Raw genomic sequence first — 57,671 nt, 5'->3', positions numbered from 1 at the left:
CGGTGTATAAGAATATCGGTGTAGACATTAGTTTATGGAACAATAAACTGGAGCTTTCTGCGGAGGCTTATATTAAGAATACCAGTGATATGCTGTCTAGCCGTAACATCAGTTTGGCTACCGGTTATAATTCTTCTATCTTGGTGAACGATGGTAAGTTGCGCACAACCGGTTTTGAAATGCAAGCTATTTATCATGGCAAAGCCGGAGGTTTGAAGTACGATTTGGATTTGAATTTATCTCACTATAAGAGTGTGTTGAAATCTATGGCCAATCCTGATTATCTCTATGAGTACGGTGCTCTGCGTACTTATGTAGGTGGTGAAATAGGTGAATTCTGGGTATATCAAACTGCCGGAATTTTCCAAAATCAAGCGGAAGTGGACGAATGGAACACAGCTCATGGCTATAAGGACCAAAACGGCAACTGGCAGCCTCTGCAACCTGTGGCTAAACCGGGTGATATCCGTTTCATAGATCAGAATGGAGATGGTATGCTTGATACAAACGACCGCGTGAAAGTGGGTAGTGGTACACCGAAGGTGTCATTGGGATTCAACATTAACTTGGCTTATAAAGACTTTGACTTGGTAGCCAATTTCTACGGTGACTTTGGTGCTAAGCGTTATAACTATACTAAATATCAGTTGGAGCGTATGGACCATGTGTTCAACTATGGTAAGAATGCCTTGAATGCTTGGACACCTGAAAATCCTGATACTGATATTCCACGTGCCGTGTCTGGTGATCCTAATAAGAACTCTCGTACTTCTACTCGTTTTGTAGAGAATGGTGACTATCTGCGTCTGAATAATTTGCAGATAGGTTATAATCTGCCGGTTAAATATTGTAAGAAAATGGGCTTGAGTAACTTGCGTATTTATGTAGGCGCTACCCGTTTGTTCACTATTACCAACTACAAAGGCTATGATCCTTCAACCGGTTCTTCAGTCGGACAGATGGGATATGACTATGCAGCCATTCCTTTGAGTCGTGACTTTATGATGGGTCTTAAATTCGGTTTCTAATTAAATTTAATACGAAGATTATGAAATTCAAAAACATATTATTATATGCAGCTCTTCTGAGCGGAATGTCTTTTTCCTCTTGCACTGATTTCTTGGATGAAGACTCTAATCCCAATGCTTTATCACCTAGTATTTTCTGGAAGAGTGAAGGGGATATTATGAAAGGATTGACTAGTGTATACGGAGCTTTGCAGCCGAATGCATCTTGGGCGATACCGTTTGAACGCTACATAGTAATAGACGGATACAGAAGTGATGAGATTACCCACAGGGATGATGTGACGAGTTGGATGAATATTTCATCATTCAATGTGGAACCCACTAACTCCGTAGTCAAGACGGAGTGGACTAATTTGTATAAAGGTATTAACTATGCCAATCAATGTTTGACCAACATTCCCACTGTACCTGGTGACTCGGAATCACTCAATGCCTTGAAGAAGCAGTCCATAGCCGAAGCTCGTTTTTTGCGTGCTTACTTTTATTATCGTTTGTATGTGAACTTTGGTGAGAGAGTTCCTATTTATAAGGAGGCATTGGTAGGTACGGATGAAGAGTTCTATCCGCCACAGGCCAATCCGGGAGAATTGGTAAGTCTGATTGAGACCGAACTGAAAGAAGTACAGAGCGACCTTCCCGAAAGTTATGAGGAAAGTGAAAAAGGACGTGTCACGCGTTATACGGCAGCGGCTCTTTTGGGTAAGTTCTATATGTTCCGCAAAGAATTGAGTAAAGCCGAAGTTGAATTCAAGAAGATCATTGATAAAGAAGGAAGTCTTTTTGGCTTGATGGAGAATTGGGCTGATAATTTTGACGGTATGCACAAGAACAATAAAGAGTCTCTTTTTGAGATCCAGTTTACCGGAGACCGTTCAGGCGGACAGTATGAATATAACTTGTTTACTGTTCATTTGGGACCTATGGCTGGACTGGATGCATATGAAGAAGCTTATCCTACGGACTGGATGTGTCAGACGTTATTGGCTGATAAGACTATAGACGGTAAGTCTAGCGACCGTGCACTTCATACGCTTATTTTTGACGATCCCGAGTGTCGTCCCTTTTATTATGAGAATGGAAAATCCTTTAAGGATTACCACAAAGAAGGAGAAATCTTCTGGCACAAATATGTTACTTATACCGAGGGTATGAGTGATTATTGGGACTATAGTTTCTTTAATGTTTCCGTTATCCGTTATGCCGATGTATTGCTGCTTTATGCAGAATGTCTAAATGACAAGGGTGAAACAACAGAGGCCATTAACATAATAAATAAGGTTCGTGCACGTGTCAATGTACCGGCATTGCCGCTTACCATGGGTAAAGCCGAAGTCTTGAAACATCTGCAAGACAAAGAACGTCCTTGCGAGTTGGCATTGGAAGGTTCACGCTGGTATGACTTGGTTCGCTGGGGTATTGTAGAAGAAACGCTGAAAGCTCACAATAAACCATTTGTTGAGAATTATGTAGATACCAAGCACCAGTTGTTTCCTATTCCTCATAGTGAATTTCTGTTGAATCCTGATTGGGAGCAGAATCCGAACTATAGCAAGTAATCTTGTTTGTATAATTTTGGAAGAACCGTTTATGAAACATTTATTTCCTATATATGGAATGTGTAGCATTCTTTGGCTGGGGGCATGTACCCCGGTCGCTACACAGCCAGAAAAGTCCCTGTTTACGACACAGGAAGATTTTCCCAATTTGTTGAATGTGAAAAATGTACCGGAACAATCTGTAGATGGGGATCTCAATTTGTTCTCTGATCTGGGTGCATGGAGTGGCTATGCGTTGCCAGTAAATCAAAGCAGGGCATTTGCGGGTGCCTTCATCGGCCCTATGACGATGCATGGAAGAGGATGGATTGCCCAAACGTTGGCACAGCCTACGTTGGTGGTCAATGGTGAAAAGTACGACTTGGTTCGCAATATGCAGACTGCCAAGTATCTACCCGGAAAGTTGATACAACATTTTAAAGATGCGCAGTTGGAATTCACTACTGAGTTGTGTTTTGCCACTTCACGCACTGCTTTTGTACGTTCTGTTATTACGAATCTTAGTGACACACCTTTGAATGTGTCGCTGACTTGGAGTGGCGGTGTTTTCGAAGAGAATACTATTGCCTCTAAGGTGGATAAGGGCGTCCGGTTCCATTGTCCGTTCTACGGTCGCCGTTGGGGAACCAATCGCCAGATTATCACACTGCGTAACGAACCGCCGGTAGACGAAGTGACGGCTACCGTGCTTTTCCATACAGCCGATGAAGTGATGACTGTGGGGAACGACAGTTTGCGAGTTGTTGAGAAGAGTGACTATTTGCTGCAATCCGGCAAAAGTTATACTTCGGAATACAGCCAGACACTGACCTTGAAAGGCGAAGAAACAGACAAGGAATATGTTGCAATAAAGTCCATACCTTTTGATCAATGTTTTGCCGACAATGCGCAGCGTTGGAATCAGGGACTTCAACGGGTACTATCTGCCGACAGTCCTTATATGAAAGAAAACGCTTACAGGAACATTGCTGTGAAAGCATTGATGACGTTAAACTCCAATTGGCGTACTCCGGCTGGTGATATCTTCCATGGTTGTAGTTTCCCTTCTTATATAGGATTCATCGGTGGATGTTGGTCGTGGGATGCTTGGCAAATTGCATCGGGTAATGTGTACTACAATCCTGAGGGGGCCAAGAGTGAAATGCTTTCTTTGTTCGATTATCAAGCAGAGAATGGTATGGTTCCTGATTTTATCGGTTATAATAAGGTACGTAACAATTGGCGCGACTCCAAACCTCCTATAGCATCATGGGGAGCCATGAATGTCTATAAGGTTACAGGAGACAAAGCGTTCTTGGACGAAATATTTGATAAATTGTATAGGTTCCATCAATGGTGGTATGCTGAGCGTGACCACGATCACAATGGCATTTGCGAATATGGTTCTACTGATGGTACACTGATTGCGGCGGCTTGGGAGAGCGGCATGGATAACGGTGTGCGTTTTGATGACACCCGGATGCTAAAGAATGAGATGGAGAAAGCTTGGTCGATGGATCAGGAGAATATTTGTTTGAATTCCTTCCTTTATGTAGATAAACTGACACTTTCGGAAATGGCTTCTATCTTGGGAAAGCAAGAGCTTTCTGAACAGTTGGCTAAGGAGGCTGAGGTAATCAAGCTGTATGTACAGACTAAAATGTATGACAGCGAGAGTGGTTTCTTTTATGATATTCGTTTGAATGACCGTACACCTGTCAAGGTGATGGGGGCTGAGGGGTGGTTGCCTTTGTGGGCAGGTATTGCTACCCCGGAACAAGCCGAGAGTGTGAAGAACATCATGATGGATGAAAAACATTTCAACTCTTACCTGCCGCTAGGTACTCTTGATGTAAGTCATCCTGCATTGCGTCCTACTTTCGGTTATTGGCGTGGTCCGGTTTGGTTTAACCAGGTATATTTTGGTATAACCGGATTGAAGCGTTACGGATATGTGGAGGAAGCCGACTTGCTGACTCGCAAGTTCATGGCACATGCTCAAGGACTGATGACCGACGGACCGATTCATGAAAACTACAATCCACTGACAGGTGAAGTGTTGAATGCACCCAACTTTGGTTGGTCTTCTGCTTTGATTTTGCGATTGTTGTTGGATCAATGATAGTGGAAGTAAAAATCAGTATGCGGATACTCCGAATTTATTAAAAGATATATTTATGATGAAAATTCGTTCTATATTGACAGGGATTGCCATATCTTTGTCGTTGGCAGGTATGGCACAATCCCAATATGACGGTGCTCCGGTAAACAGGAGCGCTAACGAAACGAGCACAGACAATGTAGAAGTGCGTAGAAACAAATACCCCCGTTCGGATAATGATTGGGAGAATTTTGATGTGCTTCATATCAATCGTCTGCCTTCGGCGGCTAATTTTATGGGATACCCCACTAAAGAATTGGCATTGCAGGGTGATAAATCACAATCTCCTTACTTCCAATCCTTGAACGGAACATGGAAATTTCATTTTGTACCCCGTTCGGATGAACGACCGATGGACTTCTTCCAAAAAGGATATGATGTTTCAGGTTGGGATGATATTAAAGTTCCTTCCAATTGGGAGCTTCAAGGGTTCGGCTATCCTTTTTATGTAGGCAGTGGGTATGGTATAAAGAAGAATCCACCATTGATTGCAGTGGAAAACAGCCCGGTTGGCTCTTATAGACGTACTTTTACTATTCCTGCCCATTGGAATAAACGTCAGATTATTCTTTATTTCGGAGGAGTGGCTTCTGCTTTTTATGTGTGGGTGAATGGTGAAAAAGTAGGTTACTCTCAGGATTCCAAAACACCTTCGGAGTTTGATATTACGCCGTATGTAAAACAAGGGGAGAATGAAATAGCCGTACAGGTTTTCAAGTTCAGTGACGGATACTATCTGGAAGATCAGGATTACTGGCGTTTTGCCGGCATACAGCGTGATGTTTATGTGTATGCCCGATCCGCAACTCATGTGCGTGACTATGAAGTGGTTACCGATCTTGACGGGGAATACAAGAATGCTGACTTTCATCTTTTTGTAGAGTTGGGCAAAGCAGGAGAAGGTAAAATAAAAGGGGCTGAAGTGGAAGTAAGCCTGTTGGAGAAATCGGGTAAAAGTATCTACAATGAGCGTAAGCGTTGGAATGCTGCCGATCGGGAACTTCATTTTAAAAAGGAAGTGAGAGAACCTTTGTTATGGAGTGCGGAGAAACCAAATCTGTATAGATTGCTGATTACTTTGCGTGTAAATGGCAAACCGGAACAATATATTTCCCAATACGTCGGTTTCCGTAAATCCGAAATCAAACATGCTCAATTGCTGATAAATGGCAAGCCGGTCTATATAAAAGGAGTAAACCGACACGAACACGATCCTTATAACGGTCATGTGGTAGATGAGGCATCCATGCTGCGTGATATTCAATTGATGAAAGAGAATAATATCAACAGTGTACGAACCTCTCATTATCCCAACGATCCCCGCTGGTATGAATTATGTGATATTTATGGTATGTATGTGGTTGATGAGGCCAATATCGAGAGCCATGGCATGGGATATAAGCCCGATCAATGCCTAGCTAACCAGCCCGAATGGGAGAAAGCTTTCATAGACCGCACGGAACGTATGTTCGAGCGTGACAAAAACCATCCTTGTGTCATTATCTGGTCATTGGGTAATGAAACCGGTGAGGGATGTAACTTCGCGGCTACCTATAAATGGGTACATACCAATGACCGTTCACAGCGTCCCGTGCATTCGGAAGACGGAATAAAGGGACCTTATACCGATATTTTCTGTCCAATGTATAAAAAGATAGATGTATTGATCAATCATTCTCTCTATCTTCCGTCCAAACCGCTGATTCTATGTGAATATGCCCATGCTATGGGCAACAGTGAAGGAAATCTTCAGGATTATTGGGATGTGATAGAGAAATATCCCTCTTTACAGGGCGGACATATCTGGGACTGGGTAGATCAGGGCTTGTATGCAAAGACGCCGGATGGAAAATTCTATTGGGCATACGGAGGTGACCTGGCTCCGAAAGGTACTCCAAGTTCTGCCAATTTCTGTATGAACGGTCTGATTGCCGCCGACCGTACCTTGAAGCCGCATATCCATGAAGTGAAAAAAGTATATCAAAATATAGCATTCTCTTTATTGGATTATCATGAGGGATGGGTAGAGTTACGTAACAAGTACTTCTTTACGGATTTAAGTGATTTCAATTTTACTTGGAAGCTGGAGGGGAATGGTGAACTTTTGGCTACCGGAACTATTGATAATGTATCCCTGGCTCCTCGGCAGACGGGTAAGTTTAAGACTTCTTTTCCAGCCATACAGGTAAAACCCGGTGTGGAGTATTTCTTGAATTTCTATGCCAGTTTGAAAAATGAGGATGGTCTGCTGAAAGCCGGAACAAAACTGGCTGATGCCCAGGTGAGTCTTCCATTTTATCAGCCGTTTGTTGCTGAGGTTCAGTCTTCACCGGTGATAGCAGATGATGCGGCTTCGTTGTTGACACTTACAGCCGGTAATCTGAGCGTAGGTTTTGATAAGGAAACCGGTGCTTTGACTTCTTATAAAGAGGGAAGTACGGAACTGATAAAAGAAGCTTTACGTCCTAATTTCTGGCGTCCTGTGACGGATAATGATATGGGAAATGGCATGAATAAAACCTTGCGTCCGTGGCGTGATGCGGGGCGTCAGGCAAAACTGTTGTCCATGAAACAAAAGGCGTTGGGTAAAGAAGTTTATGAGGTTGTTTCTCATTATAAGTTGCCTGTAGGAGAGTCTGATTTTATCGTTACCTATCATTTTTCGGGAAAAGGGTATTTGGATGTGAACTGTACTTTCATTCCGGGTAACGATACATTGCCTTTATTGCCTCGGATGGGGGTTAGTATTACACTGAACAGGCAGTTTAGTCAGATGGAATGGCTGGGACGTGGTCCTCATGAGAATTATATAGACCGGAATACTTCTTCTTATGTAGGTCTGTACAAGGGAAGTGTGGCCGATCAGTATTTCCCGTATGACCGTCCGCAGGAAAACGGTAATAAGACTGAAGTCCGTTGGATGAGCCTGACAGATACCGCCGGACAGGGATTGATGGTTGTCGGACAGCCTTATGTCAGCACCAGTGCTTATCTGTTCCCTACAGAAGATTTAGATGAGCCAGGTCTTCGTAAATCGCAGCGTCATTTATCTGATATCCAGTTCAAGGATATGGTGACATGGAACATTGACCTGAAACAGATGGGAGTGGGTGGTGACACCAGTTGGGGGGCTTATCCTCATCAGCCTTATTTGATTCCGGCTGAACGTATGTCGTTCTCCTTCCGTTTCTGTCCTGCAAAACAGAATGGGGTATCGGGAAACCGGCAATATTTGAATTTTAAGTAATATAGGTTCGTTCAAAAAGAAAGCTGATAATTATTGTTTGCTTATTTGCGGTAGTCCTTTTGTGAATAATTTAAGGTCAGAAGGGGGATGGTTCAGTAAGTGAAGTATCCCTCTTAAAAAAGCAGCTTGGATAGTGAATTTTATCCAAGCTGTCTTTTTATTAATGATATTTGCCATTACCGGTTAATATCCCGGATTCTGATATTCATTAGCATTATCAATCAGCAATAATTCGGCTGTGGGAATGGGGCGTAAATAGTGAATGTTCTTATCGAATTTTGTGATTTGCGGGTTAGCTTTTGTGATACGGCTCTCGAAAGCACGGAATCTTTTCAAGGTCATCCAACGGTTCCATTCACCTATCATTTCACGCGCATATTCATCCAACAAGAAATCTTGGGTAACTTCCGAAGCTGTGATATCCATACTATGGTCATGTCCTTTACAGGCACGGTTCCGAAGTATGTTCAGTCTTTCGGCAGCACTTTGGTTGTTGCCTAATCTCCAGTCAATTTCGGCTGATAGCAAGTAGGTTTCTCCTAAACGATAAACAATACAGTCTGCTGAGGAATAAGGTTTGGAGGCATTTGAACCGGCATATAGGCTAGGACAATCTGCTTTCTTCAGACTTGGGAAAAACTTCAGAGGACTTTTTGTATTGGCATAGTTGTCTTCCAAGTTGAAAATGGCATAGCGGCAAGCGTCTCTTTCGGCTTGTGTATAGGTCTTACGAGATAAATAGACAGCCGTATCTCCTAAAGTGATATCATAGGCAGAATTACCGACCCTGCTGGTGGATAGACCGTATCTTTGTGCATCGGCTTCGTTCCATGTATATCCGTTCTTGGTACTGTTCGTAGCGTTATTCACATAATAAGTGTCTTTGAAGAAAGCTTTATAGCGACCGTCTTTCTCTCCATATAGATCAAGCATATACTTGCTTGGTTCCATATAGCAGTTACCTTTAGCCAGTTTGGGAACTTCGTATCCGTTGATATTTGTGGCGTAACTGGGTGTCATGCCCGAAAGATAGATACCTGAGGTATTGTTATTGTATGCTTCGGAGTGTTTCCATACACGGTTGAAATAGTTTCCACGAGGATTATAAGCCGTAATGGTAGAGTGGCAGACAATAAACAGTGCTTCTTCATTATTTTTGTTATTGTTCTCATCAAATACAGCTTCTACGTTATCATAGAGCTTGACCCCCAGTGAGCCTGCATTTTGAATCAGATAATCTGCCGCTGTCTTCGCTTTTTCCAGATAGGCTTTACTTTCGCTTTCCGTCAAGGCAGTAGTATTGCCTAAACCATCTGTGTAGGTCGAGAAGGTGAGGCAGGCTTTGGCATATAAATGATAAGCGGCTGCACGTGTCACGTGCCCTTTTACTTCCTGTGTGATAGGAAGATTTTTCATGGCGAATTCCAGATCTTCCAGAATTACTTTATAAAAATCATTAACCGAACTGCAAGGAAGAACGGAAATAGGACTGTTCATAGGCTCCAATGGCAGGTATTTACCTCCCCATTGCTCTACAATATTATATAAGGCATGGGCACGGATAAACCTTGCTTCGCTGACCAACTCGTTGATTCTTGTTTCGCTTAGACCTTCCACTTTGTCGGCATAATGGACAGCTGCATTACATGCACTCAATATACCATAGAAACCCGCATATCCTTCATTCAACATACCGTTGGAAGCACCGTAATCTTCATAACGGAGTAGTTTGCTCCAGTTACCGTTGGTACCATCGGGATTCGTATCTTGCCAAATGTCTGTTCCACCTTCTGCAACCATTAGATAGGTGTCTTCTGCCTGACCATAAACTATGCGGACCAGGTCAAAGTAACAGTCGTTCACTTTCTTTTCATAGCCTGCCGGGGTAGACCATTCTTGTTCTGTAGAGATGCCGGAGGGATTAAATTCATCCAGGCTACAGCCGTAGACAGACAACATCATGATTACGGCTGATATAGAGAGTAATTTATGTTTTTTCATCAGTATAAGTTTTTAGAATGAGATATTAACGCCAAATACGTATTGTTTAGACAACGGTGCGTCGTCATCATTTCCTCCCTTTTCGGGATCATAGTTTTGTAAGTAGTCACACTTTGTAAAAATGAACGGATTGTTTGCGGTAAAATATATACGCATTTTGTTAATCTTTACGGCATCCAACCATTTTTTGGGAAATGTATAACCTAGTGAAATAGTTTTTACTTTCAAGTAGGAACCATCAAAATAATTAGCCCATTGTTGATACGGGTCCTGTCCGTTTGTAATACTTGCATCCGGACGGGGATAGCGGGCACTTTGATTTTCAGGAGTCCAGTAGTCACATACAGTAGGTGAAGGCGTCAGACCGTCTGTACGATACCATCCGGTCAGACCGTAAGGGATTGTCCAGTCCCACCGGGCAATCAACAAAATGCTTAGGTCGAAATTCTTATAATTGAAATTATTAAGTAAACTGCCCGACCATTTCGGTGTAGCGCTTCCTAGAACATAATAGTCATCCGCATTCAGTTTGTAATCGGGAGTACCATTTTCTGCGATATGGACTTGTCCGGGTTTCTGACTGTACTTGGCTACTTCTTCTGCTTCGGCTGTACCCCATATTCCGGCATACTTGTATCCGTAATAAGTTTTGATTGCCTCACCGGGAATCAGGTAGTAGTCTCCGAACTGAAGCGGGCCTTCGCTGGTTGTTTTTATCACTTCTTCCTTGTTGGTTGAGAATGCCAGTGTGGTGCTCCATTGGAATTTAGGTCCGACAAAGTTACGGCTGGTAATGCTTAATTCCACACCTGTATTACGTGTTTCGCCTACATTAGACCATATTTTGAAAGGAGAGGAGCCATAACCTCCCGTTGCATAGGGCAGGTTTTTCTCGAATAAAATATCTTTAGTATCTGTCCGGTACCAGTCGAACGCCACGTTCAGTCTGTCACTGAATAATCCCAAGTCGAATCCCAGATCTGTCATATAAGATTTTTCCCATCCCAGACTCTTGTTGGCGATAGATTGGGAATAACCGCTATAAGGGACTCCTACATCTTGAAATCCGATAATGCCTGTGCGGCTGTAATCTAATGTGGCGTATTCTGAAGCACCGGCATTACCGGTGACACCGTAACTGGCGCGTAATTTCAGATTGGAAACAGCTTTTACATTCTGCATGAAGGGTTCATCACTAATGCGCCAGGCAATAGCTCCTGCGGGGAACATATCCCACTTGTTTCCATCTGCCAAGATGGATGAACCGTCCCAGCGGCTGCTTAATGTCAATAGGTAACGTCCTTTATAGCTATAGTTAATGCGGGCGACATAGGACATTTTTTGGCTACCTACATAAGAAGAAGAAACTGTGGGTGTACCGGTTGCGGCACCTAAATTATGGTATAGATAAGAATCCGTATCAAATTTGTTGGCAGTGGCGGTCGCTTTTTCTTTTTGGTCTTTTGACCATTCAGTGACTCCGGTTATTGTGAAATCGTGATCCTCTTTTATTTTGAAGTTATAAGTCAGAATATTCTGCCATTTATAATTATAAGTGAAGGTGTTTGGGATAGTGGCCTGAACTAGTCCGCTTTCTAGTCCCTGATATGATTTTGTGCCGGTATACTTACTTTCTTTCACATTCCGGAAATATCCGCCTAACAGACTTTTGAATGAAAGTCCTTTTAGTGGAGTCAATTCTACATAAATCTGTGGGGCTACGCTCAATGTCTTCACATTATTTACATATTGGTCTTCTCCCATATCCGCCAAAGGATTCATGTTGCCGTCTCCCAACGGGTAGTCTACCAGATTGCCGTCTTCATCATAAGGAGTACCCAATGGTGGCATACAGAGAATACGGTTCCATATACGGCTGTAACGCTTGTCATTTTCAGAATACATGGCATATAGGTTTAGTCCGTATTTTACCATTTCATTGGCTTTAAAATCTATTTTGGCACGTGCCGAGTAGCGTTCCAGTTCGTCTCCTTTCAATAATCCTTCCAAATTGTAATATCCTAAAGAAAAATAAGAGGTGACCCGGTCATTAGAATAAGATGTGCTTAGATTGTAGCTATTGGTGATACCGGTTTGTGAAGCTAAATCAAACCAGTCCACCCATTGATTGTTGTCTATATATTTTTGCATATAGCTGGGAAAAAGATTCCCGTCATCGGCCGGGCTGTTCCAGGCACCTACCGTTCTTTGTGCTTCTCTGCGGAAGTTAATGTAATCCTCTCCACGATTTACTTCGGGGAAGCTGGAGATGACATTCCAACCATAGTAGGCATCCAGATCGATGGAGAATTTATCTTTTTTAGGAGTTTTGGTGGTGATGATGATAACTCCATTTGCTCCGGCAGCACCATAAACAGCTGTAGAGGAGGCATCTTTCAGTACTTCAATAGAAGCGATATCATTCGGATTCAATTCATCGTAAGAGCCTTCCATGCCGTCAATGATGAATAACGGGCTATTGTCACCATTGATGGAGCGTGTGCCACGTAGGGTCATGTTCACTCCGGAACCGGCTTCTCCACTACTGCGAGTGATATCCAAACCTGCCACCTGTCCTTGAATAGCCTCTAGTACATTGCTGGTTGGCATTCGGACAATATCCTCACTTTTTACGGAAGCAACAGCTCCAGTCAAATCTCTCTTTTTTACAGTGCCGTATCCTACCACTACCACTTCATCCAATGTTTGAGTATCAGGCTGCATTTTGATATTCAATTGTGTGTTTTTGCCAATGGTTATTTCTTGGGTTTTATATCCTATATAAGATATTTCAAGACTGTTTTTTCCTGCGGGTACATCCAATGTATAATTTCCGTCAAAGTCAGTGATGGTTCCTATAGTATTTGCGCCTTTTACAGTGACGGATACTCCAATTAAAGGTTCATTGTTCTCATCAATAATTTGACCTTTGATAGTACGTCTTTGCAGGATCGATTGAACCGATTCATTGTTCACTATGTTACTTGACTTTGCATGCGAATAGGCAACCGGTATGCATAGGACCATTGACAATCCTAAAATAAGGGGACTACGCATAAGGCTGCTTTCCCTGTTTTGTTTTGGATTTTTCTTCATGTTTTTCATTTTTGCTTCTTTATTAACTCACTATTTGTTTTTAAAGGTTGATGTTATATCAAATTATTGAATCTGTTTGGTTTCAATCGTAAACTTATTAGGTTAGATAAATCTTTTGTTTTCTTTCTTTTTTCGTATATCTGTCTTTTAAGGCCTTGATATCTTGCTTGTATTTTTGTTTTCTTTCTTTATTATTGCTATTTTATGATTTTATATTTATAAATATTAAAATAGTTTCTTTATTTTATTTTTAATACACTGTTTGTGTTATAATTATCTTATCGGTGCAAAAATATACGAAAGAAATCGAAGATGAAAGGGAAAGTAGTATGTTGTTGAACATATCTATAGCAAATTCTATTTTATTGTTTTATTATATTATAGCTGAAATTTGGTGTTGGAAATATTAAGATAAAAAAGTCCCCGGATAAGAACGCCTTTCTTATCCGGGGACTTTTTTAAATATTATAAGATGTATTCTTTATCGGTTTTTATACATTCTTTCATAATACTTTTGGTAATCGCCACTTGTTACATTTTCCACCCATGCTTGATTTTCCAGATACCATTGGATTGTTTTTACAATACCGGTTTCGAATTTTGTTTCAGGATACCATCCTAATTCATTAGTGATTTTGGTAGGATCGATAGCGTAACGTTGGTCATGTCCCAAACGGTCTTTGACAAAGGTGATTAATGATTCGTTAATCCAGTCGATAGAGATCTCACCTTTGTCGTTCAACTCTTTTTTCTTCAAGATTTTGCGATATTCGGGAGTTTCCGTCATCATCCGGTGAATAGTGGCTATGGTAAGTTTTACTATCTCTATGTTTTCTTTCTCATTGTGTCCGCCTACATTATATACTTCCCCTTCGCGGCCCTTGCGCAGAACCAAATCGATGGCTTTGCAATGGTCTTCTACATATAACCAGTCTCGTACATTCTTTCCGTCACCATATACGGGAAGTTTCTTTCCTTCCAAAATGTTTTTAATGATTAGTGGAATCAGTTTTTCAGGAAAATGGTACGGACCGTAATTATTGGAACAGCGGGTAATGGTTACCGGCATTTTGTAAGTATCACGATAAGCCATGACAATCATATCAGCGCTTGTCTTGGAGGCACTATATGGGCTGTGTGGACATAAAGGAGTTGTTTCAGTAAAGAAACCTTCTGCTCCTAGGCTGCCGTATACCTCATCTGTAGATACCTGGTGGTAACGTACATCTTTGCGCCAGGTGGGATAACCATTCTCATCTTTTCCCGTCACCCAAGCACGGCGGGCCGCATCCAGCAGGTTTTGGGTTCCCAAAATATTAGTTTGCAGAAACAATTGTGGGTTTTCAATACTGCGGTCTACATGGCTTTCTGCTGCAAAATTCACGATGTAGTCAAACTTGTATTCTGCGAATAGTTGGTCTGCCAAATCACGGTCACATATATCTCCTTTTACGAAGAAACAACGTTCATTATCAATGTCTGATGCAATAGTTCCCAGATTGCCGGCATAAGTCAAGGCATCCAGTACCACCACCCTGATGTCATCATGTTTGGCCAGGATGTATTTTAAATAGTTGGCTCCGATAAATCCGGCAGCTCCTGTAACGAGATAAGTCTTCATATTGTTTTTGATATTAGTGTGTGCAAAGTTCGGAAAGATTTTTTAATCTTACAACTTATCCGCTAGTTCTATTACTTCTAAATCTTTAAATTCTCCATTATCGATACAAAAACGTACCAATGTTCTCACTTTATGAAATCCGGAAATGCCTGCTGCTCCCGGGTTGATGTGTAACATATCCAGTGTCTTGTCATATTTCACCTTTAATATATGCGAATGTCCGCTGATAAAAAGCTGGGGAGGTTTCACCAGCAGGCTGCCGCGGATGGAAGGATCATAGTTGCCCGGATATCCGCCTATATGCTTTATCAACACCTCCGCACCATCTACGGTGAAGCGGTTGGTTTGAGGATAAAGTCTGCGTATGTCCTGCCCGTCAATGTTTCCATATACTGCCCGGAAGGGGCGGAAAGCGGACAGTTTCCGGGCGACTTCCACCGAGCCAATGTCTCCGGCGTGCCATATTTCATCACAATTCTCAAAGTATTTCAAGTATTTGTCATCCCAAAATGCATGAGTATCCGATAATAATCCGATTCTTGTCATAGTTTTTTTGTTTATTATCGGCAAAGGTACTATATTTGGAACAAATCTAAGCATAATATGGAGAGCAAATATCATTATTTCAAGCGTGATATCAGTTGGTTGTCTTTCAACTATCGCGTGTTGTTGGAGGCGGATGACGACTCCCTTCCGTTGTATGAACGGATTAACTTTATCTCTATATATTCTTCTAATCTGGAGGAATTCTACAAGATTCGTGTAGCGGAACATAAAGCCATCGCTTCCGGTGGCCAAAGTGATGATATGACACAAGAAGAAGCCAGACACCTGATACATCAGATAACCGAAGCTGTCAATAGCCAGATGGAAGACCGTATCCGCATTTATGAGCATAAGATTGTCCCGGCTTTGCGCAGGCATCATATTATTTTTTATCAAAGTAAACAGGAGGTAGAGCCTTTTCATCAGGAGTTTATCAGTAATTTCTTTAAAGAAGAAATTTTTCCCTATCTTCAGCCTGTTCCGGTATGCAAGAATCGAATCAAGACTTTTTTACGTGACAACCGTTTGTATCTGTCGGTACGCGTGACGCGCAAAGACACGGGGGAAAAGGAATACTATATTATCAAATTGCCTTATAGCAAAGTTCCCCGTTTCATAGAACTTCCCCGACAGGGAGAAAACTTTTACCTGATGTATATGGAAGATATTATAAAGGCGAATATCAACCGTATGTTTCCGGGCTATGATTTGGATTGCAGTTATTGTTGCAAGATATCTCGTGACGCCGATATTTTCGTGGATGATGCAACCAGTTCCGAAGTTATGGTGGAACAGTTGCGTAAAAAGGTGAAAAAGCGTAAAATAGGTGCTGTATGCCGTTTTGTCTATGACCGCAAGATGCCTGCGGATTATCTGGAGTTTCTGGTCGATGCATTTGGCATCAATCGTGATGATTTGGTTCCGGGAGACAAACACTTGAACTTGGAGGATTTGGCTCGTCTGCCTAATCCCAGTAAGGAACTTTGTACCCAATTGAAACCTCGTCCCATGACATTGAATTGTTTGGATGAGAAAGAATCCATATTCCGTTATGTGAGCAAGAAGGATTTGATGTTGCATTTCCCTTATCATTCTTTTGAACATTTCATCCATTTCCTGTATGAGGCCGTTCATGACCCGTCCTGTAAGGAGATCATGATTACCCAATATAGGGTGGCGGAAAACTCGGTTGTTATCAATACGCTGATTGCTGCTGCGCAGAATGGTAAAAAAGTAACTGTTTTTGTAGAACTTAAGGCCCGTTTTGACGAAGAAAACAATTTGGCTACCGCCGAGATGATGAAGCGGGCGGGGATACATATTATTTTCAGTATACCGGGATTGAAAGTGCATGCCAAGGTGGCGCTTGTACTGCGGTATAACAAAGAGGGAAAACAGACTCGCAGCTATGCTTATATCAGTACCGGAAATTTCAATGAGAAGACTGCCCGGATATATGCTGATTCCGGTTTGTTCACTTCCAACGAGATTATTGTGAATGATCTGTATACTTTATTCCGGGTATTACAGAAAGAAGTGACTGAACCCAAATTCAAGCGTTTGTTGGTAGCCCGTTTTAATCTGCTGCCGGAACTGAGAAGACGTATCGGATATGAGATAAATATGGCAAAGGCGGGAAAAGAAGCGCGGATTATCTTGAAAATGAATGCGCTGCAAGATCCTGCCATGATAGATGAATTATATAAGGCTAGTGAGGCAGGAGTGAAAATAGACTTGATAGTACGTGGTATCTGCTGCTTGATTCCCAATCAGCCTTATAGCAGAAATATCCGTATCACTCGCATTGTGGACAGCTTTTTGGAACATGCCCGGGTGTGGTATTTCCACCATGGAGGAAAACCGCTTCTGTTCATGGGTTCGCCGGACTGGATGAGGCGCAACCTGTACCGGCGTATAGAGGCCGTTACCCCCATTCTTGACGAAGATCTGAAACAACAACTGATAGATATGCTGGTTATTCAGTTGAAAGATAACAGAAAAGCCGGTTGGGTGGATGAAAATCTGAATAATGTGTTGAAAAGGAATCCGAAAGAAGAACCGGTACGGGCGCAATATGCTTTTTATGAATACTTGAAGGGGAAGAATAAATGAAGAATATGAAATAACATATTTTATCTTATTTGAAATGATTATCCGCAATCATACCACCGGATGATAAATGGAAATTTATAAAACGGGGTGATGGAATGCGAACTACACGGACGAAGCGGACAAACACGGACTTAAAATTTAAATTTGTACTTGCAAACCCAATGACAGGTAAAGTAAAAAAATCCGTGTTCCATCCGTCATCCCATTCTATAAATAAACATTTTGTGATATGATTGAGGATTATCATTTCATATATTCCCAATGGAATGGACTTTTACATATTTGTCTGCCCGAACCACCGTCCACGACTCCAGGAGTAATGCACCGTAAGTTCGGGCTGAAACATCTGAAGGATTTTTCAGCCCAATCCCAAGGAGGATATAGCGGATAGTTTAGTTTTAACAGGTCTGTTTGTAAAAGATATGTAAGATGCGGCGATGCATGATACATAATGATTATCCGCCATCATACCACCGGATGATAAATGGGAGTTAATGGATGGAACGCGGATTTATTTCGTTCTATAAATTAAAATTGGAACACAAATGATACAAATTAATAACAGTACAGCATGGATATAAACCTGCCGGAGGTTAGATTTGTGTCATTTGCGTTCCGGTTTAACCGATAAATAATTGATATTGTTATGAAAAAATTATATATAACTTTCTGCCTCTTACTGGTTTCTCTTTGCATACATGCACAGATGATTAGTGGAATAATAGTGGATGAAAAAAACAGCCACTAGAGTTTGCCAATATAGTGTTGTTTTCTTTGCCTGATTTTACTTTTTTACAAGGTACTATCAGTGATCAAACCGGAGCTTTTAATATAAAATCAAATGAAACAAAAGGAATATTACCAATTTCTTCAGTTGGCTATTCCACTATTCTCCTACCTTGCACTAGTTCAAATATGGGAACAATACAACTATATTCAGATTATACTCTCGTCCATATTATGCTCAGTTGCGAAGTAATGTAATGTATATTAATCGGTATATATATGAGGGTGGTAATCCATTTTTATTACCTTCTTTATCTCATAATATAACTTTAGGAACAACTTATAAATGGGTATACTTATCAGCCGGATATCAATATATTAAAGATGCGATTATTTCTTTTAGTGGAGCTTATTCAGAAGATGATCCTACGATTGCTTTAATTAATATGATTAATGCACCAGACTATGATAAGATTTTTGCCTCGCTGGTTTTATCACCTACTATGGGGCTTTGGTCTCCACAGAACAAAAGAATCGTATGTAATAAAAAAACTTAGTTTGACGGCTAAGGGGTTCAATCTGTCCCTATGGAATAATTGGACTTGGCTTGCTCCATTCATTTCCGTCTTAGCTGTGTTACCATTTCCCTGAACCAGGGATAATTTAGCCAGATATATTCATACCAGCGGTTCAGTCTTCTTTTCCATTTCCTGCTCCACGGATACAACTCCCACCATTTTAGTTGAAAATCCGTTTTCTGCATAAATTCGTGGGTGGGAAACAGAGTAAGAGTTATTCCTCTTATCCATAATGTTTTCATTTGGTTTTCCCAATATTGCATAGGGCCGAATCCCGGCTCCCAAATAATGAAGCGGCCTTCATGAATGCCATAACAAACCACATATCCCGGTACTTCGAAATCATTGATGGCAAAAAGTATGGCAGGAAATTTTCTGGTGGACAATTGTTCCATGTTCTGCAAGCAGATTTCCGCTTCCATTCCTGCACGTATAGCTGCCTGTTTCATACCCATCAACGTATATTTTCCATCTACTTTACACCATTCGGCTAGTGTGCGTGCATCTTGTTGACCGCCATAGTATTTCATGACAGTGAGCAGACAGGCCACTTCCATGGGACATTCGTCACTGGAACGGACAAATGATTTTTTTATTCTGTCAAGTTCGTCTTCAGTCATAACTTAATTTATTTTTCATGGCAGGAGCAAAACAGCAACGCGGATCGGGAAAATCCCAACAATCCTTTCCATAAGCTTTTATGATATCACTCCAGCAACGGTTCTGATAACTGAAACAGTCTTCAAAAAGACGGCATTCCCTGCATGGACTCTCTTTGTTGATATCCTGACGTGACAAGGAACAAAGGTGCAAGGCTTGAGGGGAATGCCAGACTTCTTTCAGACTTTGTGTGGTTACATTCCCTATGATAAATTGTGGATGCCAGTAAAGTTGCTCGCATACAGTCACTTTACCATCAGGCAATATAAACATATGAGTGGTCAATGCAGAGCATTCGCTTCCTTTGAAACACCGGCTTCCACCCCAGGTATCTTGATAGTTTTTATCGGTTACTTCTTTCCCTAGAATCACGGGAAAGGAAACCTGTGTGAGAAGAGGGCGTATTTGGTTGAATACCTTTGTAATTTGCGCTTTAGTAGGTTTCAAATGCGAAAATACATTATACTCTTTGTATATGGAATTACTGGCGGGGATAATACGCCAGTCGCGTATATGCTTCAGATGAGATAATTCATGCAGTAATTCCGCCAAGACATTCAACTGGCAATTGTAGTTGGTCAGCACAGATGAAATCTGATAATTCAGTCCGCTGTCATCCAGTAATTGCAGGCCGTGAAGCATCTCTTTGGCATAATTTCCGTTTACTCCCAGTGAGGCGGTCAGTATTTCGGAATGAATGGCATCCAGTGAAATTTGAACAATTCCCTGATACCCTGTTTCCTGTACATCTTGCAACAGTTTTTGGGTTACAGGCATTTTGGTCGATATGAATTCGGGGGCAATACCCCGTTTTACCAATTCTTTTAATATGATTTTCCAGTCTTTATGCAGGAATATTTCACCACCTATCAGATTTACTTGTTGTACTTGCAGGTCTGAAGCTTCCTTGATCAGCTCCATCATGCGTTGGGTGGTGAGTGGGGATTTTATTTGCGTTGATGTATCTGCATAGCAATACTTACAATGCGTGACACATTGGTTGGTCAGCATGAATGTGAGGAGCAACGGACCGGAATACAGCCTTTTTGTAGTAAGATCCAGTTTTTTCCAGACAAAAGAATTTGCTTGCAGCCGGTCAAACCGCAATGCTTTGCCTGCCTTTTCCGCTTCAATCAATATACGTTTGGGAAAATAAATTTCTCCCTGCTGGGAGGAGGTATAAATGGGGGTCGGATTATCAATGAAGTCCGATACCCATTTGATCATCTCCTCCTTGCTCCGGCAGAAGAAGTCGCACAGCAGAGGGAGAGTTGTCTGCAAAGGTCTGTCATACGTGAAAAAACTCAGCATGACAGCTTGCAGCGGGTGAATAAAAGTATGCCAGTTCCGGGAGCAGTCGGTATCTGTCCCCGTACTGGAGAATAATGCGACCCTGTGAATATCATGTCTCAGATGATAATGAGGGTTCAGCACATATACTTTATTCATTTCCGGTATTTTCATCTTGTGTTTTTGTAGGATCGACGAATCCACCTGTATAGCATCCCAGGCCACATTTGGATAACTCCTTGTCATCTATGCCACCTTGTACGTCCATCAGTTCGTTCAAGTCCAGCACTTGTTCTTCATCTTCGGAATAGCGGGTGTATTCCGGTTGCTTGTTGTTGGGGTCTTCTTTTTTCATATTCTTCTTTGTTTAAGTTGGTTATTCTCTGTAGTGAAAAAAAACGGTGTTACTCCGTGGTGGAAAACAATTCATACACGGGTGCGAAAATCCTGCTCAGTATGCTCCGGCTCGAAGTGATGATCTCCGCCCGGCCGGACATGTCTATTTCATATTTTATTTCCTTTCTGTTGGTTGTCACCAGTCCGTCCGGAAAGTCCACTTCCACGGCATAACTTTTATTGTAAGGCACAAAAGAGACGGAGGCGATTCTTCCCGGCAGTACGCCATACGAGTGGGTGGGGTATTTGTTCAGTTCGATATTTACTTTGTCGCCCACGGCAATTTCCGCCACTTCGTCTTGTGAAAGAGTGATGTGCCCGAGGGGATTCCCCTGCTGCTTGGAGATAACGGTGCACAGGGTGTCTCCTTCATTTACCCGGGCGCTCATGCCCCATGTCTTTCCCCATACCACTATGCCGTCGTGATGGCTTTTGATGAGGTACTTCTTGTCCCACGTGCGGAGGCTGTTCACCATGTTTTCGTAAGCCAGTTCCAGCATCCGGAGGTTTTTGGCAGTCTCCATCCGGTGGTTTATATCCAGTTCAAAGAGTTCGCGTTTCACATTCAGCACCGCCATGGCATCTGCCTTACCGGTACTTTCCAGTATCCGGAGTTCTTCATCTAGGTATTTTTTCTTCTGCGGATAGATATCAAACTCCTGATACATCACGCACGTACGCACGGCTTGGGTGAACTGTTCGTAGGCGGAAGACATTTCACCCATGATGAGGTCAAAGGGATAGTCTTGCAGGTACTTGATGTCGTTGGTGCGGTAGTACCATTCTATTTTGGTCAGTACGCGGCAAAATGTTTGTACGTCTTCCAGTAGGGCAGTATTTTTCAGTATGCCCAGCGTGTCGTTCTTTTGTACAGGTGATTGGTTTTCCACAAAAAAGCGGTCTATCATTCCTGTCTGATTGGCAGTGATCCATTCCGCACTTCCCAAGTCGTCAATGGTTATCGTTTTTCTTATTGTGTCAGGATACTTAAATAATGCCGTGCCTGCAATAAGAAAAACAATCAGTCCATATACGATGTAGCTTCCCGTATGGATCAACCATTCGGGCATATCTCCCAGCATATCATTGTTTTCGCGACTATATACTTCTACCTTTTCCGGTCCGTCCGCATCAGGTTTATAGATTTCCTCCATACCTTATTGCTATTATTTTTTAATTCTCAATTCTCATTTTTTAATTTCCTAAGCGCTCAGTTCCAGCTGATTCTTCACCAGCCTGTAGTAATCGCCCTGCCGGGCAATGAGTTCTTCGTGCGTGCCCCGTTCCGTTATCTCCCCTTCTTTCAGCACCACTATCTGGTCGGCATTCTTTACGGTGCTCAGGCGGTGCGCCACGATGACCACCGTTTTGTCCTTGAAGAATCTCTCCAGATTTTCCTGTATCACTTTCTCATTGTCCGTATCGAGCGCATTCGTCGCTTCATCAAAAAACAGGTAATCGGGATTACGGTAAATGGCGCGCGCTATCAGGATGCGCTGCTTCTGCCCTTGGCTCAATCCTTGCCCCGTGTTACCTATTTTGGTGTTATACTTTAAAGGCAAGGATTCGATGAACTCACGTATATTTGCCATCTCTACGGCATACAGCAGGCGTTCTTTGTCTATCATGCTGCCATCCGGCGCTATGTTGTTGGCAATGGTATCGCCGAATATGAATCCCTCCTGCATCACTACTCCACAATGTTTGCGCCACTCCTTGAAACTGATTTTTTGTAGCGACTGATTGCCTATCATCACCGCTCCTCCGGTGGGAGGATAGAATCCGAGCATCAGTTTTATCAGCGTTGTTTTCCCACTGCCGCTGAGGCCCACGATGGCGGTAGTCTTTCCGGCTGGTATGTCCAGCGATAGCCCTTTGATGATGCGTTTCGATTTTTCTGATCCGTAAGTAAAGACTACATTTTGTAATTGAATCGGGTCTTTGCCTGATATTTGGGTATCCTGGTCCATGCCTTCTGTCTCTTCATCGGGCTTGCCATGTATTTCTCCGAGACGTTCCAGGCTGAGCTGCGCGTCCTGCGTGTCCTGCATGAAGGAAACGAATTGGCTGATAGGCCCTTGCATCTGTCCGATGATGTACTGTATGGAAAGCATCACACCCAGCGTGATACTTCCATGTAGTACGGCGGTGGCAGAGAGAACTGTTATCAGTACGTTTTTCACTTCGTTGATAAGTACGGCTCCCACCTGCTGCCACTGCCCCAGGTTGAGTGAACTCATATTAATGCGGAAGAGAGAAGCTTGTATGTTTTCCCATTCCCAGCGTTTTTGCTGTTCGCAGCCCAGCAGCTTGATGTCCTGCATACCGTAGATGAGTTGCATCAAATTATTCTGATTGACGGACATCTGTTCAAAGTTCTTCCTGTTCAAGTCGGCCCGCTTGCGCATGAACAGCTTTACCCAACCCATATAGGCTGCGCTGAACAGGATGAAAATGAGGAATATTTTCCAGCTGTATATGGCCAGCACGATACCGAAGATGACTACCGTGAGGGTAGAGAACAAAATATTGAGCACGGACTGGGTGAGGAAACTCTCGATGCGGTTGTGGTCTTCGATGCGGCGTATCAAGTCGCCTGCCAGTTTGCTGTCAAAGAACCTCATGGGCAGCCGCATCAGCTTGGAGAGGAAATCCGAGATGAGCGACACGTTGACGCGCGTACTGATGTGGAGCAGTATACAGCGCCGGATCACCTCAATAAGTGTGCGGCTGAATACCAGCATGAGTTGTGCGGCCAAAATGAGCTGTATAAAATTCAGATTCCTGTGCCCTATGCCTTGGTCTACAATGGTTTGTGTAAGAAAAGGGAAGACCAGTTGCAGCAAACTGCCTGCCAGCAGGCCGATGATGAGCTGTATCATCGCCTTTTTGTAGGGACGTACATAGTGAAACAGATACCATAATGACAGCTTTTCATATTTTATGGGTTCCGCTTCATAAAATTGCGGGGTAACATCCAGCAAGAGGGCAATTCCTTTTTCTATTCCGCCTTGTGTGGTACTGATCCAGCATTTTTTCAACTCCTGTTCCTCATATTTCAGCAATCCGTAGGCAGGGTCGGCAATGTAGAACCAAGTTTTGCCCCTTTTCTTTTCTATTTTATAGAGGACCACGAAATGTTCCTGGTTCCAGTGGATGATGCATGGCAGTTTTGACTGTTGTTTCAGTTTTTCCATTGAAGTGCGTATACCGGTGGCGCGCAGCCCTATGCTGGCTGCCGCTTCACTGATACCTAGCAAGTTAACTCCCGTGCGCTGTATGTATGATTGCTCGCGTAACTGCTGTACGGAGAATGTCTTTCCATAATATTTGGCTATCATTCTCAGGCAGGAGGGGCCGCAGTCCATGCCGTCCAACTGTTTGTAGAATGGAAATTTGCTCATAATTGTCTTTTTTGTTTTACTCTGTTTATCAGCCAGTCGGCTATTTCGTTCATCCTTTCACTTTCGCTCTCAAAGAAGGCGCACAGGTGTTTTTGCCGTTCTATGATGTATTCCCGGTTTGCCAGTAGATCAATGATCTGCCTGTCCAGTTTCACGGGGGTAATTTTTTTTATTTCCTGTGGCGTGAACTCTGCCATGGGCACATGGGCAAAGGTGCATTCCGTCCAGTGGGTTATTCCTCCGGTGATAAGCGCCATGTCGCACAAGGGCAACAGGGCTTGCAGGCGGGGCAGGCGGTAAATGGCTATATTGGGCGGTAATGAAAACAACCGGGTTTCCACCTCTCCATGATTGGTCAGCAGGATGAATTGATATTGCGGATGGATGCTCGCACTCTGCTTCATGGCTTTGTAGAATGATTCCATATGTGAGGGGGTGTTCACTTTTCTTTCTTCTTCCTCGTCTTCCAGCAAGCCTATAATAACAGTGCGTGAACGGTCTTCTTTTATTTCCGTCAGTTTGTCGATGAAATCATCGTCTTTTGCACCTTGCGGCAGCAATTTATAAGGAATAGGAGGCAGGGTGACGACGGGCATTTCCGGCATTAGGTCTATCTTTCTGTCGGTTTTGTTTATGGCTATAAACAGATAGTTTATGTCATATTCATTATAGACTTGCTGCTTATCTTGCAGTTGATAGTCCAGCAATGCCAAATGTGGCGTAAACCATCGGAAATCATGTGGATAAATGATGCGTCCTATTCCTTTCCGCAGCAAACCGGTAGTGAAAACGGAGTCGGAGGTATCGGTATAATAGACCTTGTTTCCCCGTTCACTAATCAGGTATGCCAGTCGGGTGGTGGGACATACATTTCCTGCATCCGGTTTTATATCAAAAAGAAATTCAAACATGCCCCGTTTTTCTCATCACATTTCAATTCGTATTATCCTACTACTTTAAAGCCTAATGACGTATATAGATTTTTGCCATCATAATAATATGTTCCTAAGAATTTATCGAAAAGGATGCACACTTCCAGTTCATCGCGCATATAGGCAATGTACTCAAAGAGAGTGGAACGTGACATATCCATCTTTGCTGCAAATTCCTTGGATGTGCCTGTGCACTTGTGCCGGATAAGAAAATCCATATAGAGGATTTTCTTAAGGTCTACTCGTTTCATGGTCTTTGTAGTTTTTTAGGATGAATAATTAGGGTTATCTTTTAAAAGCTCCAACCAAGTATTTCCCATCTTCACTAGTTAGTTCTAATGTATATTCTCCGGATGGGAAACTGGCTATGGAAATGATAATATAGCTTGTTTGTGCTTGGGGCACTAACTGTTCATACATCACTTCTCCTGTTTGATTACCGGTGATGGTAATTTGTATGTCACAGTCCGGAGATGTGTTTTCAATGTAGATGTTCTGGCCATCGGTGCAGGCTGTGATGGGAATAGATGGCAGGCTTCGTGTATTAACTTTTTCTTGATTGCTATACCACTTCCCATTTATAATAATTTCTGTACTATTACAAAAAGAATACACTTTCTGCACCGATAAACCACTAAGCAATATGGTGAATAATACCATACGCAAACTCCAAATCTTTAATTCTTTAGTTGTTTTCATAATAATATTATTGATTGATTGTTATGCTGCAAAGTTATGGATTTAGAATGAAAAACAGATAGACCGGATATGTACGTTATATGGACAATTAAAAAAGAGATAATATGCTAATAATTAGAATATTACCTCTTTGTGCGAATGCGGAATGTGGACAGTTGCTTCCCTAGAACTCCCATAGCCACAGATCCAGTGTCTGTCCTTTGCCGAATGCTCCTATCTTTTGAGTGATACGTTCTTTCAATCTTAATTTTCTTTTAGATACCGAAGTCGATTCTATCCCCAGCAAATCAGCTATTCCCGGATTGGCTATTCCCAACTTGATGAAGCAGCATATCTGCAAATCGCTTTCTGTCAATGAAGGTACAAGAGTGGAAAGCCTTACTATATAATTATCGAATAATAGATTCATTGTTTCCTTTACCTCTTCCCATTGCTCGTCTTTCATGTATTGGGGCTTTGTCTTTAGCCGGTAAAGGACATCTGTCTTTTTTATCAGTTGGTTGCACAGGAATCTTTCACGATCATGCAATCGTTGGTTTTCTTCTCCTAAAAGTCCCAATCTTTCAAGTTCTTTGGACTTTTCATTCAGCGAAGAAGAATATTTATCAATATGTTGCTGCAACATTTTATTCTCTTGTTGCAGGGCTTCATTTTGGCATTTTATTTCAGATAGTACATTCTTTTGCTCCTCCAACTGTTCCTGCGCATCTTTATTCGCCTCCATTTGTTCTGCCAGTTCCTTCATGCGGCTTTGGTTACGACTGATTATTCTCTCATTCTCTTGTCTTTTTAAGGTATTCAGCTGTATTTCTTCTTCATGTCTTTGTATGATATGCTCTTTACGGATTAATTTTCGCTGGTATATATAGATAAGGATAGCTATCAGGCAGAATACCACTACCAATATGATTAGTACATTACGGATGATAGTATTATTTTCTATTTTTAGCTGGTTCTTTTCATTCAATAGTTTTTGCTGGTTATACTTTTCCTGCATATTCATAAGCTCTTTATTTTTATGCAATTTCCAGACAGAATCTTGATAAACTACCATACTATCGCAATATAGGCTCATTTTTTCATAGTCTTTTTTCTCTTTGCTTAGATTATATAAAATTTCATAAGTTGCACAAATCGTTTCCATGCGATTGGAGGATAATGTTTTATTCAGATAATAATAGGCAGAATCTGTTTTATTAATGCGTCTATATATGTCACCAATTACCAAGTAACTTTGTTCTAGCCTTTTTTTTAGGGGTAATTCGCTTGTTTCTTTAAGTATTAAAGCTTTTTGGGCATAGGATAGGGCAGGTTGATAATCTTTTGTTTCGGTATATACTCCTGCTAATTCGTTCATTCCATTTATTAATATACCATTATTATGTAGAGTTTCTGCCATTTGTATAGCTTCTTTATAATATTTGATGCTATTATCAAAATCAAATAATACGGAATATACTTTTCCCAAATCATAATATGCAGAACATATATAATTCTTATTTTCGGATAGCTTCGCATAGTGCAATGACTGTTTAAACATTTGCAATGCATATTCATTCAGCGAATTATATAGGTATATATTTCCTATACTGCTATAAATCAAATGTGCCAGTTGATAGTCTTTCGTCTTTTCTACTTCTTCTATTGCTTTTAAATAGGATTCTTGTGCTTCATTCTTTTTATCAGCTTTTTCATATAATACACCTTTATAATAAAGTACCATTGCTTTCCGTTGGGGATTGTCTTGCTTCATAAAGTAATCATAGGCTATATTAATTAAGGTAGAGTCAGCAAGTTCTTCTTTATAATTCTTATACTTGGCTTGCACTGTTAGCAACGCCCAAGTAGCATTTTGCAATTTGTCCGATGATGCCGGAACTTTCATCCCTTGCAATACACCCAGTGCACTATCCGGATGTTCATACATCACCGCTTCCGCTTGAACCAATTCAAGCAACAACGCTTGTTGAGAAGCATTTTCTTTTTTTGTGCAGGCAGAAAGGAGTATACTTATTATTATAATAATAAAGTTTCTTTTTATTCCAATTGTTTTTTTCATAGTATTTGCATTTATGTATAGCGAACAAATATAGAAATTAAAAACGATCTTGAAAAGATTTTATATCACTATTTACAAAAAAAGAGTGATTGATTATAGTTTGCATCCAGTGTTGATAGAAGTATTATGGATCTTAAATATTCAATTTAGTAAGGAGGCATGCCCTCCTTACTATTTTATGTATAAAAACGGCTGTATTATGTATATCTATTTGAATCCACAATATGTGATTAGAAACGAAAATAATTGTTCTTATATCATTGCTAAATCAGCTTTAATTACTGCTAAGCTAGAATATGCCATGGCTTTTGCAAGCGTAGTTCCACCTTCTATTGGATATATCTTGTCACATATTGGAGAAGGAGAATTAAATGCTTCAATAGAAAATATAGCAAATACCCTAAATATAAAACCAGACCTGATAGATAAGTTTATTCGAAAAATAATCGATAATCCAGTAAAAGTAGGATGGAATTATAAAGGAGTGACGATTTCTTTTCCCCCGTATCTGCTGACTTCTGTTAAGGAAGAATCGGAGGGAAGTGTTTATACGGATAATGAATTATTTTATACTACAGACTTTATACCTAAACGTCCTTCTGTTCCGCTGAATCTTAACTTTATGATTACAACCCAATGCAGGACGGATTGTATGTATTGCTATGCGGATAGAAACAGGAAGAACGATTTGACAAGTTGGCAAATTATAAAGGTGATAGATGAAGCTCATGATATGGGGGGGAATCTGGCTTTGACAGGAGGTGATATTTTTGCTTTCCCTGATTGGAAAGAGGTGATACGAAAAGTGGGGCAATATGGATTCACACCTTTATTGAGTACAAAAATACCGCTAAAAGAGGATGATATTTACTTTTTAAAAGAGTCTGGAATTAAATTCTTGCAGTTTTCATTGGATTCTATATTTCCCTCTACATTACAGACAATGGTACGTGTAAAAGAAGACTATATAGATAATGTGAAGCAAATGTTTGAGTATTCTTAATCCAATCTGTGGTCAGATTGATAAGAAAATTATAATTCGCAAATAAAAATGAGGATTAAACTTATAAATATTTGTAACAAATGATTGAAGCAAGAGCATTAGTTTCTATTAATTTTCTGAATTTGTCAGAAAACTATGATTTTATGTCACGTTGGTTAGGTGTATATGATAAATATGCAAAGCTATTGAAAGGTTCGTCGGATGTAGTTGTAAAAGACGGATCTGGAAAGATACCTGAATCAGCAAACGATAAAGTGGATTTAACCAACAAGCATTTGGCATTACAGGCTATATTAGCTGAATATGGTCAAAAGTTAAATAAAAGCCATCTTTATTCTGAAACAGTCGGTCTGTCCGAAGCCCATGATATTCGTCGCAAATGTTTCAGCGCATTACAGATGAACATCAAGAGCAAGAGATATAGGAACAAAAGAAGATCAAGATGCTGCAAAAAGCCTTATTGATCAGACTGGAAATTATAAAATGAATAAGATAATTACCCGTTCCGATATGTCTGCCCGTATTGCAGGTTACATTTTGATTCTGCAATCAGAGAAAAACCATGATTCAGTAGAACGACTGAATCTGGCTGATCGCATCACTGAAGTGGAAAAGGCAAATAATCTTTATTTGGACTTAGATACACAGCGTGGTATTGTGAAAGAACAGAAAGGTCTTTCGGCTACTAGTCTGCATAAGAACTGTAATGGATTATTGAATCAGCTATATTCATTGGTAAATGATATGTTCTTTTATTATGATAATGAACTGTTTATTGCCTTTGCCGATGAACTGAATGCTGTGGCTGAATCTTATCAATTGGTTATCAATAACCGTAAGGCAGATGCCAAGCGTAAAAAGAATGAGAGAAAGGGCCTAAAATTATTGCCGGTTATCAATAACTAAGGTGCGGCAATGAATTGATCTGCTACTTGTATAAGTGATTCTATAAGACTGCCTTAAATAAAAGTGTGGTTACTTTTATTTAAGGCAGTTTTTCTATGAGAATACGAAAGAATGTTAAATGAAAATCTTTTTTTTGTTCAGTCCGGAGGTGTCGGACTGTGGGAGATTACATTTGCAATGTAATTAAGAAATCACAATAGTTTACTAGTTTGTTAATTTTAAAATTTAACGATCATGAAAGACGACGAATTAAAAAAGCAGGAAGTAGTATTAGATCTATATATGCTTCAAATAAAGGCGAGCATAGCACAAATATTCAAAATGGAAATAAAAGAAAAGTGATAAGGCGAATCACTTTACATATATCTAATGATTGTAATTTAAGATGTAAGTATTGTTTTGGTGGAGGTGGAAGTTATAATCAAGAACGTAACCTAATGACAGAGCAAACAGCAATAGAGTTTGTAGATTTTTGTGTAGAACAATTTGAAAGAGTTGAAAAGATTGTCTTTTTTGGAGGCGAACCGATGCTTAATCTTAAAGGAATGGAGATAGTGTGCAATCGCTTTAAATATTATAAAGAAGAAGGGAAAATAGATATTTTGCCTAATTTCGTAATTATTACTAATGGGACAATATTAACAGATAGGATGCTGGCATTTATCAAGAGAAATATTTCAGCAATGACTATCAGTATAGATGGTCCTAAAGAAATTAATGATATTCAGAGAATATATAAAAATGGAAAAGGAAGTTATGAAAGGATAGCTCATTTTATCCATACTATACAAGAAAAAACCAATGTAAAAATACAGTACGAAGCAACCTATACGCAGTTACATATTGATCATAATTATAGTCATGAAGATATTTCAAAATTTATGGATCAGACTTTTGGAATTGAAGGTGTAGTGGTCAATGATCAAGAACTTAGTCTGCAATTATTGCTTGATTTATGGAACTCCATTGATTTGGAATATTTAAAAAGAACAGAACTGAAATATTTGCCTAAAGATTTTTGGTTACTTCTACATGCTATTGTTCATAATACATCTACTAATATATGCCCTGTTATAGATCAGTATTTAGCTGTAAGCACTGATGGAACTATATACGCATGTCATACAATAAATGGTATTAAAGAATGTAAGTTAGGTAGTATTGATGGCTATAATGTTTATAATTATCCAGAATTATATAAACCATTTGATCATGAAATAGATTTTAGATCAAATGAAAAGTGTGAAAAATGTTGGGCACAAAGATTATGTGGAGGATGTACTGTACATAGATTTTTCAATCATAAAATAAATCAATTTGAAGCATACCCTAATGAAGACTTTTGTAAAATAACGCTTCTTTGTATAGAACAAATATTATTAATAATTGCATCTATCCGCAAGGACCCTCAATTATGGTCTTTACTCATTCAGAAAATGAATAATTAAAATTATATATTATGGAAAAGTTACTTTATATTATGTTGATTTGGGTAGTTTCTACTACTTCTATATATTCACAGACAGTAGCTGGAAAAATTGTTGATGAAAGTAATCAGCCGATAGAATTTGCTAATATCGTATGTTTATCATTGCCTGATTCTACTTTTATATATGGAACTATCAGTGACCAGGATGGAAAATTTACCATACCCGAAAATTCATCTAAAGGGATATTACGCATTTCATCTGTAGGTTATGCTACAACATATAAGGAATGTAAGGACAGGAATATAGGCACTATCTTGTTGCACTCGGATACACAACTGCTGGGTGAAGTAGTAGTGAAAGGCAATTTGCCTGTAACTCGCATGAAAGGCGATGCATTGGTAACAAGTGTGCAGAACAGCGTATTAGCAAAGGCAGGATCGGCAAACGATGTACTGGGAAAAGTGCCCGGTATATTGAAGGATAAAGATTCCTTTGAAGTATTCGGCAAAGGAACGCCTCTTATCTATATCAATGGCAGGGAAGTACGCGACAAGTCTGAGCTGGAGCAACTCAGTTCGGAAGATATTAAGCATGTAGAATTGATAACTAATCCCGGTGCGCGCTATGATGCCACTGTAAATGCTGTGGTGCGCATTCAGACTATCCGCCGCACTGGCGATGGATTCGGATTCAATCTAAATTCCAGTTATTATCAAAGTGAAAATGTAGACTTAGTGGAACAGGCAGATGTGAACTATCGCCATAATGGGCTGGATATGTTTGCCATGTTCAGATATGATAAGATGGAATTTCGTGAACGCACCAATGTACATCAGACTTTAATTTCAAAGAAACAGCTGGACTTGGAAAATCAATTGAAATATAATGATAATAAGCAATGGCTGCGAGGAAATATCGGAATGAACTATATGTTTGATGAAAATAATTCTATCGGAATAAAATACTCTATTCAGGGAAGCCCCAGATATGATAGTAAGCTTTATACAACTAGTAAAGTCAGTTTAGACGGTAAGGTATTTGATCGTTTACAGAATTTTACAAGCTCAGAAACAGATAATGAATTAAATCATCAGTTGAATGCTTACTATACGGGGCGCGTGGGTAATCTGGAAATAGACTTCAATGCCGACTACTATCAAAGCGGTTATTTACAGGAGGACATTACTGGCGAGGAAAGTGAAGAGCAGGAGGACCGGGATGTACATGCTGCAAGTGATGTGGCAAATAATTTGGCAGCAGCCAAACTGGTGTTGTCCTATCCTGTGTGGAAAGGAAAATTTTCAGTAGGCGGAGAATGGACTTATACCCATCGCAAAGACAATTATCTGAATGTTGAAAATTATGTGCCTTCATCCAACAGCAAGATGAATGAAATGAATATAACGGCTTTTGCCGAATATAGCAGATCTATTTCCATAGGCGACTTTATACTTGGTGCACGCTATGAGCAAATAAAATTTGATTATTATAAAGATGATCTGCATATAGATGACCAGAGCCGTAGCTATGATAATATCTATCCGAATGTTTCCTTCAATACTCGGATTGGAAAGGTTAAGACGCAAATTAGTTATACGGTAAAGACGCAACGTCCTTCATACAGGCTGTTGAGCAATAGTTCATTATATATAGACCGTTTCAGCATACAGCAGGGAAATCCTACATTGAAGTCCGAAATCACTCATAATCTTAACTGGATTGCTTCTTGGAAGTTTCTGCAACTCAGCTTAGGTTATCAGCAGACTAAAAATGCTATAATCTATTGGGGTGAGCCATTGAATCCGAATGAATATACCATTTTACTGAAAAGTATTAATTTGAATAAAAGTCTGCCTATGCTGAATGCCTTTATTTCGGCTTCGCCTCATATTGGTATATGGGAATCCCGTTTAAGTCTTGGAATAACTAAACAATGGCTGACTATTGATAGTGATGGGCAACAATTAAAATTGAATGAACCCAGATTTACGGGTGTGCTGTCTAATTCATTTACATTGCCAGAAAATTTCCTTCTTAGTTTGGATATGCAATTCAGGAGTAAGGGGGATTTGCGCAATGTATATTTTGATCGTTTTAATAGCTATGTTGATATTTCACTGCGAAAATCATTCTTGAATGATGCTTTGAGTATAGAGGTAAGGGGAGATGATTTGTTCCGCCAGCAAAAAAGTAAAACGCTTCTTCGCAGTGGAGCATATTCCTTCTCAAAAGATCATAGATATGACTCGCGCGAGTTCTCTATTTCATTGCGCTATAGGTTTAATACAACAAAGAGCAAGTATAAAGGTACAGGGGCGGCCAATGATGAGTTGAGGCGCTTGTAGGGAAACTGTGTTTATAGAATGAAATGCAGAGTAAGATTAGATCCTGACTTTAATGTAAATCATATTTCTGCTTTCTTTTTTGCAGACTCAACACTCTTGCTATATATTCCACTCTGTTTCCATTAAATTAGTCTGATATATCTTTTTTTTTAAGTTTGGTCACTTTAAAGAAAGAAACTATCCGACTGATATGGAAACTTTGTTAGAAAAGGATTTCAGCCATTTTTTAACAGGCTCTTATGCTTTGGACATGAAGAATTGCTTGTAGGAGATCTTACAAAAGAAAATTTGAAAGAACTTTGGGAAAATAGAGATAAATGGAGAATGTTCCGAGGAGGATTTAGTTTGGAAAATATAGATACTTGTTCTACTTGTACATTAAACAAAAAGTGTTCACTGATGACTTGTCGTCTAAGGAATTATGATCAAGGTAATAGCTTCTATAATAAACCGATAGAATGTGCCGTTGATTATTCTATAGCTTTGTAATATAATGTACTTTTGAAACTTTAAAAATATAGAATATGAGAGCGAATATACTTTTTTGTTTATACTTCTTTATGGGGGTGGCAGTGCAGCTGCAAGCACAGGTTACGGTAACAGGTAAAGTAATTGATGAGCAACAACAACCTGTCCCTTATGCCAATATAGTGTTACTTTCTTTGCCCGATTCTACTTTCGTGGCAGGAAGTATCAGTAATGAAGAAGGCGCGTTTAGTCTCAATGTCAAAGAAACAAAGGATGTGCTTCGCATCTCATCTATTGGCTATGCTACTGTTTATCGTCCATTAGATAACAGAAGTACAGATCTTGGAATTATCTGTCTCGCTTCAGACACACAGATATTGGCTGAAGTTGTGGTAAAAGCTGATATGCCTGTTACTCGCATGAGAGGCGACGCACTGGTGACTAATATACAAAATAGTGTACTCTCTAAAGCCGGATCAGCAAGCGATGTATTGGGAAAAGTACCGGGTGTAATAAAAGAGAGGAATTCCTATGAAGTACTTGGCAAAGGAACACCTCTTATTTATATCAATGGGCGGCAGGTACGTGATGATTCGGAATTGGATCAACTAAATTCGGAAGATATTAAGAGCGTAGAAGTTGTTACTAATCCCGGTGCACGTTATGATGCAACTGTAACTGCCGTTATCCGTATACAGACTATCCGGCGTGCCGGAGATGGTTTCGGCTTCGATCTCCGTTCCAGTTACTATCAGAGCCAGAATGTAGACTTGATAGAGCAATTGAATGTAAACTACCGCCATAATGGACTTGATATTTTTGGTATATTCCGTTATTTAAAGAACGAATATATCATGAAAAATGATATTGTACATACCTTGGAGTCTGATTCTTTATGGAAATATCAGAATCTATTGGATGGAACTGTAGTAGACAAGTCTTTACGAGGTGAAATAGGAGCTAATTATAGCCTGAATGATAAACATTCACTGGGATTCCGCTATACTCTTACTTCCCGTCCAAATACGAAGTCGGATGTATTTACCTCTAATGATATTACAGCCAACAATCAGTTTTATGACCACTTGGAAAATCAAGAGTATTCTTCTACTTCCGGTAAGCCTACTCATCAACTAAATGTTTATTATAATGGTACTGTGGGAGATTTGAATATTGATTTTAATACAGACTATTATACTAATACTTCTACAGGAAAAGGTCTTTATCACGAAGTCAGTCAAGAGCAAGAAAGTCGGGATGTGCATACACAGAGTTACATCAGAAATAAATTGCTAGCTTCTAAATTGGTACTTTCTTATCCGTTGTTTGGAGGTAATCTTTCGGTAGGCGGAGAATATACGGATACCCGTCGCAATGACGAGTACCGTAATCCGGAGAAATATGTGGAAAGTACCATCAGTCGTGTAGAGGAAGATGGATTGAGTGGCTTTGCCGAATACAGCCGTCAGTTCCCGATAGGTAACCTTTCATTGGGTGTAAGATATGAGCATGTAACTTTTGATTATTATAAGGATGGTGTGCACATGGATGAACAGAGCCGTATGTATGGAAACTGGTTTCCTAATCTTTCTTTTTCAAGAAAACTAGGTTCTGTCCGGGCACAGTTGAGTTATACTGCTAAAACGCAACGACCTACTTATAGCCAGTTAAGCAACAATGTCACCTATGTAGACCGTTTCACTATGCAACGTGGTAACCCATTGCTGGAGCCGTGCACCATTCACGATATTTCATTGGTCGGTACATGGCGTTTTTTACAGTTACTTGTCAGCTATCAGCAGTGGCGTAAGGAAATCATTTATTGGGGAGATCCGATAGATAATGGCAATTCAATGATGATGACTTACCTCAATTATCATAATCGTCCGACTTTGAATGTTTCTTTCTCTATTTCACCGGCTATTGGCTTTTGGCATCCTAACCTAAATATCGGCGTGAAGAAACAATGGATGACAATAGATGGCATAGAGTTTAATAAACCTCGTCCTACAATAAGGTTCAACAATACATTTGAACTTCCTGGTGATTTTCTTGTCAGTTTGGATGGGCTTTTTATGGGAAAAGGAAATTATCAGAATTTGTATCAGTTCAAAAATTATGGTACAGTTGACATCTCTGTCCGTAAGTCATTTTTAAGGGATGCCTTAAGTCTGGAACTTCGAGGGAACGATCTTTTTCATGGTTCACGTAATTATTGGCAAACATATTTTGGCAGTATTATTTGGGAGCAGACTAATCAATGGGATACTCGTGAATTTTCTATTACTTTGCGCTATAAGTTTAATACAACAAAGAGCAAGTATAAAGGGACAGGAGCGGCAAATGATGAGCTAAGACGTTTGTGATAATTTCAAAAAAATAAAAAGTATAGAACATGAGGAAAGTGATTTTACTACTCGGATTAGTGTTACAAGTGATTATTGTTAATGCACAGAGTGTTTCCGGCTCATTAGTTGATGAAAAAGGAAATCCTGTCAGTTTTGCTAATGTGGTATTGTTATCTTCTAAAGATTCCTCTTTTGTGGCTGGGACTATCTCAAAGAATATGGCAAACATATCAGAATGAAAGTAATGATGAAATAGTTAAAAGATATCTTGATGAGAATTTTTTTTAATTGAAAAAAGAAGGGTTTAATTTGTCTGTTAATACAAATTATAATGAATTTAGTGGAATATCATGCTATGCGGATAGAATAAACTATGCCAATATCTTGGTTGTTTGAAGAAAAAATATTGTAATTAAATTATAATTTTAGATATATGAAAATACTTGTTTGCATAACCTTTATTCTAGGTAGCTTTTTAACTCTGTATGCTCAGGGAGAAGCAGGAATTTCCGGTAAGGTATCAGATGTCAAAGGACAGCCTGTTTCTTATGCCAATATCACATTGCAGCGCGTTGATTCTACATTTGTCACCGGATGTACTTCAGATGAGAAAGGTAAGTTTGTCATAAGTAAGCTGGAAGCAGACAATTACTTGCTTCAAATCTCTTTTGTGGGCTACATCACCCAAGTAATCAGACTGGATAATTTGAGCCGCCCGTTGGATATAGGTACTATCCAACTTGCTGATGAGGCAATAATGCTGCAAGGGGTTACTGTAAAAGCATCGAATGTGATGAAACGGGTAGACCGACAGATAATTTTGCCTACCGACAAACAGGTAAAATCATCTACTTCGGGGTATGAATTGTTGAGCCACATGCAACTGGCGGGATTGAAAGTGAATAGTATTGAACGAAAAATTACTACGGTCAGCGGAGGAAGTGTGCAGCTGCGCATTAATGATATTGTAGCAAGCACAGCTCAGGTACAAGCATTAAGACCGGACGAAGTCTTAAGAGTGGAGTATATTGATAATCCAGGAGTGCGTTATGCAGATACTGAAGTTGAGGCTGTGATTAACTATATAGTCCGTCGGGCAGAGTCGGGCATATCCGGGGGTGTTAGCTTTACAAATGCTGTGACTACCGGGTTTGGGGATGATAATGTGTATATTCGTGCAACTCATAAATTGTCACAATTCGGGCTGAATTATTATTTAAGTTATCGGGATTATGATGACCGAAAGGTGGATGAAGAGCAAATGTTTTCTTTTACCGAAGCAAAGGAACGTCGGCGTGAACTGATTGGTATCTCCACTCCTTTCAGTTACCAAGACCATTCGATTGAGGCAAGTTATAATCTTACAAAACCAGAAAAGTATATATTTAATGCTGTCTTTACGGAAAATATTTATAATTCACCTCATGGAGATTATGGACAATTGATAAAAGAAACGGAGCAGAAGGATTTATATAATTACACACGTTCCGAATATAATTATCATTCTCCTTCACTTGATTTATATTATAAAAAGTTTTTGCCTCACGACCAGTTTCTTGCCTTAAATGTGGTAGGGACTTATATAGGCTCTGATTATGAACGTGAATATAGTGAAGCACATAGTGAGGCCGGTGCGCCTGTGTCTTCTTATGATTATGGTACGGACGGCTCCAGATATTCATTAATTGGTGAGGGCATCTATCAAAAAACATTTGATAAAATAACTTTGACAGGTGGGATTAAATATATGCAGGCATATACCCATAATCGTTATACAGGTGATGTAAATGAATCTGCGGAAATGCATAATTCAAGTCTTTACGGTTACGTACAGGCGCAAGGGAAATGGGCGAAATTAAATTATTCATTGGGTATAGGTGCATCTCGTCAGGATTTTGATGAATCGGAGGAAGGGTTTACTTTCTATATGTTTCGTCCTATGTTGTCACTTTCTTATCCTGTTTTTAAAGGGGCAAGTCTGCGATATAATTTCACTTGCTCACCTTCTGTCCCCAGCCTGTCAGCATTGAGTGATATTCGCCAGCAAACAACGGATTTGGAGGTAAACAGAGGAAACCGGAATTTGAAGCCTTATCGTTCATACATTAATCGTCTGCAATTATCATGGGGGAACAAGAGAGTAAGTTTCCAGCTAAGTGGAGGACATCGCATTAGCAAAAATCCTATCATGGAACAGATAGAGTGTGTATCTCAACCGGACGGGAGCTATATTATTGAGTATGGAATAGACAATCAGAAACGCTTTACTCAATGGAATGGAAGACTTTATACTAATATAAATGTGATACCGGATTTATTATCTATTAGTTTGTATGGTGGGTTCAACAGTTTTGAGAGCAAAGGAAATTCTTATTTACATCACTATACAGCTTGGTATGTTGGTGGAGACGCTTCTTTGAACTATAAGAATTTTTCTTTATATGGGTCTATAGGAAACCGATATAATTCACTGTACGGAGAATCAATAGATTATGGAGAAAAAAATTCTGTTATACAATGTTCTTATAAATGGAAAAATATGAGTGCCGGTATTGGAGTGCTGTATCCTTTTACTCCTGCTGGTTGGAGTGCCGGTTGGAAACTGATGAGTGAACGGGTGCAGAAAAAGAGTTGGACTTACATCAAAAATAATGCAAACATGGTGGTGCTGACATTCTCTTGGAATTTTAATTCTGGACTAAAACATAAGACAGAGGAAAAGTTAATGAATAATGTGGATCGTGAAACTGGTATTGCAAGATGAATAAGATAGGAAATATGCCGGATAAATAATCGTAAAAAGAAAATGCTATGAGGACACTGATTTTATTGCTCGGATTATTATTAAATTCTATTGTTATTGACGCACAGAGTGTTTCCGGCTTATTAGTTGATGAAAAAGGAAATCCTGTCAGTTTTGCTAATGTGGTATTGCTATCTTCCAAAGATTCATCTTTTGTGCAAGGTACAATTAGCAATGAACAAGGAATTTTCAGCATAGACCAAACAAGCGGTAACAATATACTCAGAATTTCTTGTCTTGGCTTTATTCCGGTGACAAAAGCCTATGCTCAATTTCCGGTAACGATTGTGATGCATGAAGATGTTAATCTGTTGGGGGAAGTCGTGGTAAAGGGGAATCGCCCGTCATATAAACTTACTTCCGAAGGGTTGCAGACCCATGTGCAAGGAACAGTGCTTAGCATAATGGGTACGGCGGAGGATGTGTTGAAGCATATACCGGGACTTCAGAAGAAAAATGATGCGTATGAGGTATTTGGAAAAGGGAGCCCGATAATCTATGTGAATGGAAGATTGCTGCGTGATTTGTCGGAACTGGACCAGCTGAAGTCAGAAGATATTAAGAATGTAGAACTGATTACCAGCCCCGGTGCAAGATATGATGCGTCTGTGAAAGCAGTGGTGAAGATTACTACCCGCCCCATAAAAGGGGAAGGATTTGGATTTGATGTGCGTTCCGGTTATAATCAGTGGGAGTATGCCGGTTTCGTGGAACAGTTGAACTGGAATTACCGGCGTGATAAATTGGATGTGTTCGGCACCGTGTATTATAGAAAAAGTGAAGGGTTTGACGAAAGCCGGTTTACTCAAGATGTGCATGTTGATACGCTTTGGCATCAGGACAATTATCAGTTCGCAAAAACGAATCAACAGGCATTTACCAATATCGCAGGTGTGAACTATGCATTCGATGAAAATAATTCAATCGGAGTAAAATATACATTGAAAGCCAATCCGGATGCCCGCTATCACACTATATTTAATTCGGATGTATATACCGACGGCACGCATTATGACTATCTGGCGAATGATATCAATGCCACTGCGTATTATAATCCCTCGCATTCGGTAAATGTTTATTATAAAGGGGATGGCGGGAAAAACGGAGATTGATTTTAATGCGGATTATCTGTTTGACAAAAACGGAGACAATACGATACAACGTGAAGAAAGCAGCAATAAGGAAGATAGGGTTGTCACTTCTACCAATACATTGAGAAGTGAACTCTTTGCTGCCAAACTGGTGCTGAGCCGTCCGCTGCTTGGAGGAAATGTCATGATAGGGGCTGAATACAGTCATACGGAGCGGCAGGATGATTATGTGAATCCGGAAGGTTATGTGCCGACTTCATTCAGTGAACTGAAAGAGCAGAATATCAGTCCGTTTTTAGAGTATAGCCGCAATACCCCCATAGGGCAACTTTCCGTGGGGGGACGTTATGAGTGGGTGAACTTTAATTATTATGAGGATGGGAAATATATGGAAGGACAAAGCCGGAATTTCAGTAATTTCTTTCCGAGTGTTTCATTGGGTTCTGAAATAGGCGGAGTGCAGTTGCAGCTTAGTTATGCGGCGAAGACGCGTCGTCCGTCCTACCAGCAGTTGAGCAATAATGTGACGTATGCCAATAGGTTCACGCTTCAGTCCGGCAATCCGTTATTGGAACATGAGGTGGTGCATAACGTTTCTTTGATGGGGGCATGGAAGTTTATGCAGTTCAGTGTGGATTATAATGACAGAAGAAATGCAATCATTTACTGGGGGGAACAAATGGAGTATAATCCGGCGGTAACGCTTATTTCTTTCAAAAATCTCCATAGCTTGAAATCTGTTTCGGCATTCTTGTCATTGGCGCCTAAGTTTGGAATCTGGTCGCCGCAATTGAATTGGGGAGTGCAGAAACAATGGCTGGATCTGGAGACTACCGATGGATTGCTGAAGATGAACAAACCGATGTTTACGGGGGCTTTTAATAATACATTTAATTTTAATCACGGTTGGATAGCTTCGGTGGAAATGAATTATCAAAGTAAAGGCGATATGGAGAATTACTCGGAAACCAAGAATATTTTTTATGTGGATGCCGGGGTTACAAAGTTCTTTTGGGGGGATAGGATGTCTGTGAAACTGAGTGGTACGGATTTGTTCCATGGCATGAAGTCGGGAAACCGTATGTATTATAACCGGGCATCTTCTTTGCAAATTAATAACTATGATAGTAGGAAAGTGATGCTGACGGTACGCTATAAATTTAATGCTACGCGTAATAAATATAAGGGTAGTGGTGCCGGAGAGAGTGAGAAGGAAAGATTATGAGTGCCTACTTTTCACATCTCATTTGTTCTTACCCAGCTTATATACCATTTGGCGGAATAAAGGTACGTTTAACCATATATATTCGTACCAATGTTCTACCTTTCTTTTCCATAGTTTGCTCCAGCTATATATTTCCCACCATTTTAGATGGAGATTTGCCGAATTCATAAAATCTTGTGTGGGAAAGAGGGTCAGGGCTATTCCTTTTATCCATAATGTTTTCATTTCGTCCGCCCAATATTGCATGAGTCCGAATTCCGGTTCCCAGATAATGAATCGGGATTCATGAATGCCGTAACAGACTACATATCCCGGTACATTGAAATCATTGAGAGTGAAAAGGATGATGGGAAGTTTTCTTTGTGTTAATTGATGAATGTTTTGCAAACATATTTCGGCTTTCATGCCGGAATATATAGCCCCTTGTTTCATTCCTGCCAAGGTAAGCTTTCCATTTATTTTGCACCATTCGGTCAATGCATGTATGTCCGTTTCTTTTCCGTTGTAATATTTTATAACAGTGAGCAGGCAAGCTACCTCTACAGGGCACTTAGCATTGGAACGGACAAATGATTTCTTTATTTTATCAAGTTCGTATTCTGTCATAACCCGGTTTGTTTTATAAGAGAAAACTCATGGAGCGGCCGCAATCACTTAAAAAAAGAAATTCATTGGAGCGATTAACGTTCATTTGGACGTGGAAGTAGGTATGAACGCTGAATTACTTTAATAAGTGTGCGGCCGGAGTCTGCATGAGTTATATCTGTTACGTCCTGCTCTTTCTATTAACATATCGGCTATTTTGTTTATTTCCCGATTCTTACGCTCAAAGAAATCGCATAACTCTTTCGCCTTTTGTGTTAGTGTTGTTTTATTTTGTAATGCATATTCTATTTGTTGCTCCAATTTCATCGGAGTTATGTTTATCATATCTTTAGGCGAATATTTCAGTACCGGTATTTGAGCAAAGGTACAATCCAGCCATGCGTCAGAATGTGAATCGGTCAAAGCCAAATCGCATAATGGTAATATGGTGTTAAGGTTCAGCGTGCGGAATAATTCCATGTTGTCGGGCAATTCAGACGATTGATATACATTTGGTATGTCGGTCAATAATATGAATTGGTACCGGGGATTTCTGATGGAACTTCTTTTTATAACTCTATAAAAATCTTCTAGTATCTTTGAATTTTTATTTCCTTTTCCTAATAATCCGACAATAATATTTCTTTCTTTGTCTTTTTTAATATCCTGCAATCTCTTTGTCAATGTTTCCAAACGTGGTCCGGAATCGGATGACAGGTAGGGAGTGGGTGGCAGATAAAGTATAGAAATATCTTTGTCCTGTATGTTTTTTTGGTCAGGCAACTGCATGGCTATGAAAATATAGTCAATGGCTAGCTGCCGATAAAGGGAGGCATGTGCTGCATGCCGACAATCTAGAAGCGTTAGGTCGGGCTTTAACCAACGGAAATCATCTGGATAAAGTACGCAGTTGCTTATTCCTTTATTATATAGTACAGGCGTAAAAGCAGGGTTTGAGGTATAGGTATAGTATACCTCTTGTTTCTTTTCCCGCAATATCCCTGCTAATTTGATGGTTATCAATAGCTGGCTTTTGTCTGGTGTTATGTCAAGAAGGAAATTCAGCATATATTATTGCGCTAATATGGATTTGTTTAATGAACTTTTTGGACAAATTATATTCATAGAAATTGGAACATGAAAGTTCCAATTTCTAATGAATCAAGTTAGCGGTTTAGGTATATTTTAGTCGGGTTATGAAAACAGGTCTGTCACTCTTGAGTGAAATATCCCGTTAAATGTCCGGAAGGTGTACCTGTTATTTCTAGTTTATATTCTCCTGCAGGGAAATTTGCAATAGAAATTGTGATGTAAGCGCTCTGTACTTCAGGAATATTATTTTCATAAACGACGCTCCCTTTTGCCATATCTGTAATGCGGATGGTCATATCACGGTCGGGTGATACGTTCTTGACAGTAAGGAGATAGCCATCGGTAAATACAGTTATGGGGCAATTGGTAGTCGCACTTCTAATAGGATCATCCCATCTGCCATCCAATTCTACATCTTTAACAGGAGTTTCTGTTGTATTGGCCTGTGCAGGCAAAATACCTATTAATGTAGTTATGATAATAACTATACTCCATATCCTTTTCTTTATACTTTTTAACTTCATAATTTTATGTTTTAATTGTTTTGTTTGAGGCAAAGTTAGAGGATAAATTTTAAAAACGTGCAGATATCATGTGGACAAATGAAAAAAGGTAATAAGTTAATAACTAGCTTATTACCTTTTTTTATAGGGAGGTGATATAGACAATTGTTTATTTTTAGTATTCCATAAGCCATAAATCAAGGCTTTGATTTTCGCCTAATGAACCTATTTCTTGTACGATGCGTTCTTTTAATCTTAACTTCCTTTTGGACACAGATGTGGGCGAGATGGCTAACATGTTGGCGATGTCACCGTTGCTGAATCGTAGTTTTATCAAACAGCATATTTGTATATCACCATCTGTTAAGGAAGGTATTTGATGGTATAGTCTTTTAGTATAGTTATCGAATAATAAATCTATTTTTTCTTTTATTTCTTGCCATAGTTGGTCGTCTATATACTTTGTTGTTTTTAGTTTATTGAATAATTCTGTCTGATTAATGAGTTGGTTACATAAAAAAGCCTCGCGTTTATGTAGATACTGGTTTTCCTCTGATAGATGTTCCATTGCTTCCAGTTCTTTCGACTTTTCTTTTAATGATTGGGCATAATTGCTTATATGATTTTGCAGTTTATTGTTCTCCAGTTTCAGCATTTCATTCTGTTGTTGTATTTCTTGTCGTATTTTATTTTGTTCTTTCCATTGTTCTTTTATCTCTTGGCTTCCTTCCATTTGGATCGTAAGTTCTTCTATCCGCATTTTGTTGCGGTTTATCAATGTCTCATTTTCATGTATTTTCATAGTGAAATAACGAATTTTTTCTTCTTTCTCCAATATCTCTTGTTTTTGAGAGACTATTTTTCGTTGGTATAGATAGTTTGTTATTGCTATGATGAAAGACAAAATGATTAAGGCGATGAGCACATTGCGTATGATCCGGTCTTTCTTTATTTGTGACAGATTATTTTCATTAATTATTTTTTGCTGATCATATTTTTCTTGCATCTCTATTAATGCTTTATTGCGATCAGTTTTACCTATTGAATCTTGATAGAACCATAGTTTATTACTGTACTCTACTGCCTTTTTGTAATCTTTTTCTTCTTGACTAATATAATATAGTGCTTGATAGGCGCTACGGGCTGTATGGATATTAGGTGACAGGCAAGCTTGGTTTAGGTAAAAATATGCAGAATCGTACATTTTTAAATAGCGATAAGTATCTCCCAATGAAAATATTCTTTGATCAGTCTTTTTTATTTTAATACAATCTTTTGCATACTGAAGAGCCTTTTTATTATCTCCTGTTTTAAGAAATAAAAAACTGGTTTCGTTCATGGCGCTTGCCAATATGGTAGGATAGTTATTCACTTGTCCTATTTTTATGGCTTTTTCATAATATTCTATCGCTTTATTATATTGTTTTTTCTGTGAAAATGCTCTAGCGATATAGATGAAAGAGAAAGCTATGTATGTTTGGTTGTTGGATAATTCGGCATTATGATGTGCTTTTTCAAAATATTCCATAGCATAATCATTTAGTTTTCGATATAGATACATTAGCCCTATCTCTGAATTGATAAGAAAGCCTAATTGATAATCATTTGTTTTCTCTATTTCAGTTGTTGCTTCTAGATAAAATGACAATGCATCTTCGGCATGATGACTTTCATGGCACAAGATACCTTTATAATATAGTGCCAATGCCTTTCTTTGTGCATTATCTTGATTAATGAAATAAGAATAAGCGATATTTATTAAAGAATCGGATTGTTCAATTTGGTTTTTATATTGAGCTTGTGTCATCAATAATGCCCATGTGGCATATTGTTCATTGTCAGAAGGATTGTCAGGTTGTATGCCCTGTAATATATGCAGTGCGCTGTCGGGATATCTGTACATTATTGCTTCTGCTTTTGCCAATTCGGGTTGGAAGGTTGTGGTGTAGTTCTTATTGTGTGTACAGGATATCAGACTGGTAATTATGCTAATTATTAGCCCTGCATGTTTGAAGCTGCTCATAGTAATCATTTCTATATTATTGGTGATAGGAATCTTATAGGATATGTTGCGTAAGTGAATGAATTTGTTGATTTTATAGGAAAAGTTTGAAGGTTGATATTTTTTGATTTATCCTGCCATGGGATAATATAAAGGAATGTGTCTGAATTATTTGAAATATAGAATTAAAAAAATCAGACATATCCCTTCATTACAGTTGAGGTAACCCTTTGAATTGCCGGTATACCATTTTAAAAGTAGTTAAAATCCTAACTTTAATTTTACAAACTGTTTGATGAATTGTACTGTTCCGTCAATCCCCAATACGGACGAATCAATACATAAGTGATAAGTTTCGGCAGCTCCCCACGTTTTGTAACTATAATAATTATAGTAAGCTGACCGTTTTTTATCTGCTTTTTCCATCAATTCCTCAGCGGCTTCTGTAGAAATATGATGGATATGCATCAATCTTTCTATGCGTGCTTCTTTGGAGGCAGAAACGAATATATTGACGCAACGGGGATGGTCACGCAAAATGTAGTCGGCACATCGGCCGACAAACAGACACGATTGTTTTTCTGCCAGTTCACGTATTACATCGCTTTGTATTTTGAACAAAGCGTCATTGCTCAGACAACTGCCATAGGGAATGGCTCCATCGCTGATAAAAGGAAAACGTGTTCCGAATAGACCGCCGATGATGCTTTGAGAAGCTTTTTCATCTGCTTTTTCAAAGAATTCCTTGCACAGGCCGCTCTCTTCTGAAGCTAGCTTGATTAATTCTTTATCGTAAAAGGCGATACCAAACTCTTGAGCCAGTTTTTCGCCTATCTCTTTTCCTCCGCTGCCTAGTTGGCGTCCTAGGTTGATAACATAATGCTCGTTCATAGTCGTTGTCTATTGATTATGTGGACAAATATAAGGAAACTAATTTTTAATTCTTAATTTTCAACTTTTAATTTGTTACCGTGGGTATTAAAAATCTTGAACTGGCGGTAAAGCATGACTCCTGCGACAATACTTGCCGCCAAGTCTGATATTGGCATACTCCACCAAATTCCTGCCGATCCCCAGAAAAGAGGGAGCAGGATGATGCAGGGGAGCAAGAATAATAACTGCCGGGTTAATGATAGGAAGATGGCTTTACCAGCCATGCCGATACTTTGAAAAAAATTGGACGTTACCATCTGAAACCCGATAATGGGAAAAAATATGACCACAATGCGTAAACCGGTAGCTGATAGCTGTATCAGTCCCTCATGAGTGGTAAAAGCGGATACGGCCAATTCGGGCATCAGTTCACCTACTAGAAAACCGGTTGTTGTAACGGTGGTGGCACCATAAATGGTAAGTTTTAATACTTGGTTTACACGATGATATTGTTGGGCGCCAAAATTATAACCGGCTATGGGTTGCATACCTTGATTCAGCCCCATCACGATCATGACGAATAGGAAAACAATCCGGTTTACAATACCAAATGCGCCAATGGCCAGATCGCCATCATATTCTTTCAAACCTTTGTTAATGAAAATTACAATGAAGCATGCTGCCAGATTCATCAGGAACGGAGACATACCGATAGCGATGGTGTTTTTTACAATTGTACCGCGCAGTTTGTAAATGCCTCGGTGGAGATGGAGCAATTCGTTCTTGTTTGTGAAGGTTTTGAATTGCCACACCAGTGCGATGATTTGAGCCAGAATGGTGGCAATGGCGGCTCCCTGAATACCCCAATGGAATAGATAGATAAAAATAGGGTCAAGGATGGTATTGATAATTACTGTGGTGATGGTGGCTATCATTGCTTTTTGTGGATGCCCCGAAGCGCGTAGTAAGGCATTCAGTCCCAAATACATATGGGTTATAACATTGCCCAGCAGGATAATGACCATGTAGTCTCGTGCATAGGAGATGGTATCCGGGCTTGCTCCGAAGAAGTAGAGAATAGGATCGAGGAAAAGCAAGGTTAATATACTGAATCCTATACCTATAATAAAGTTCAGCGTAACTACATTGCCCAAAATATTTTGGGCGGTGGCATAATCTTTCTGTCCTAATTTTACGGAAACTAATGTGGAGGCACCCACACCGACCAGTGAACCGAATGCAGCCGCCAGATTCATCAGTGGGAAGGTAATAGCCAGTCCTGAAATAGCCAAAGGACCTACACCGTGACCGATGAAGATGCTGTCTACCATATTGTATAGGGAAGATGCCGTCATAGCGATAATGGCGGGAATTGCATATTGTAAAAGTAATTTTCCGATTGGTTGTGTTCCCAATTCTGTGGGGGTTCCTGTTTTTGCCATACTTTATTTTCTGTCTTTTTACCTGTTTAAACTGAATTTGGCTGCAAAGGTACACAAAAAATGAGTGTGAGGGAAAAGTTTGTTTATCTTTGCATCTAAAAAATAAACGGAATAGAATTAATGAATAGTCAAAAAGGAATAGTGGGCTGCTTGCTATTGGCATGCACCTTACAAATGCCGGCACAAGTAAAAACGTATAAGTATCGTGTAAACTTTCGCGATAAGGCAGAAACAACCTATACATTGGACAATCCTTCGGCTTATTTGTCCGAACGTGCTTTGGAGCGTCGCATGAGGCAGAGATTGCCCGTTGATTCTACAGATCTTCCTGTATGTCAGAGCTATATAGATATGCTGGTCGGAAAAGGAGTATGTCCTGTATCCAAAAGTAAGTGGAACAATACAGTGGTGGTGCAGGTATCTGACACATCGGTTATTGATAAAGTGGCGGCATTGCCTTTTGTGGCAGCTGTCCGGAAAGTGTGGACAGCTCCCGACAGTATCCCTGCCCGCAATGCCGACCGTAAAAAAGAGGTGACCAATAAGGTGACAAAGAGTAATAACTATTATGGGGATGCGTGGCGGCAGATTGCTGTTCATCATGGGGACAGTCTTCACGCTGCAGGTTTTCGTGGGAAGGGGATGCAAATAGCGGTCATTGATGCCGGTTTTTATAATGCTGATGAGATCAGTGTTTTCAAGGGAATGGACTTGTTGGGAACACGCGATTTTGTAAATTCTCACTCGGATATTTATGCCGAGAACTATCATGGCATGAAAGTGTTATCTTGTATGGCTGCCAATAAGCCGAATGTATTGGTCGGCACAGCTCCTGAAGCTTCGTATTGGCTTCTCCGTAGTGAGGATGATGATACGGAACAGCCAGTGGAAGAGGATTATTGGGCGGAAGCTTTGGAATTTGCCGATAGTGTGGGAGTGGATGTGGTTAATACTTCATTGGGATATTATGAGTTTGATGATACGACCATGAATTACCGGTACCGTGATTTGGACGGGCATTATTCATTGATGTCTCATTCCGCTTCTTTGGCTGCCGATAAAGGATTGGTGTTGGTATGCAGTGCCGGAAATTCGGGGCGTGGCACATGGAAAAAAATCACACCTCCGGGAGATGCGGAAAATGTTATTACAGTGGGGGCGGCAGACCGGAATCTGGTTAATGCTGATTTCTCTTCTGTGGGAAATACTACAGATGGCCGTGTAAAACCGGATGTGATGGCGGTGGGAGTTGCTTCGGCCGTAGCGGGTAATGATGGAACGGTTTCTCATGCCAATGGTACTTCTTTCGCATCGCCTACATTGTGCGGGTTGGTAGCCTGTTTCTGGCAGGCTTGTCCCTGGCTTACTGCCAAGCAGGTGGTGGAGGCGGTGCGGAATGCAGGAGACCGTAAAGAGTATCCGGATAATATTTACGGTTATGGTGTGCCTGATATCTGGAAAGCTTGTCAAATAGAATTAGAGAAGAAAAAATAATGGAAGAACATCCTCTTTCTTTATATGAACTGAATGCGTTGGTTAAGCGCAGCATTCATGCTTGTCTGCCCGATACTTATTGGGTTCAGGCAGAGCTGAGTGATGTACGTTCCAATTATTCCGGTCATTGCTATTTGGAATTTGTACAGAAAGAGCCACGGGGGAATAATCTGATAGCTAAGGCAAGGGGGACTATTTGGAGCAATGTCTACCGTCTGCTGAAGCCTTATTTTGAAGAGGAAACCGGACAGGCTTTTGTTGCGGGTATTAAAGTGATGGTGAAAGTGACTGTGGAGTTTCATGAATTATATGGTTACTCGCTTACTGTGCAAGATATAGATCCTACTTATACATTGGGGGATATGGCGCGTCGCCGTCGCGAAATCTTGAAACAACTGGAAGAAGAAGGTGTGCTGACTTTGAATAAGGAACTGGAGATTCCTTTGCTGGCGCAACGCATAGCCGTTATTTCCTCGGCTACGGCTGCCGGTTATGGTGATTTTTGTAATCAACTGGAACAGAATCCCTACGGTTTTGTCTTTTATCCGCGTTTGTTTCCTGCTATTATGCAGGGAGAACGGGTAGAACAATCTGTCATTACCGCATTGGATGCTATCCATGCCTGTCGTGATGATTGGGATGTCGTGGTTATTATCCGTGGCGGAGGCGCCACGTCCGACCTTTCGGGGTTCGATACATATGAGTTGGCGACTAATTGTGCTCAGTTTCCTATACCTATTATAACCGGTATAGGGCATGAGCGTGACGATACGGTGTTGGACTGTGTTTCTCATACTCGTGTCAAGACACCTACTGCTGCTGCCGAGTATCTTATAAATCATTTGCATGACACTGCCAAGGTTCTTGAAGATTATGCATCGGCTGTACTTCATACTATCTCTACCCGTATGGAACGGGAAAATACCCGGCTGAACCGGATGGTAGAACGTATTCCCATGCAGACGCGGATGAGGCTGAAAGAGGAACATTATCGCCAGGAACGAATCATGAAGCATTTGGAAGTAGGCCTGCAATCCCGTCTGACAAAAGAGACCCATTGTTTGAAAATGGTGGAGACTCAGTTGGGCATCGTTTCACAGCGTCGTCTGGTAAAGGAAAAGCATCGGCTCCAACTTTTGGAGCAGGAATTGAAGGCGGCATCTCCCGAAAATTTGTTGAAAAGGGGATATAGTATCACGCTGAAAAATGGCAAAGCGGTGATCGATGCTTCTGCATTGCAGCCGGGGGATGAACTTACCACTCGTTTTGCCAAAGGAGAAATAAAGAGTATAGTAACTAAAAAATAAAACGAAGTATGGCAGCAAAGAAACAAACCTATGAGCAGGCAATGAAACGTCTGGAAGAAATCGTATCACGCATAGATAGTAATGAGTTGGATATAGACAGTTTAAGTGTAAATCTGAAAGAGGCACAAGAGTTAATTAAGTTTTGCCGGGATAAACTTTATAAAGCCGATGAGGAGATAAAGAAAATGTTAGATAATAATGTATCAATGTGACAATATACTAATGTGGCAATTGGCTGCGTTATATTCCGCATGGCATATTTGTACATTGAGACATATAGGCAAATTATAAAAGCTATAAATAAAAAAGCTATTTTGATTGGAATTTGCAAATATAAAACGTAATTTTGCTCTCATTCGTAAATAATAACATAATTAAGATACACTATGAAAGAGATTGATTGGGCAAATCTGTCCTTCGGCTATATGAAGACAGACTATAATGTACGTTGCTACTATCGTGATGGTGCATGGGGAGAGTTGGAACTTTGTTCGGAGGAAACGTTGAATATTCACATGGCTGCCACTTGTCTACACTATGGACAAGAAGCGTTTGAAGGGTTGAAAGCTTATCGTGGAAAAGACGGTAAAATTCGTATTTTCCGTCCTGAAGCCAACGCGGAGCGTTTGCAAAGTACTTGTGACGGTATCCTGATGCCGGAACTTCCTACAGAAAAGTTTGTGGCCGCTATAAAGAAGGTGGTGAAAGCCAACGAGCGTTTCATTCCTCCATACGAAAGTGGTGCGGCTCTTTATATTCGTCCTTTACTGATTGGTACAGGTGCTCAGGTGGGGGTTCACCCTGCCAATGAATATCTGTTTGTGGTATTCGTAACTCCGGTAGGTCCTTATTTCAAAGGTGGTTTTTCTACTAATCCTTATGTTATTATCCGTGAGTTCGACCGTGCCGCGCCTTATGGAACCGGACGCTTTAAGGTGGGCGGTAACTATGCTGCCAGCCTGCGTGCCAATAAGAAAGCCCATGATTTGGGATATTCGTGCGAATTCTATCTAGACGCCAAAGAAAAGAAGTACATTGACGAGTGTGGTGCGGCTAATTTCTTCGGCATTAAAAATAATACTTACATTACACCAAAATCATCTTCTATTCTGCCTTCTATAACGAATAAGAGTTTGATGCAGCTGGCCGAGGATTTGGGTATAAAGGTGGAATGTCGTCCGGTTCCTGAAGAAGAACTGGAAACCTTCGAGGAAGCAGGGGCTTGCGGTACGGCGGCTGTTATCAGTCCTATCCAGCGTATTGATGATTTGGAAAACAAGAAATCGTACATTATCTCTAAAGATGGAAAGCCGGGTCCTGTTTGTACAAAACTGTATAACAAACTGCGTGCTATCCAGTATGGTGATGAACCTGATACACATAATTGGGTGACAGTTTTAGACTAATAGAAAAATAGATTCTTATGAAAACAAATTCAGAATTGAAGAATCGGGCAATCGATGCGTTGACCGGTAATTGGGGATTGGGTGCGGTTATTACCTTGGTTTATGGACTGGTGATGAATACCCCTACGCTGCCCTATCGTATTATGGAGTCGGTGGCTTCGTCCTCCTTTAGTCTCATTGCTTTGTTGCTCCTACCCTTGGGATTCGGCTATACTGTCCTTTTTTTGGATGTGATTCGTGGAATAAAGCTGGATTTTGCCCGTCTTTTCGACGGGTTTAAAGACTACGGACGGATATTGGGTACAATGCTACTGACTACAGTCTATACATTCCTGTGGACGTTGCTGCTTGTCATTCCGGGCATCATGAAGTCCTATTCATATGCCATGACGCTCTTTATTCTGAAAGATTATCCGGAGTTGCAGTACAATGCTGCCATAGAGAAAAGTATGGCGATGATGTCCGGTCATAAGATGAAGATGTTCTTGTTGGATTTGAGCTTCATTGGTTGGGCTATTTTGTGCTGTTTTACTTTGGGTATCGGTTTCTTGTTCTTGGCTCCCTATGTAGAAGCATCACATGCTGCCTTCTATGAAGATTTGAAGAAAGAATTGGGAGAGTCCGTTGAGGCAATTTCTGAATAATATAGAAAATAGAAAGAGAAGAAAAATAGACCTGCAAGTGAATTGCAGGTCTATTTTTTTTCTCTTTCACAGGATATTCCTACCTTTGCCTGTGGAAACAAATAATGATAGACTAATTTTCATGGGAAAAGGAAAACTGGAGAAATTTGCTGATATGCGGGAGTATCCGCACGTGTTTGAATACCCTTATTCGGTGGCCGATAACGTTACGTTCGATATGAAGGGGAATTGGAACCGTGACTTTTTTAAGAACGATAATCCGATAGTTCTGGAACTGGGATGTGGACGAGGTGAATATACCGTAGGGCTGGGAGGTATGTATTCCGATAAAAACTTTATCGGTGTAGATATAAAAGGGGCCCGTATGTGGACCGGTGCGACGGAAGCGCTGAAAAATGGCATGAAGAATGTGGCTTTTTTGCGTACCAATATCGAAATCATCGATCGTTTTTTTGCTCCGAGCGAGGTGAGTGAGATATGGCTGACTTTCTCTGATCCACAGATGAAGAAAGTGACTAAACGTCTTACTTCCACATACTTTATGGAACGTTATCGCAAGTTTTTGAAGCCGGATGGGCTAATTCACTTGAAGACCGACAGTAATTTTATGTTTACTTACACCCGCTATATGGTAGAGGAAAACAAATTGCCGGTAGAGTTTATGACCGAAGATTTGTATCATTCCGGTTTGGTGGATGACATACTAGGCATCCGTACCTATTATGAACAACAATGGTTGGATCGTGGTTTGAATATAAAATATATGAAGTTCCGTCTGCCGCATGAGAAGGAGTTGCATGAACCCGATGTGGAAATAGAATTGGATGAGTATCGCAGTTACAACCGCAGTAAACGAAGCGGGTTGAAAACAAGTAAATAATAACAGAATGATGACTTTATATCCGAAATTGATTTTGGACGCTTTGGCAACAGTGCGTTATCCTGGAACGGGAAAGAATTTGGTGGAAGCGGAGATGGTTGCCGATAATCTTCGCATTGACGGCATGTCGGTAAGCTTTTCGTTGATTTTTGAGAAACCGACCGATCCGTTTATGAAATCTATGATAAAGGCTGCCGAAACAGCTATTCATACTTATGTTTCACCTGATGTACAGGTAACTATTGCGACAGAGAGCCGCCAAGCGGCGCGTCCCGAACCGGGCAAGCTACTCCCGTTTGTTAAAAATGTGATTGCTGTTTCATCCGGAAAGGGTGGGGTAGGAAAGTCTACTGTGGCGGCTAATCTGGCAGTGGCTCTGGCTAAATTGGGCTATAAAGTGGGGTTGTTGGATGCTGATATTTTCGGTCCTTCTGTACCTAAAATGTTTCAAGTGGAAGATGCTCGTCCCTATGCCGAACAGATTGATGGTCGTGATTTGATTATTCCGATTGAAAAGTATGGTATCAAATTGCTTTCCATTGGTTTCTTTGTTGATCCTGATCAAGCAACTTTATGGCGTGGTGGTATGGCTAGTAATGCATTGAAGCAATTAATCGGAGATGCGGACTGGGGCGAGTTGGATTATTTTATTCTTGATACTCCTCCGGGTACTAGTGATATTCATCTTACTTTGGTGCAGACTTTGGCTATTACAGGAGCTGTTATTGTCAGCACCCCCCAACAGGTAGCTTTGGCTGATGCACGCAAAGGAATCAATATGTACACCAATGACAAAGTAAATGTACCTATTTTGGGACTGGTGGAGAATATGTCATGGTTTACTCCTGCCGAACTTCCTGAAAATAAATATTTTATCTTTGGAAAAGAAGGAGCCAAGCAATTGGCGGAAGAAATGAATGTGCCTTTGTTGGGACAAATCCCTATTGTACAGAGTATTTGTGAGAATGGTGATAAGGGTACTCCCGCTGCTTTGAATGAGAACAGCATTACCGGACGTGCATTCATAGAGTTGGCTGAAAATGTTGTGAAGCAGACTGAGAAGCGTAATGCGGAGCAAGCGCCGACGCACATTGTGGAAATGAAGAAATAATTTGAAATATGTTTTTGGGATGAAAAGAGGCTGTTCGAAACAGCCTCTTTTCTGTTTTTATACTCTTTATTGCAGTTTGAAAGTTACAGGAACAGTATATCTGCAACGTACTGTTTTGTCTTTTACAGTTGCCGGCTTCCATTTCGGCATGGATTTTACAACTCGTGCTGCTTCAGCATCTAGTTCGGGGCTAATGCTGCGTACAATGCTTACATGATCTACCGAACCATCTTTTTCAATAACCATCTGTACGATTACTTTACCTTGCGTTCCCTCCTTTTGAGCTGTTGTGGGATATTTTATGTTTCGTGCCAAATGTTGTAAGCAAGCTGCCATACCTCCGGGGAATTCAGGCATATTGTCTGCTATCTGGTATACGGGATCTTCTCCGACAAGAAGTAATCTTACTAGTTCCGGATTTTCCATATCTTTGATGGGACAGAGTTCTTTTACCGTGAATTTTCCTTCCTGATAACCTTTATGGTTAATGGCAATGGTTTCGCCTACTCCTACTGTTAACTGAGCTTCTCCATGAGCGTTTGTCGTGGCTTTGGCATTTGTTGAAGAAGAAATAAGTTCTGCTCCTGCCAGTTGTTGGTTATCATTATTAGATATTTGTAACTTGACCCGTATTTGTTTGCCGGCTTTGATGTAAGCGGCAATATCATCATCAGTATCAAAGATGGCAGTAACATTTGGTTTGTTTGCTGAAAGTAGAAGTGATTGATGTTTGGAACTTTTAGGAGAGGAAACGTCTAGGGAAACATACTTGGGAGTCGTCATATCCACTTCTATGGTAGCTTTTCCTTCTGCATTGGTTTTGAAAGTTTTCACTTCATCACTCGGTTTGATTTGCAGAGTAACATTAGGTTGAGGCTTACCTTCACTATTGGTTACGGTAATAGTGAAAGTCACTAGACCTTGTACTGTGTTGACAAAAGATGCCACTTCTTCCCTTTCGGGGCGTGGGGTGCTTTCTTCCGTGGAATAGATTAACCTTTCGGCTGTCCGTGCCACGGTTTCAATGTTGCTGACCAAGAGTAGAGCAGCAGTCAGCGGTGCAAACAAGGCATATTTGATATGCCCTGTGGTGCGGGTTCTTTTTTTGTTCATCATTTTAATTCTGTTTTTTAAGTGTGATAAGTTGAAATTATTATATAAACCGGTTTGTCTGTTCTGGTTGGCTAATCCCAAAAGGTGATATTGATATGCTTTCTTATTTGTGCCGGATTCCATTACTTTATGATCGGCAAGGTATTCTAGATTGAGTCTGATCTCTGTTTTCATTAGCCATGCAAAAGGATTCATCCAGCAAATGATATTTACTATTTCACTGATAATGACATCTATGGAATGCCATTGGCGGACGTGGGTCTGTTCGTGCGTCAGGATTTCTTGTTTTTCATCTTCTTTCAGTTCGGGCAGATAGACGAAAATCCATTGCCAGAAAGAGAATGGATTGGCAGGTTCTGATAGACTGCGTATGGATATTTGGTCTACATTTATACTCTTGCTTTTTAAGACAAGGTGGAAAATACTACTTAGTTGGATCATAAATCGTGCGGATAATAAAAGGATTCCAATCCAATAGATGAACTTTATTATATCAAGCAGGCCGGGTGTGGGAATAGCAACAGGAGTTGTGACTACTGTGGCAGTGGAAGTATTTGTTTCTGTTAGCATCATCAGTGTGTAGTAATCTGCCAGTTCATTGATGGCAGGTTGTTCTTTCACCCATGCTTGCATATCCATTAGCGGATAAAGAAAAGAGAGTGCAAGAAAACTCAGCAGTGCGATACGACGCCATTGGAAGAAAGTGTCGCGACAGCAGAACAGCTTATAGAAAGCATAGAATAAGGCGATGCCTATATTTACTTTCAGCATGTAAATGAGTTCGGGAGCTGTAGTTATCATAATATTTATGAATTTAGCAAGGTTATTTATCTTCTTCTTTTTCTATCAGGTCAATAATGTCTTTCAAGTCGGTTGCGGAGATTTTTTGCTCTTTAGCGAAGAAAGATACCATTTCCTTATACGAGTCGGCAAAATAGTTTCGGACCACACCACTTACAAATGTGCGTTTGTATTCACTTTGTTTCACTACAGGGGTGTATTGATAGGTGTTACCGAAGCGCTTGGCTGTAACATAACCTTTTCTTTTCAGGTTGGTCACTATAGACGCTACCGTAGTGTAAGGTGGTTTAGGTTCGGGAAATTTAGCAACTATGTCTTTCACGAAACATTCTCCCATGCTCCAAATATGAAGCATCACTTCTTCTTCTTGTATCGTTAGCTTTTCCATAAGAAAATGAATTGATTACGATGTTTTCGCAAATCTACGAAATTTTCGTAATAAACAAAAGGAATGGAAGTTAATTAGTGTGAATACAGATTGTGGACAAATAAAAGAACAAAGTGAAGAATCCAGCTGTGATAGATTGAAGCGGACTCTTCACTTTGGCATGAAAATGACAGATGAAGTAAAGTTTATTTTTTGTGTAGGATATAATGGTCTGCTAACTCTCCTGTTATTGCCTGTTTGTCTTGATTGAGAGCGGTCAAGGTATTCTCACCGACTTTATAATATTGCTTATCCTCTCCATTAATTAAAGTCATAATATT

The 57,671-nt window shown here is 40.2% G+C and carries 44 protein-coding genes and 2 pseudogenes (2 of these 46 cut by a window edge); 24 read left to right on the top strand and 22 right to left on the bottom strand.

Going from position 1 to position 57,671, the window contains the following annotated elements:
• The 4 genes in view from GKD17_RS17755 to lacZ are tightly spaced (at most 55 nt apart) and all read left to right on the top strand, a layout consistent with a single transcriptional unit that may run on beyond the window.
• A protein-coding gene (locus GKD17_RS17755) for a TonB-dependent receptor (protein ID WP_007846909.1) crosses the window boundary here: on the top strand, positions 1 to 1,028 show its 3' end. Its footprint begins 2,389 nt before the window's first position; only the last 1,028 of its 3,417 coding nucleotides appear in the window; the start codon falls outside the window, past its left edge; it ends in the stop codon at positions 1,026 to 1,028.
• 20 nt (positions 1,029 to 1,048) lie between these two features.
• Complete coding sequence (locus GKD17_RS17750) at positions 1,049 to 2,584, top strand: RagB/SusD family nutrient uptake outer membrane protein (RefSeq protein WP_007831102.1); 1,536 nt, start codon at positions 1,049 to 1,051, stop codon at positions 2,582 to 2,584.
• Positions 2,585 to 2,615: 31 nt separating this feature from the next.
• Positions 2,616 to 4,685 carry an MGH1-like glycoside hydrolase domain-containing protein gene (locus tag GKD17_RS17745; protein WP_007831103.1) on the top strand — a complete coding sequence of 690 codons (2,070 nt, stop codon included), beginning with the start codon at positions 2,616 to 2,618 and terminating at the stop codon, positions 4,683 to 4,685.
• 55 nt (positions 4,686 to 4,740) lie between these two features.
• Positions 4,741 to 7,971 carry a beta-galactosidase, LacZ type gene (gene lacZ, locus GKD17_RS17740; protein WP_007831108.1) on the top strand — a complete coding sequence of 1,077 codons (3,231 nt, stop codon included), beginning with the start codon at positions 4,741 to 4,743 and terminating at the stop codon, positions 7,969 to 7,971.
• A gap of 183 nt (positions 7,972 to 8,154) precedes the next feature.
• Here the strand turns inward: lacZ and GKD17_RS17735 are convergent, their stop codons facing one another.
• The 4 genes from GKD17_RS17735 to GKD17_RS17720 all read right to left on the bottom strand — a co-directional run bounded on the left by GKD17_RS17735 (position 8,155) and on the right by GKD17_RS17720 (position 15,235).
• The gene (locus tag GKD17_RS17735) at positions 8,155 to 9,972 is read right to left on the bottom strand and encodes a RagB/SusD family nutrient uptake outer membrane protein (protein WP_007831112.1); all 1,818 of its coding nucleotides are present in this window, start codon (positions 9,970 to 9,972) and stop codon (positions 8,155 to 8,157) included.
• A gap of 12 nt (positions 9,973 to 9,984) precedes the next feature.
• Complete coding sequence (locus GKD17_RS17730; RefSeq protein WP_007831114.1) at positions 9,985 to 13,077, bottom strand: SusC/RagA family TonB-linked outer membrane protein; 3,093 nt, start codon at positions 13,075 to 13,077, stop codon at positions 9,985 to 9,987.
• Positions 13,078 to 13,549: 472 nt separating this feature from the next.
• Positions 13,550 to 14,689, bottom strand: coding sequence for a dTDP-glucose 4,6-dehydratase (rfbB, locus tag GKD17_RS17725; protein WP_005853009.1), 1,140 nt, complete (start codon positions 14,687 to 14,689; stop codon positions 13,550 to 13,552).
• Between the two features lie 48 nt (positions 14,690 to 14,737).
• Entirely contained in the window at positions 14,738 to 15,235 is a 498-nt protein-coding gene (locus GKD17_RS17720; RefSeq protein WP_005845668.1) for a metallophosphoesterase family protein, read from the bottom strand.
• A 57-nt stretch (positions 15,236 to 15,292) separates the two neighbouring features.
• Here GKD17_RS17720 and GKD17_RS17715 point away from each other — a divergent pair, with 57 nt between their 5' ends.
• From GKD17_RS17715 to GKD17_RS17705, 3 genes are all read left to right on the top strand, one after another.
• Positions 15,293 to 17,347, top strand: a complete 2,055-nt coding sequence (locus GKD17_RS17715) for an RNA degradosome polyphosphate kinase (RefSeq protein ID WP_007831127.1) — start codon at positions 15,293 to 15,295, stop codon at positions 17,345 to 17,347.
• 229 nt (positions 17,348 to 17,576) lie between these two features.
• A complete protein-coding gene (locus GKD17_RS17710) occupies positions 17,577 to 17,738 on the top strand; it encodes a hypothetical protein (protein WP_007831133.1) in 162 nt (53 codons plus the stop codon).
• Positions 17,739 to 18,330: 592 nt separating this feature from the next.
• Positions 18,331 to 18,630 (top strand): outer membrane beta-barrel protein, encoded by a 300-nt coding sequence (locus tag GKD17_RS17705; protein WP_007831134.1) that lies wholly within the window; start codon positions 18,331 to 18,333, stop codon positions 18,628 to 18,630.
• 59 nt (positions 18,631 to 18,689) lie between these two features.
• Here the strand turns inward: GKD17_RS17705 and GKD17_RS17700 are convergent, their stop codons facing one another.
• From GKD17_RS17700 to GKD17_RS17660, 9 genes are all read right to left on the bottom strand, one after another.
• On the bottom strand, positions 18,690 to 19,271 hold the full coding sequence (locus GKD17_RS17700; RefSeq protein WP_005845663.1) for a cysteine peptidase family C39 domain-containing protein: 582 nt from the start codon (positions 19,269 to 19,271) through the stop codon (positions 18,690 to 18,692).
• Positions 19,264 to 20,775, bottom strand: coding sequence for a radical SAM/SPASM domain-containing protein (locus GKD17_RS17695; protein ID WP_007843440.1), 1,512 nt, complete (start codon positions 20,773 to 20,775; stop codon positions 19,264 to 19,266). Before GKD17_RS17695 ends, GKD17_RS17700 begins: the two co-directional genes overlap by 8 nt.
• Positions 20,753 to 20,956 carry a hypothetical protein gene (locus GKD17_RS17690; protein WP_007831136.1) on the bottom strand — a complete coding sequence of 68 codons (204 nt, stop codon included), beginning with the start codon at positions 20,954 to 20,956 and terminating at the stop codon, positions 20,753 to 20,755. Before GKD17_RS17690 ends, GKD17_RS17695 begins: the two co-directional genes overlap by 23 nt.
• A 49-nt stretch (positions 20,957 to 21,005) precedes the next feature.
• Positions 21,006 to 22,151 carry an HlyD family efflux transporter periplasmic adaptor subunit gene (locus tag GKD17_RS17685; RefSeq protein ID WP_007831139.1) on the bottom strand — a complete coding sequence of 382 codons (1,146 nt, stop codon included), beginning with the start codon at positions 22,149 to 22,151 and terminating at the stop codon, positions 21,006 to 21,008.
• Positions 22,152 to 22,199: 48 nt separating this feature from the next.
• Positions 22,200 to 24,401, bottom strand: a complete 2,202-nt coding sequence (locus tag GKD17_RS17680; protein WP_007831142.1) for a peptidase domain-containing ABC transporter — start codon at positions 24,399 to 24,401, stop codon at positions 22,200 to 22,202.
• Entirely contained in the window at positions 24,398 to 25,312 is a 915-nt protein-coding gene (locus GKD17_RS17675) for a hypothetical protein (protein ID WP_007831151.1), read from the bottom strand. Before GKD17_RS17675 ends, GKD17_RS17680 begins: the two co-directional genes overlap by 4 nt.
• 32 nt (positions 25,313 to 25,344) lie before the next feature.
• A complete protein-coding gene (locus GKD17_RS17670) occupies positions 25,345 to 25,584 on the bottom strand; it encodes a hypothetical protein (protein WP_005853034.1) in 240 nt (79 codons plus the stop codon).
• A 34-nt stretch (positions 25,585 to 25,618) separates the two neighbouring features.
• Positions 25,619 to 26,032: a DUF3244 domain-containing protein gene (locus GKD17_RS17665; protein WP_005853036.1), complete on the bottom strand. Its 414-nt coding sequence runs from the start codon at positions 26,030 to 26,032 to the stop codon at positions 25,619 to 25,621.
• 163 nt (positions 26,033 to 26,195) lie between these two features.
• A complete protein-coding gene (locus GKD17_RS17660) occupies positions 26,196 to 28,091 on the bottom strand; it encodes a tetratricopeptide repeat protein (protein ID WP_007831153.1) in 1,896 nt (631 codons plus the stop codon).
• 49 nt (positions 28,092 to 28,140) lie between these two features.
• Between GKD17_RS17660 and GKD17_RS23455 the strand changes: the two genes are divergently transcribed.
• The 10 genes and pseudogenes from GKD17_RS23455 to GKD17_RS23625 all read left to right on the top strand — a co-directional run bounded on the left by GKD17_RS23455 (position 28,141) and on the right by GKD17_RS23625 (position 41,710).
• The gene (locus tag GKD17_RS23455) at positions 28,141 to 29,094 is read left to right on the top strand and encodes a radical SAM protein (RefSeq protein WP_007843439.1); all 954 of its coding nucleotides are present in this window, start codon (positions 28,141 to 28,143) and stop codon (positions 29,092 to 29,094) included.
• 80 nt (positions 29,095 to 29,174) lie between these two features.
• The gene (locus tag GKD17_RS17650) at positions 29,175 to 29,558 is read left to right on the top strand and encodes a hypothetical protein (protein ID WP_007831155.1); all 384 of its coding nucleotides are present in this window, start codon (positions 29,175 to 29,177) and stop codon (positions 29,556 to 29,558) included.
• A 19-nt stretch (positions 29,559 to 29,577) separates the two neighbouring features.
• Entirely contained in the window at positions 29,578 to 30,000 is a 423-nt protein-coding gene (locus GKD17_RS17645) for a DUF6261 family protein (RefSeq protein WP_007831156.1), read from the top strand.
• 209 nt (positions 30,001 to 30,209) lie between these two features.
• The gene (locus tag GKD17_RS17640) at positions 30,210 to 31,448 is read left to right on the top strand and encodes a radical SAM/SPASM domain-containing protein (RefSeq protein ID WP_007843436.1); all 1,239 of its coding nucleotides are present in this window, start codon (positions 30,210 to 30,212) and stop codon (positions 31,446 to 31,448) included.
• An 11-nt stretch (positions 31,449 to 31,459) separates the two neighbouring features.
• Entirely contained in the window at positions 31,460 to 33,775 is a 2,316-nt protein-coding gene (locus tag GKD17_RS17635) for an outer membrane beta-barrel family protein (protein ID WP_007831158.1), read from the top strand.
• Between the two features lie 258 nt (positions 33,776 to 34,033).
• Positions 34,034 to 34,264, top strand: a complete 231-nt coding sequence (locus tag GKD17_RS17630) for an SPASM domain-containing protein (RefSeq protein ID WP_117475203.1) — start codon at positions 34,034 to 34,036, stop codon at positions 34,262 to 34,264.
• A gap of 35 nt (positions 34,265 to 34,299) precedes the next feature.
• On the top strand, positions 34,300 to 36,609 hold the full coding sequence (locus tag GKD17_RS17625) for an outer membrane beta-barrel family protein (protein WP_007855715.1): 2,310 nt from the start codon (positions 34,300 to 34,302) through the stop codon (positions 36,607 to 36,609).
• A 29-nt stretch (positions 36,610 to 36,638) separates the two neighbouring features.
• Positions 36,639 to 36,824: pseudogene (locus GKD17_RS17620) on the top strand (hypothetical protein); the annotation flags it as partial.
• A gap of 200 nt (positions 36,825 to 37,024) precedes the next feature.
• On the top strand, positions 37,025 to 39,355 hold the full coding sequence (locus GKD17_RS17615; RefSeq protein WP_007831162.1) for a TonB-dependent receptor: 2,331 nt from the start codon (positions 37,025 to 37,027) through the stop codon (positions 39,353 to 39,355).
• 47 nt (positions 39,356 to 39,402) lie between these two features.
• Positions 39,403 to 41,710, top strand: a pseudogene (locus tag GKD17_RS23625) (outer membrane beta-barrel family protein).
• Positions 41,711 to 41,728: 18 nt separating this feature from the next.
• On the opposite strand, the gene GKD17_RS17605 reads toward GKD17_RS23625, so the two are convergent.
• From GKD17_RS17605 to GKD17_RS17580, 6 genes are all read right to left on the bottom strand, one after another.
• On the bottom strand, positions 41,729 to 42,316 hold the full coding sequence (locus tag GKD17_RS17605; protein WP_007831165.1) for a cysteine peptidase family C39 domain-containing protein: 588 nt from the start codon (positions 42,314 to 42,316) through the stop codon (positions 41,729 to 41,731).
• Positions 42,317 to 42,436: 120 nt separating this feature from the next.
• Positions 42,437 to 43,363 (bottom strand): hypothetical protein, encoded by a 927-nt coding sequence (locus GKD17_RS17600; RefSeq protein WP_007831167.1) that lies wholly within the window; start codon positions 43,361 to 43,363, stop codon positions 42,437 to 42,439.
• Between the two features lie 143 nt (positions 43,364 to 43,506).
• Entirely contained in the window at positions 43,507 to 43,911 is a 405-nt protein-coding gene (locus GKD17_RS17595) for a DUF3244 domain-containing protein (RefSeq protein WP_007831168.1), read from the bottom strand.
• Between the two features lie 154 nt (positions 43,912 to 44,065).
• Positions 44,066 to 45,922, bottom strand: a complete 1,857-nt coding sequence (locus GKD17_RS17590; protein WP_007831170.1) for a tetratricopeptide repeat protein — start codon at positions 45,920 to 45,922, stop codon at positions 44,066 to 44,068.
• A gap of 231 nt (positions 45,923 to 46,153) precedes the next feature.
• Positions 46,154 to 46,783, bottom strand: coding sequence for a cytidylate kinase-like family protein (locus GKD17_RS17585; protein WP_005845633.1), 630 nt, complete (start codon positions 46,781 to 46,783; stop codon positions 46,154 to 46,156).
• A 53-nt stretch (positions 46,784 to 46,836) separates the two neighbouring features.
• Complete coding sequence (locus GKD17_RS17580; RefSeq protein ID WP_007831173.1) at positions 46,837 to 48,207, bottom strand: MATE family efflux transporter; 1,371 nt, start codon at positions 48,205 to 48,207, stop codon at positions 46,837 to 46,839.
• A gap of 120 nt (positions 48,208 to 48,327) precedes the next feature.
• Between GKD17_RS17580 and GKD17_RS17575 the strand changes: the two genes are divergently transcribed.
• The 7 genes from GKD17_RS17575 to GKD17_RS17545 all read left to right on the top strand — a co-directional run bounded on the left by GKD17_RS17575 (position 48,328) and on the right by GKD17_RS17545 (position 55,049).
• Positions 48,328 to 49,701, top strand: a complete 1,374-nt coding sequence (locus tag GKD17_RS17575; RefSeq protein ID WP_007831175.1) for a S8 family peptidase — start codon at positions 48,328 to 48,330, stop codon at positions 49,699 to 49,701.
• Positions 49,701 to 51,008 carry an exodeoxyribonuclease VII large subunit gene (xseA, locus tag GKD17_RS17570; protein WP_007831176.1) on the top strand — a complete coding sequence of 436 codons (1,308 nt, stop codon included), beginning with the start codon at positions 49,701 to 49,703 and terminating at the stop codon, positions 51,006 to 51,008. The genes GKD17_RS17575 and xseA overlap by 1 nt, the downstream gene beginning before the upstream one ends.
• A gap of 8 nt (positions 51,009 to 51,016) precedes the next feature.
• The gene (gene xseB, locus GKD17_RS17565; RefSeq protein ID WP_007831177.1) at positions 51,017 to 51,220 is read left to right on the top strand and encodes an exodeoxyribonuclease VII small subunit; all 204 of its coding nucleotides are present in this window, start codon (positions 51,017 to 51,019) and stop codon (positions 51,218 to 51,220) included.
• A gap of 174 nt (positions 51,221 to 51,394) precedes the next feature.
• The gene (locus GKD17_RS17560; RefSeq protein WP_007831179.1) at positions 51,395 to 52,414 is read left to right on the top strand and encodes a branched-chain amino acid aminotransferase; all 1,020 of its coding nucleotides are present in this window, start codon (positions 51,395 to 51,397) and stop codon (positions 52,412 to 52,414) included.
• A gap of 17 nt (positions 52,415 to 52,431) precedes the next feature.
• Positions 52,432 to 53,058: a DUF975 family protein gene (locus tag GKD17_RS17555; protein ID WP_007831180.1), complete on the top strand. Its 627-nt coding sequence runs from the start codon at positions 52,432 to 52,434 to the stop codon at positions 53,056 to 53,058.
• Between the two features lie 121 nt (positions 53,059 to 53,179).
• Positions 53,180 to 53,938, top strand: a complete 759-nt coding sequence (gene trmB / locus GKD17_RS17550; RefSeq protein ID WP_007843422.1) for a tRNA (guanosine(46)-N7)-methyltransferase TrmB — start codon at positions 53,180 to 53,182, stop codon at positions 53,936 to 53,938.
• Between the two features lie 10 nt (positions 53,939 to 53,948).
• The gene (locus tag GKD17_RS17545; RefSeq protein ID WP_007846973.1) at positions 53,949 to 55,049 is read left to right on the top strand and encodes an Mrp/NBP35 family ATP-binding protein; all 1,101 of its coding nucleotides are present in this window, start codon (positions 53,949 to 53,951) and stop codon (positions 55,047 to 55,049) included.
• A 66-nt stretch (positions 55,050 to 55,115) separates the two neighbouring features.
• Here the strand turns inward: GKD17_RS17545 and GKD17_RS17540 are convergent, their stop codons facing one another.
• The 3 genes from GKD17_RS17540 to GKD17_RS17530 form a co-directional block, all read right to left on the bottom strand.
• Positions 55,116 to 56,963 carry a M56 family metallopeptidase gene (locus GKD17_RS17540; RefSeq protein ID WP_007831185.1) on the bottom strand — a complete coding sequence of 616 codons (1,848 nt, stop codon included), beginning with the start codon at positions 56,961 to 56,963 and terminating at the stop codon, positions 55,116 to 55,118.
• A 22-nt stretch (positions 56,964 to 56,985) separates the two neighbouring features.
• On the bottom strand, positions 56,986 to 57,351 hold the full coding sequence (locus tag GKD17_RS17535) for a BlaI/MecI/CopY family transcriptional regulator (protein WP_007831186.1): 366 nt from the start codon (positions 57,349 to 57,351) through the stop codon (positions 56,986 to 56,988).
• 185 nt (positions 57,352 to 57,536) lie between these two features.
• Positions 57,537 to 57,671: the final stretch of a copper resistance protein NlpE gene (locus GKD17_RS17530; protein WP_007831188.1), read on the bottom strand. It continues 291 nt past the right edge of the window; the window shows 135 of its 426 coding nt (coding positions 292-426); the start codon falls outside the window, past its right edge — the gene reads right to left on this strand; the stop codon is at positions 57,537 to 57,539.

Origin of the sequence: Phocaeicola dorei, from assembly GCF_013009555.1 — a bacterium.
GTDB lineage: Bacteria > Bacteroidota > Bacteroidia > Bacteroidales > Bacteroidaceae > Phocaeicola > Phocaeicola dorei.
The sequence above is the reverse complement of the archived record's forward strand: the minus strand, read 5'-3'. Positions and strand labels throughout refer to the sequence as shown.

Coding starts and splice junctions, on each gene's coding strand:
- GKD17_RS17660 (WP_007831153.1), bottom strand. CDS start 28,091: ATGAAAAAAACAATTGGAATAAAAAGAAACTTTATTATTATAATAATA.
- GKD17_RS17540 (WP_007831185.1), bottom strand. CDS start 56,963: ATGATAACTACAGCTCCCGAACTCATTTACATGCTGAAAGTAAATATA.
- GKD17_RS17555 (WP_007831180.1), top strand. CDS start 52,432: ATGAAAACAAATTCAGAATTGAAGAATCGGGCAATCGATGCGTTGACC.
- rfbB (WP_005853009.1), bottom strand. CDS start 14,689: ATGAAGACTTATCTCGTTACAGGAGCTGCCGGATTTATCGGAGCCAAC.
- GKD17_RS17645 (WP_007831156.1), top strand. CDS start 29,578: ATGAATAAGATAATTACCCGTTCCGATATGTCTGCCCGTATTGCAGGT.
- GKD17_RS17670 (WP_005853034.1), bottom strand. CDS start 25,584: ATGAAACGAGTAGACCTTAAGAAAATCCTCTATATGGATTTTCTTATC.
- GKD17_RS17665 (WP_005853036.1), bottom strand. CDS start 26,032: ATGAAAACAACTAAAGAATTAAAGATTTGGAGTTTGCGTATGGTATTA.
- GKD17_RS17720 (WP_005845668.1), bottom strand. CDS start 15,235: ATGACAAGAATCGGATTATTATCGGATACTCATGCATTTTGGGATGAC.
- lacZ (WP_007831108.1), top strand. CDS start 4,741: ATGATGAAAATTCGTTCTATATTGACAGGGATTGCCATATCTTTGTCG.
- xseB (WP_007831177.1), top strand. CDS start 51,017: ATGGCAGCAAAGAAACAAACCTATGAGCAGGCAATGAAACGTCTGGAA.
- xseA (WP_007831176.1), top strand. CDS start 49,701: ATGGAAGAACATCCTCTTTCTTTATATGAACTGAATGCGTTGGTTAAG.
- GKD17_RS17625 (WP_007855715.1), top strand. CDS start 34,300: ATGAGAGCGAATATACTTTTTTGTTTATACTTCTTTATGGGGGTGGCA.
- GKD17_RS17710 (WP_007831133.1), top strand. CDS start 17,577: ATGATTGAGGATTATCATTTCATATATTCCCAATGGAATGGACTTTTA.
- trmB (WP_007843422.1), top strand. CDS start 53,180: ATGGGAAAAGGAAAACTGGAGAAATTTGCTGATATGCGGGAGTATCCG.
- GKD17_RS17605 (WP_007831165.1), bottom strand. CDS start 42,316: ATGACAGAATACGAACTTGATAAAATAAAGAAATCATTTGTCCGTTCC.
- GKD17_RS17595 (WP_007831168.1), bottom strand. CDS start 43,911: ATGAAGTTAAAAAGTATAAAGAAAAGGATATGGAGTATAGTTATTATC.
- GKD17_RS17690 (WP_007831136.1), bottom strand. CDS start 20,956: ATGAAAAAAGAAGACCCCAACAACAAGCAACCGGAATACACCCGCTAT.
- GKD17_RS17580 (WP_007831173.1), bottom strand. CDS start 48,207: ATGGCAAAAACAGGAACCCCCACAGAATTGGGAACACAACCAATCGGA.
- GKD17_RS17545 (WP_007846973.1), top strand. CDS start 53,949: ATGACTTTATATCCGAAATTGATTTTGGACGCTTTGGCAACAGTGCGT.
- GKD17_RS17705 (WP_007831134.1), top strand. CDS start 18,331: ATGTATATTAATCGGTATATATATGAGGGTGGTAATCCATTTTTATTA.
- GKD17_RS17750 (WP_007831102.1), top strand. CDS start 1,049: ATGAAATTCAAAAACATATTATTATATGCAGCTCTTCTGAGCGGAATG.
- GKD17_RS17585 (WP_005845633.1), bottom strand. CDS start 46,783: ATGAACGAGCATTATGTTATCAACCTAGGACGCCAACTAGGCAGCGGA.
- GKD17_RS17600 (WP_007831167.1), bottom strand. CDS start 43,363: ATGCTGAATTTCCTTCTTGACATAACACCAGACAAAAGCCAGCTATTG.
- GKD17_RS17615 (WP_007831162.1), top strand. CDS start 37,025: ATGAAAATACTTGTTTGCATAACCTTTATTCTAGGTAGCTTTTTAACT.
- GKD17_RS17575 (WP_007831175.1), top strand. CDS start 48,328: ATGAATAGTCAAAAAGGAATAGTGGGCTGCTTGCTATTGGCATGCACC.
- GKD17_RS17650 (WP_007831155.1), top strand. CDS start 29,175: ATGATTGAAGCAAGAGCATTAGTTTCTATTAATTTTCTGAATTTGTCA.
- GKD17_RS17590 (WP_007831170.1), bottom strand. CDS start 45,922: ATGATTACTATGAGCAGCTTCAAACATGCAGGGCTAATAATTAGCATA.
- GKD17_RS17635 (WP_007831158.1), top strand. CDS start 31,460: ATGGAAAAGTTACTTTATATTATGTTGATTTGGGTAGTTTCTACTACT.
- GKD17_RS17675 (WP_007831151.1), bottom strand. CDS start 25,312: ATGTTTGAATTTCTTTTTGATATAAAACCGGATGCAGGAAATGTATGT.
- GKD17_RS17715 (WP_007831127.1), top strand. CDS start 15,293: ATGGAGAGCAAATATCATTATTTCAAGCGTGATATCAGTTGGTTGTCT.
- GKD17_RS17535 (WP_007831186.1), bottom strand. CDS start 57,351: ATGGAAAAGCTAACGATACAAGAAGAAGAAGTGATGCTTCATATTTGG.
- GKD17_RS17700 (WP_005845663.1), bottom strand. CDS start 19,271: ATGACTGAAGACGAACTTGACAGAATAAAAAAATCATTTGTCCGTTCC.
- GKD17_RS17685 (WP_007831139.1), bottom strand. CDS start 22,151: ATGGAGGAAATCTATAAACCTGATGCGGACGGACCGGAAAAGGTAGAA.
- GKD17_RS17560 (WP_007831179.1), top strand. CDS start 51,395: ATGAAAGAGATTGATTGGGCAAATCTGTCCTTCGGCTATATGAAGACA.
- GKD17_RS17680 (WP_007831142.1), bottom strand. CDS start 24,401: ATGAGCAAATTTCCATTCTACAAACAGTTGGACGGCATGGACTGCGGC.
- GKD17_RS17695 (WP_007843440.1), bottom strand. CDS start 20,775: ATGAAAATACCGGAAATGAATAAAGTATATGTGCTGAACCCTCATTAT.
- GKD17_RS17735 (WP_007831112.1), bottom strand. CDS start 9,972: ATGAAAAAACATAAATTACTCTCTATATCAGCCGTAATCATGATGTTG.
- GKD17_RS17745 (WP_007831103.1), top strand. CDS start 2,616: ATGAAACATTTATTTCCTATATATGGAATGTGTAGCATTCTTTGGCTG.
- GKD17_RS17730 (WP_007831114.1), bottom strand. CDS start 13,077: ATGAAAAACATGAAGAAAAATCCAAAACAAAACAGGGAAAGCAGCCTT.